At 67.8% G+C, this 55,208-nt stretch carries 55 protein-coding genes, 2 pseudogenes and 1 riboswitch (1 of these 58 running past the window's edge); of the genes and pseudogenes, 34 read left to right on the top strand and 23 right to left on the bottom strand.

Going from position 1 to position 55,208, the window contains the following annotated elements; translation table 11 throughout:
* Positions 1-612 (bottom strand): annotated as a pseudogene (locus G8O29_RS15415) (IS3 family transposase) (its annotated part extends 258 nt beyond the left edge of the window); the annotation flags it as partial.
* A 32-nt stretch (positions 613-644) separates the two neighbouring features.
* Here G8O29_RS15415 and G8O29_RS15410 point away from each other — a divergent pair.
* The 7 genes from G8O29_RS15410 (at position 645) to G8O29_RS15380 (ending at position 7,765) form a co-directional block, all read left to right on the top strand.
* Positions 645-1,268, top strand: a complete 624-nt coding sequence (locus G8O29_RS15410) for an acyclic terpene utilization AtuA family protein (protein ID WP_166404115.1) — start codon at positions 645-647, stop codon at positions 1,266-1,268.
* Positions 1,269-1,358: 90 nt separating this feature from the next.
* A riboswitch (cobalamin riboswitch) is annotated at positions 1,359-1,587 on the top strand.
* 30 nt (positions 1,588-1,617) lie between these two features.
* Positions 1,618-2,067: a DUF1636 family protein gene (locus G8O29_RS15405; RefSeq protein ID WP_166404114.1), complete on the top strand. Its 450-nt coding sequence runs from the start codon at positions 1,618-1,620 to the stop codon at positions 2,065-2,067.
* Positions 2,064-2,831: an ABC transporter ATP-binding protein gene (locus tag G8O29_RS15400; protein ID WP_166404113.1), complete on the top strand. Its 768-nt coding sequence runs from the start codon at positions 2,064-2,066 to the stop codon at positions 2,829-2,831. Before G8O29_RS15405 ends, G8O29_RS15400 begins: the two co-directional genes overlap by 4 nt.
* Before the next feature lie 5 nt (positions 2,832-2,836).
* Positions 2,837-3,766, top strand: coding sequence for an ABC transporter substrate-binding protein (locus G8O29_RS15395; RefSeq protein WP_166404112.1), 930 nt, complete (start codon positions 2,837-2,839; stop codon positions 3,764-3,766).
* Positions 3,767-3,772: 6 nt separating this feature from the next.
* Positions 3,773-5,119 carry a flavin monoamine oxidase family protein gene (locus tag G8O29_RS15390; protein WP_166404111.1) on the top strand — a complete coding sequence of 449 codons (1,347 nt, stop codon included), beginning with the start codon at positions 3,773-3,775 and terminating at the stop codon, positions 5,117-5,119.
* A gap of 154 nt (positions 5,120-5,273) precedes the next feature.
* Entirely contained in the window at positions 5,274-6,326 is a 1,053-nt protein-coding gene (locus tag G8O29_RS15385; RefSeq protein WP_166404110.1) for a FecCD family ABC transporter permease, read from the top strand.
* Complete coding sequence (locus G8O29_RS15380) at positions 6,323-7,765, top strand: cobyric acid synthase (RefSeq protein WP_242679133.1); 1,443 nt, start codon at positions 6,323-6,325, stop codon at positions 7,763-7,765. Before G8O29_RS15385 ends, G8O29_RS15380 begins: the two co-directional genes overlap by 4 nt.
* Before the next feature lie 98 nt (positions 7,766-7,863).
* Here G8O29_RS15380 and G8O29_RS15375 read toward each other — a convergent pair whose 3' ends face one another.
* Positions 7,864-8,823, bottom strand: a complete 960-nt coding sequence (locus tag G8O29_RS15375) for a zinc ABC transporter substrate-binding protein (RefSeq protein WP_166404108.1) — start codon at positions 8,821-8,823, stop codon at positions 7,864-7,866.
* A gap of 64 nt (positions 8,824-8,887) precedes the next feature.
* Here G8O29_RS15375 and G8O29_RS15370 point away from each other — a divergent pair, with 64 nt between their 5' ends.
* The 4 genes from G8O29_RS15370 to G8O29_RS15355 all read left to right on the top strand — a co-directional run bounded on the left by G8O29_RS15370 (position 8,888) and on the right by G8O29_RS15355 (position 12,040).
* The gene (locus G8O29_RS15370; RefSeq protein WP_166404107.1) at positions 8,888-9,397 is read left to right on the top strand and encodes a Fur family transcriptional regulator; all 510 of its coding nucleotides are present in this window, start codon (positions 8,888-8,890) and stop codon (positions 9,395-9,397) included.
* On the top strand, positions 9,394-10,155 hold the full coding sequence (locus tag G8O29_RS15365) for a metal ABC transporter ATP-binding protein (RefSeq protein WP_166404106.1): 762 nt from the start codon (positions 9,394-9,396) through the stop codon (positions 10,153-10,155). Before G8O29_RS15370 ends, G8O29_RS15365 begins: the two co-directional genes overlap by 4 nt.
* Positions 10,148-10,930, top strand: a complete 783-nt coding sequence (locus tag G8O29_RS15360) for a metal ABC transporter permease (protein WP_166404123.1) — start codon at positions 10,148-10,150, stop codon at positions 10,928-10,930. The genes G8O29_RS15365 and G8O29_RS15360 overlap by 8 nt, the downstream gene beginning before the upstream one ends.
* A 105-nt stretch (positions 10,931-11,035) precedes the next feature.
* On the top strand, positions 11,036-12,040 hold the full coding sequence (locus G8O29_RS15355; RefSeq protein ID WP_166404105.1) for a hypothetical protein: 1,005 nt from the start codon (positions 11,036-11,038) through the stop codon (positions 12,038-12,040).
* Between the two features lie 8 nt (positions 12,041-12,048).
* On the opposite strand, the gene speB is transcribed toward G8O29_RS15355, so the two are convergent.
* Together speB and G8O29_RS18735 are read right to left on the bottom strand one after the other, a co-directional pair.
* The gene (speB, locus tag G8O29_RS15350; protein ID WP_166404104.1) at positions 12,049-13,023 is read right to left on the bottom strand and encodes an agmatinase; all 975 of its coding nucleotides are present in this window, start codon (positions 13,021-13,023) and stop codon (positions 12,049-12,051) included.
* 133 nt (positions 13,024-13,156) lie between these two features.
* Positions 13,157-14,440, bottom strand: a complete 1,284-nt coding sequence (locus G8O29_RS18735; RefSeq protein WP_166404103.1) for a C13 family peptidase — start codon at positions 14,438-14,440, stop codon at positions 13,157-13,159.
* 157 nt (positions 14,441-14,597) lie between these two features.
* Between G8O29_RS18735 and G8O29_RS15340 the strand changes: the two genes are divergently transcribed.
* From G8O29_RS15340 to G8O29_RS15330, 3 genes are all read left to right on the top strand, one after another.
* Entirely contained in the window at positions 14,598-17,096 is a 2,499-nt protein-coding gene (locus G8O29_RS15340) for a GcvT family protein (RefSeq protein WP_166404102.1), read from the top strand.
* A 139-nt stretch (positions 17,097-17,235) separates the two neighbouring features.
* Positions 17,236-17,556 (top strand): hypothetical protein, encoded by a 321-nt coding sequence (locus G8O29_RS15335; protein WP_166404101.1) that lies wholly within the window; start codon positions 17,236-17,238, stop codon positions 17,554-17,556.
* Between the two features lie 72 nt (positions 17,557-17,628).
* Positions 17,629-17,946, top strand: a complete 318-nt coding sequence (locus G8O29_RS15330; RefSeq protein ID WP_166404100.1) for a hypothetical protein — start codon at positions 17,629-17,631, stop codon at positions 17,944-17,946.
* Here G8O29_RS15330 and G8O29_RS15325 read toward each other — a convergent pair.
* Positions 17,943-18,272 carry an ArsR/SmtB family transcription factor gene (locus G8O29_RS15325; RefSeq protein ID WP_166404099.1) on the bottom strand — a complete coding sequence of 110 codons (330 nt, stop codon included), beginning with the start codon at positions 18,270-18,272 and terminating at the stop codon, positions 17,943-17,945. The genes G8O29_RS15330 and G8O29_RS15325 overlap by 4 nt on opposite strands.
* A gap of 193 nt (positions 18,273-18,465) precedes the next feature.
* Between G8O29_RS15325 and G8O29_RS15320 the strand changes: the two genes are divergently transcribed.
* From G8O29_RS15320 to G8O29_RS15300, 5 genes are all read left to right on the top strand, one after another.
* Positions 18,466-18,789, top strand: coding sequence for an AtpZ/AtpI family protein (locus tag G8O29_RS15320; protein ID WP_166404098.1), 324 nt, complete (start codon positions 18,466-18,468; stop codon positions 18,787-18,789).
* Positions 18,790-18,791: 2 nt separating this feature from the next.
* Positions 18,792-19,547 carry a F0F1 ATP synthase subunit A gene (locus G8O29_RS15315; RefSeq protein ID WP_166404097.1) on the top strand — a complete coding sequence of 252 codons (756 nt, stop codon included), beginning with the start codon at positions 18,792-18,794 and terminating at the stop codon, positions 19,545-19,547.
* Between the two features lie 42 nt (positions 19,548-19,589).
* Positions 19,590-19,826, top strand: coding sequence for a F0F1 ATP synthase subunit C (locus tag G8O29_RS15310; protein WP_166404096.1), 237 nt, complete (start codon positions 19,590-19,592; stop codon positions 19,824-19,826).
* Between the two features lie 68 nt (positions 19,827-19,894).
* Positions 19,895-20,419, top strand: coding sequence for a F0F1 ATP synthase subunit B' (locus G8O29_RS15305; protein WP_166404095.1), 525 nt, complete (start codon positions 19,895-19,897; stop codon positions 20,417-20,419).
* A gap of 4 nt (positions 20,420-20,423) precedes the next feature.
* A complete protein-coding gene (locus G8O29_RS15300; RefSeq protein ID WP_166404094.1) occupies positions 20,424-20,978 on the top strand; it encodes a F0F1 ATP synthase subunit B in 555 nt (184 codons plus the stop codon).
* A gap of 292 nt (positions 20,979-21,270) precedes the next feature.
* Here the strand turns inward: G8O29_RS15300 and G8O29_RS15295 are convergent, their stop codons facing one another.
* The 3 genes from G8O29_RS15295 to G8O29_RS15285 form a co-directional block, all read right to left on the bottom strand.
* Entirely contained in the window at positions 21,271-21,723 is a 453-nt protein-coding gene (locus G8O29_RS15295; RefSeq protein ID WP_166404093.1) for a YaiI/YqxD family protein, read from the bottom strand.
* Between the two features lie 374 nt (positions 21,724-22,097).
* Complete coding sequence (locus G8O29_RS15290) at positions 22,098-22,382, bottom strand: NfeD family protein (RefSeq protein ID WP_166404092.1); 285 nt, start codon at positions 22,380-22,382, stop codon at positions 22,098-22,100.
* Position 22,383: 1 nt separating this feature from the next.
* Positions 22,384-23,268, bottom strand: coding sequence for an SPFH domain-containing protein (locus G8O29_RS15285; RefSeq protein WP_166404091.1), 885 nt, complete (start codon positions 23,266-23,268; stop codon positions 22,384-22,386).
* Positions 23,269-23,411: 143 nt separating this feature from the next.
* On the opposite strand from G8O29_RS15285, the gene G8O29_RS15280 reads away from it, so the two are divergent.
* Genes G8O29_RS15280 through lpxK form a run of 3 tightly spaced genes read left to right on the top strand, consistent with a single transcriptional unit; the run spans position 23,412 to position 25,846 of the window.
* Positions 23,412-23,657 carry a DUF4170 domain-containing protein gene (locus G8O29_RS15280; RefSeq protein WP_166404090.1) on the top strand — a complete coding sequence of 82 codons (246 nt, stop codon included), beginning with the start codon at positions 23,412-23,414 and terminating at the stop codon, positions 23,655-23,657.
* Between the two features lie 3 nt (positions 23,658-23,660).
* Positions 23,661-24,857, top strand: a complete 1,197-nt coding sequence (locus G8O29_RS18730; RefSeq protein ID WP_166404089.1) for a 3-deoxy-D-manno-octulosonic acid transferase — start codon at positions 23,661-23,663, stop codon at positions 24,855-24,857.
* The gene (gene lpxK, locus G8O29_RS15270) at positions 24,857-25,846 is read left to right on the top strand and encodes a tetraacyldisaccharide 4'-kinase (protein ID WP_166404088.1); all 990 of its coding nucleotides are present in this window, start codon (positions 24,857-24,859) and stop codon (positions 25,844-25,846) included. The genes G8O29_RS18730 and lpxK overlap by 1 nt, the downstream gene beginning before the upstream one ends.
* Here the strand turns inward: lpxK and mnmC2 are convergent.
* The gene (gene mnmC2, locus G8O29_RS15265) at positions 25,826-26,527 is read right to left on the bottom strand and encodes a tRNA (5-methylaminomethyl-2-thiouridine)(34)-methyltransferase MnmC2 (RefSeq protein ID WP_242679132.1); all 702 of its coding nucleotides are present in this window, start codon (positions 26,525-26,527) and stop codon (positions 25,826-25,828) included. The two genes, lpxK and mnmC2, sit on opposite strands and share 21 nt — an antisense overlap.
* Before the next feature lie 43 nt (positions 26,528-26,570).
* Here mnmC2 and G8O29_RS15260 point away from each other — a divergent pair, with 43 nt between their 5' ends.
* The 9 genes from G8O29_RS15260 (at position 26,571) to G8O29_RS15220 (ending at position 39,950) form a co-directional block, all read left to right on the top strand.
* Positions 26,571-27,641, top strand: coding sequence for an NAD(P)/FAD-dependent oxidoreductase (locus G8O29_RS15260; protein ID WP_166404086.1), 1,071 nt, complete (start codon positions 26,571-26,573; stop codon positions 27,639-27,641).
* Between the two features lie 120 nt (positions 27,642-27,761).
* Positions 27,762-31,217 carry a chromosome segregation protein SMC gene (gene smc, locus G8O29_RS15255; protein WP_166404085.1) on the top strand — a complete coding sequence of 1,152 codons (3,456 nt, stop codon included), beginning with the start codon at positions 27,762-27,764 and terminating at the stop codon, positions 31,215-31,217.
* 309 nt (positions 31,218-31,526) lie between these two features.
* On the top strand, positions 31,527-32,777 hold the full coding sequence (locus G8O29_RS15250; RefSeq protein ID WP_166404084.1) for a sarcosine oxidase subunit beta family protein: 1,251 nt from the start codon (positions 31,527-31,529) through the stop codon (positions 32,775-32,777).
* 12 nt (positions 32,778-32,789) lie between these two features.
* Entirely contained in the window at positions 32,790-33,074 is a 285-nt protein-coding gene (locus G8O29_RS15245) for a sarcosine oxidase subunit delta (protein WP_149076902.1), read from the top strand.
* Positions 33,071-36,010 (top strand): sarcosine oxidase subunit alpha family protein, encoded by a 2,940-nt coding sequence (locus G8O29_RS15240; protein ID WP_166404083.1) that lies wholly within the window; start codon positions 33,071-33,073, stop codon positions 36,008-36,010. Before G8O29_RS15245 ends, G8O29_RS15240 begins: the two co-directional genes overlap by 4 nt.
* Positions 36,003-36,563 carry a sarcosine oxidase subunit gamma gene (locus tag G8O29_RS15235; RefSeq protein WP_166404082.1) on the top strand — a complete coding sequence of 187 codons (561 nt, stop codon included), beginning with the start codon at positions 36,003-36,005 and terminating at the stop codon, positions 36,561-36,563. Before G8O29_RS15240 ends, G8O29_RS15235 begins: the two co-directional genes overlap by 8 nt.
* A 69-nt stretch (positions 36,564-36,632) precedes the next feature.
* Positions 36,633-37,292 (top strand): helix-turn-helix domain-containing protein, encoded by a 660-nt coding sequence (locus G8O29_RS15230; protein WP_166404081.1) that lies wholly within the window; start codon positions 36,633-36,635, stop codon positions 37,290-37,292.
* 1 nt (position 37,293) lies between these two features.
* Positions 37,294-38,694, top strand: a complete 1,401-nt coding sequence (locus G8O29_RS15225) for an FAD-binding oxidoreductase (RefSeq protein ID WP_166404080.1) — start codon at positions 37,294-37,296, stop codon at positions 38,692-38,694.
* Positions 38,695-38,732: 38 nt separating this feature from the next.
* Positions 38,733-39,950 (top strand): MFS transporter, encoded by a 1,218-nt coding sequence (locus tag G8O29_RS15220; protein WP_166404079.1) that lies wholly within the window; start codon positions 38,733-38,735, stop codon positions 39,948-39,950.
* A gap of 335 nt (positions 39,951-40,285) precedes the next feature.
* Here G8O29_RS15220 and G8O29_RS15215 read toward each other — a convergent pair whose 3' ends face one another.
* From G8O29_RS15215 to G8O29_RS15165, 11 genes and pseudogenes are all read right to left on the bottom strand, one after another.
* Complete coding sequence (locus G8O29_RS15215) at positions 40,286-42,262, bottom strand: oxidoreductase (protein ID WP_207623876.1); 1,977 nt, start codon at positions 42,260-42,262, stop codon at positions 40,286-40,288.
* Between the two features lie 127 nt (positions 42,263-42,389).
* Positions 42,390-43,835 carry an aldehyde dehydrogenase family protein gene (locus G8O29_RS15210; RefSeq protein WP_166404078.1) on the bottom strand — a complete coding sequence of 482 codons (1,446 nt, stop codon included), beginning with the start codon at positions 43,833-43,835 and terminating at the stop codon, positions 42,390-42,392.
* Between the two features lie 148 nt (positions 43,836-43,983).
* Positions 43,984-44,571, bottom strand: coding sequence for a GNAT family N-acetyltransferase (locus tag G8O29_RS15205; protein ID WP_166404077.1), 588 nt, complete (start codon positions 44,569-44,571; stop codon positions 43,984-43,986).
* The gene (locus G8O29_RS15200) at positions 44,562-45,401 is read right to left on the bottom strand and encodes a hypothetical protein (RefSeq protein ID WP_166404076.1); all 840 of its coding nucleotides are present in this window, start codon (positions 45,399-45,401) and stop codon (positions 44,562-44,564) included. Before G8O29_RS15200 ends, G8O29_RS15205 begins: the two co-directional genes overlap by 10 nt.
* Entirely contained in the window at positions 45,394-45,885 is a 492-nt protein-coding gene (mobB, locus tag G8O29_RS15195) for a molybdopterin-guanine dinucleotide biosynthesis protein B (protein WP_166404075.1), read from the bottom strand. Before mobB ends, G8O29_RS15200 begins: the two co-directional genes overlap by 8 nt.
* Entirely contained in the window at positions 45,882-46,472 is a 591-nt protein-coding gene (mobA, locus tag G8O29_RS15190) for a molybdenum cofactor guanylyltransferase MobA (protein ID WP_166404074.1), read from the bottom strand. Before mobA ends, mobB begins: the two co-directional genes overlap by 4 nt.
* A gap of 72 nt (positions 46,473-46,544) precedes the next feature.
* On the bottom strand, positions 46,545-47,162 hold the full coding sequence (locus G8O29_RS15185) for a hypothetical protein (protein WP_367890187.1): 618 nt from the start codon (positions 47,160-47,162) through the stop codon (positions 46,545-46,547).
* A 14-nt stretch (positions 47,163-47,176) separates the two neighbouring features.
* Positions 47,177-47,326 carry an aa3-type cytochrome c oxidase subunit IV gene (locus G8O29_RS15180; protein WP_166404073.1) on the bottom strand — a complete coding sequence of 50 codons (150 nt, stop codon included), beginning with the start codon at positions 47,324-47,326 and terminating at the stop codon, positions 47,177-47,179.
* 168 nt (positions 47,327-47,494) lie between these two features.
* A pseudogene (locus tag G8O29_RS15175) lies at positions 47,495-47,845 on the bottom strand (DUF6173 family protein); the annotation flags it as partial.
* Positions 47,846-47,887: 42 nt separating this feature from the next.
* The gene (gene rlmN, locus G8O29_RS15170; RefSeq protein WP_166404071.1) at positions 47,888-49,063 is read right to left on the bottom strand and encodes a dual-specificity RNA methyltransferase RlmN; all 1,176 of its coding nucleotides are present in this window, start codon (positions 49,061-49,063) and stop codon (positions 47,888-47,890) included.
* Positions 49,064-49,182: 119 nt separating this feature from the next.
* Positions 49,183-49,701: an invasion associated locus B family protein gene (locus G8O29_RS15165; RefSeq protein WP_166404070.1), complete on the bottom strand. Its 519-nt coding sequence runs from the start codon at positions 49,699-49,701 to the stop codon at positions 49,183-49,185.
* Positions 49,702-49,868: 167 nt separating this feature from the next.
* Here G8O29_RS15165 and G8O29_RS15160 point away from each other — a divergent pair, with 167 nt between their 5' ends.
* Positions 49,869-50,876, top strand: coding sequence for an asparaginase (locus tag G8O29_RS15160; RefSeq protein ID WP_242679131.1), 1,008 nt, complete (start codon positions 49,869-49,871; stop codon positions 50,874-50,876).
* 43 nt (positions 50,877-50,919) lie between these two features.
* Complete coding sequence (locus G8O29_RS15155) at positions 50,920-51,264, top strand: DUF2794 domain-containing protein (protein ID WP_166404069.1); 345 nt, start codon at positions 50,920-50,922, stop codon at positions 51,262-51,264.
* A 112-nt stretch (positions 51,265-51,376) separates the two neighbouring features.
* Here the strand turns inward: G8O29_RS15155 and G8O29_RS15150 are convergent, their stop codons facing one another.
* The 3 genes from G8O29_RS15150 to G8O29_RS15140 all read right to left on the bottom strand — a co-directional run bounded on the left by G8O29_RS15150 (position 51,377) and on the right by G8O29_RS15140 (position 54,329).
* On the bottom strand, positions 51,377-52,192 hold the full coding sequence (locus tag G8O29_RS15150) for a C40 family peptidase (protein ID WP_166404068.1): 816 nt from the start codon (positions 52,190-52,192) through the stop codon (positions 51,377-51,379).
* A 72-nt stretch (positions 52,193-52,264) separates the two neighbouring features.
* Positions 52,265-53,653 carry a leucyl aminopeptidase family protein gene (locus tag G8O29_RS15145; RefSeq protein WP_166404067.1) on the bottom strand — a complete coding sequence of 463 codons (1,389 nt, stop codon included), beginning with the start codon at positions 53,651-53,653 and terminating at the stop codon, positions 52,265-52,267.
* Positions 53,654-53,948: 295 nt separating this feature from the next.
* The gene (locus G8O29_RS15140; protein ID WP_166404066.1) at positions 53,949-54,329 is read right to left on the bottom strand and encodes a hypothetical protein; all 381 of its coding nucleotides are present in this window, start codon (positions 54,327-54,329) and stop codon (positions 53,949-53,951) included.
* A gap of 150 nt (positions 54,330-54,479) precedes the next feature.
* On the opposite strand from G8O29_RS15140, the gene G8O29_RS15135 reads away from it, so the two are divergent.
* On the top strand, positions 54,480-55,127 hold the full coding sequence (locus G8O29_RS15135; RefSeq protein ID WP_166404065.1) for a carbonic anhydrase: 648 nt from the start codon (positions 54,480-54,482) through the stop codon (positions 55,125-55,127).
* The last annotated feature ends 81 nt before the right edge of the window (positions 55,128-55,208 follow it).

Here is a 55,208-nt window from a genome sequence, read left to right as displayed (position 1 = left end):
CAGCTTGATGAAGTCGCTGGACGTGAACTGGCTGCCCTGATCCGTGTTGAATATCTCGGGCGTGCCGTGTTTCGCCGGCGCCTCCTCTGCAGCTTCTATGCAGAAGTCGGCCTCCGACGTGATCGACACCCGCCAGACCAGGACTTGCCGCGTGACCCGGTCCAGCGCAGCGGCCAGATAGATGAACCCGCGTGCCATGGGGATGTAGGTGATGTCCGTTGCCCAGACCTGGTTTGGCCGGGTGATGGGCAGCTTGCGCAGCAGGTAGGGGAAGATCTTATGCCCCGGCGCCGGTTTCGAGGTGCCTGGCCGACGGTAAAGGGCTTCGATGCTCATGCGCCTCATCAACGTAGCAGCGTGCAGCCGGCCGACCTTGAAACCTTCCTGAACCGGCAGACCCCGCAGCGTCCGGCTGCCCGCGAACGGGAATTCCCTATGCAGCTTGTCGATCCTGTGCATCAGCTTCAGATCGGCGGCCGATACCGGGCGGGGCCTGTAGCAGACGCTGGCGCGGCCGACCCCAAGAACAATGGCCCGACGATTGACGCTCAGCTTGGCGGTAAGATCGATTATTTTCTTGCGCTCGGCAACAGACCCGCCTTGCCGAGGGCGCGGCCTGCACCCGCCATTCCGTCAGCGCCCTCATGCTGTATGCAAACGCCGATCCCTTCCTGCTGCATGAACCCGGCGGACATCTGGACGTGCGGGTCGCGCGCTACAACGCACTCGACAACCGCCGGGTGCGGGTGGAGGGCAGCCGCTGGGTGCCAGGCCCCTGTACGGTGAAGCTGGAAGGCGCGCGGGCGGCGGGGTATCAGACCACGATCCTCGCCGTGCTGCGCGATCCGCATCACGGCGCCCATGCCCGAGCCTGGGTGGCGCGGCTGACCGCCTGTCTGCGGGTCAGCATCAAGCGGCGGATGGGCCTGTCGCCCGATGCCTATGGACTGGAGGTCCGACTGATCGGCGTCGATACGGCGCTGGGCGCGCCGGAGAACCGCGCAGGCGCGCCGGGCGAGGTCGGCGTGCTGGGGATCGTCACCGCGTCGAGCCAGCCGCAGGCCAGCGAGATCGGCAAGCTGATCAATCCCTTCGTCCTGCACTGCGCCCGGACCGACGACGAGGAACTGCCGACCTTCGCCTTCCCCTGTTCCCCCGCCACCACCGGCCGCGACGCGCCGTACGAATTCGCGCTGAACCATGTGATGCGGCCGGTGCTGGTCATCACCCTTGCCCCGCTTATTGCGCGCCTGTTGCGGATCAGGTGACGCGTCGCCCGGGCCACCGGCCGCACTGCCGCCCTTGCCGCCCGCCGCCGTCCGGGCGTCGTTTTCCGTCTTGCGCGACTGCCCGATTCGTCGCAGACAAGGGTCGATGGTTCCCGGCACCGCGCCAAGCGCCGCCGGGTGAAAAGGGAACGGGGTGAGGTGTAGGCATCAGCCGCCAAGTCCCCGACTGCCCCCGCAACTGTAAGCGGCGAGCGACCCCTCACATGCCACTGGCCAGACCGTTCTGCGGCGGGCCGGGAAGGCGGGGGGAAGCGGCGACCCGCGAAGTCAGGAGACCTGCCATCGAATCAGTCAACCGCCGGGCGGGGTGTCCCGGAAGGAGTGTTCGATGGATAAGACCCCGAGGCCGACGGCCTCATCCCCCTATGCCGTGGCGCAGTCCGCGCCGCATCAGATTCTGGTCTGCAAGGCCTGCAAGCACAAGGATCAGCCCTGCAAGCCGGGGTTCGAACTCGTGAAGAAGCTGCGCGCCGCCATCGCCATGGCCGACCTTGGCGAGGCGTTCGAGGTCTCGGGCACCGCCTGCCTCGCCGGTTGCGTGCCCGCCCATGGGGCGCCCTGCGTGGTCGGCTGGCGCGCGACCGGCAAGGCGACCTGGCTCTTCGGCGACATCGACCCCGATCAGCCGCTGGACGAGCTGATCGAATTCTCGCGCCTCTATGCCGCGCTGGAGGACGGCTGGATGGGCGGCCGCGACCTGCCGCCGCGCCTCTGTGACACGACGCTCGCCCGGATCCCCGCCGCGATCATCTTCACCCGCGAGGGCCCGGTCCAATGACCCCGGTGGTCGAGCTTTCCGGCGTCCACTGGGGGCCGAAGCGCCAGGCGGACATCCTGCACGACCTGACCTTCTCGGTCGCTGCGGGAGAGGTGCTGGCGATCTGCGGGGCGAACGGGGCTGGGAAGTCCTCGCTCCTGCGCCTCCTTTACCGCCATCAGGCGCCCCGCAAGGGCACGGTCCGGCTGATGGGCCGCGACCTCTGGCTGATGAAGGCGCCCGAGGCCGCCCGCATCGTCGCCGCCGTGTTGCAGGAACAGCCCACCGATTTCGCCCTGACCACAAGGCAGATCGTGGCGCTGGGCCGCTTGCCGCACCGCAAGGGCTTTGGCCCCGGCACGCTGGACAATGCCGTGGTCGAGGCCGCGCTTCGCCGGATGGACCTGACCGCCTTCGCCGACCGGCCCTTCGGCACGCTTTCGGGCGGCGAGCGTCAGCGCGTCATGGTCGCCCGGGCGCTGGCGCAGGAGCCGCAGGTGATCGTGCTGGACGAGCCCACGAACCACCTCGATATCCGGCACCAGCTGGAGCTTCTGGCCCTGCTGCGCGGGCTGGGCCTGACGGTCATCACCACGCTGCACGACCTGACCCTGGCGGCGGACTTCGCCGACCGGGTGCTGGTCCTGCATCAGGGCCGCATCATCGCCGACGCCCCCCCGAGCCAGGCCCTGACCGAGGCGACCATCGCCCGGGCCTTCAACGTCACCGCGCGCGTGGACCGTTCCGGCCCCGCGCCCCGCTTTTCCTTTCAACTGCACGGATGATCACCATGAAATACGCCCTTCTCGCCCTGCTCGCCTCTGCCGCTCCCGCCCTGGCCCATCCAGTCACGGTGCAAAGCTGCAACCGCGAGGTCACCTTCGACGCACCCCCTGCCCGCGCGATCTCGAACGACGTGAACCTGACCGAGATGATGCTGGTCCTTGGCCTGCGCGACCGGATGGTCGGCTATACCGGCATCTCGGGCTGGAAGACGCTGGACGAGGAGATGCGCGCCGGTGTTGCCGAACTGCCGGAACTTTCGGCCAAATATCCGACGAAGGAAGTCCTTGCCGGCGCCGAACCGGATTTCTTCTTCGCCGGCTGGAACTACGGCATGAAGGTCGGCGGCGAGGTCACGCCCGAAACGCTGGAGCCTCTGGGGATCAAGACCTACGAGCTCACCGAAAGCTGCATCCACATCGGCCCGAAGGCCCGGTCCAGCATGGATGACATGTACAACGACATCCTGAATCTCGGCACGATCTTCGGCGTTTCGGCCAAGGCCGAAGAGCTGGTGGCGGGCTGGAAGGCCCGGCTTGCGGAAGTGACCGCCGGGGTTGACCGCAGCAAACCCCTGCGCGTCTTCGTCTATGACAGCGGCGAGGAAACCCCCTTCACCGCCGGAGCCTATGCCATGCCGACCGCGATGATCGAGGCGGCAGGCGGGATCAACATCATGGACGACCTTGAGAAAAGCTGGGCCACCGTCGCCTGGGAGCCGGTGGTGGAGCGGAACCCCGAGGTGATCGTGATCGTGAACTACGGCGACGTCACGGCCGAGCAGAAGATCGCCTTCCTGGAAGCCAACCCCGCCTTCGCCAATATCGACGCGGTGAAGAATGACCGCTATGTCGTGCTGGAATACGTCGAGGCCACACCCGGCCCCCGCAACATCCGCGCGGTGGAAAAGCTGGTGGCGGGCTTCTGGGGGAACTGACCGCCGATGCATCGCCGCGCCGCCCTGACCCTTCTGCCCGCTGCGCTGCTGGCGCGGCGGGCCGGCGCGCAGGCGCGGCGCCGGGTCGTGGTCATCGGTGCGGGCCTTGCCGGTCTTGCCGCCGCGCGCGACCTGCGGGCGGCGGGGCACGAGGTCCTGGTGCTCGAGGCCCGCACCCGCATCGGCGGCCGCATCCAGACCTCGCGCCTCTGGCGCGACCTACCCGTGGACCTCGGCGCAAGCTGGATCCATGGCGTGACCGGCAACCCGATCACCGCCCTGGCCGATCAGGCGGGGGCCGGCCGGGCCGAAACCTCCTACGACCGCAGCCTCGCCCTGGGGCCCGACGGGCAGCACCTGGACCTGAGCGAGGCGATGGACCGGGCCGAGACCCTGGTGAATGCGGCCCGCGCCGCTGCCGAACGCCGCGACACCGACCTTTCCCTCGCCTTGGCGGTGCAGTCCTCTCCGGAATGGCAGGCTGCGGACCCTGCGACGCGTCGCCTCACGCGCCACTACATCAGCGCGACCTATGAACAGGAATACGCGGGCGACTGGACCGAGGCTTCGGCCTGGAACGTTGACGCTGGCACCGCATTCGAGGGCCCCGATGTCCTTTTTCCCGGTGGCTACGACCGGATCGTCACGCATCTGGCGGATCGGCTCGACGTCCGGACGGGTCAGAGGGTGGCGGCCCTTGCCCCGGTGGCCGATGGCGTCGAGGTGACGCTTGCCGACGGCCAAGGCCTTGCCTGCGACCATGCCGTCCTGACCCTCCCGCTCGGGGTGCTGAAGTCCGGCAGCCTGCGCCTTGCCGAACCCCTCGCCCCTGCCCGCCAGCAGGCCATCGACCGGCTCGGCATGGGCCTTCTGAACAAGTGCTGGCTGCGCTTCGACCGCATCTCCTGGGACGACAGCGTCGACTGGATCGAATGGCTGGGTCCAAGGGAGGGTCACTGGTCGCAATGGGTCAGCCTCGCCCGCGCCACGCAAACCCCGGCGCTTCTGGCCTTGCACGCCGGGTCGCAGGCCCGCGACCTTGAAGCCCTGGACGACGACGCCACCCGGGCCGCGGCCCATGACGCCCTGAAGGCGATGTTCGGCACCTCCTTCCCCGCCCCTGTGGCGGGCCAGATCACCCGCTGGTCGCGGGACCCCCATGCCCTCGGCGCCTACTCCTTCCACGCGACCGGGACCTCGCCCGACACCCGCCGGGCCTTGGCCGGGGCCGACTGGGACGGTCGCCTGGTCTTCGCGGGCGAGGCGACCGATGCCGATTACCCCGGCACCGCGCACGGCGCATACCTCTCTGGTGTTGCCGCTGCGGATTGGATCGCAGAGCAGGCCCAATGATCCCCCATCCCCTCAGCGAAGAGTTCCCCAGGCGCGTCCGCAAGCGCCCTTCCACCCGGCTCTTCGCACGGCTTCGCCGCTCTTCGCTCGCGCCCGGCCCGTCGCGCTCGCGAGGAGGAAACGAAGTTGAACGACGAGCCCGCTGGACCATGACATGACCGAAACCCCGCTCGCCACCACACCCCACCCCGCCCTGCGCCTCACCCGCCGGGCCGGGACCGCTCTGGTCGGCGGCGGGGTCCTGCTTTTCGCCGTCCTCCTCGCCGTCTCGGTCGGCGCGGTGTCCATCCCGCTCTCCACCGTCTGGGGCATCCTCGCGCACCAGACGACCGGCCTCGTCACCCCCGACTGGACCCCGGGGCGCGAGGCCATCGTCTGGGAGATCCGCTTCCCCCGTGCCCTTCTCGCCGCCCTCGTCGGCGCAGGCCTCGGGATCACCGGCGCCGCGCTGCAATCGGTCACGCGCAACCCGCTGGCCGACCCGCACCTCCTCGGCATCTCCTCGGGCGGGGCCTTCGGGGCCATCGCGGCGCTGCTGCACACCGGCCTCTTTCTCGGCCTTCTCACCGTGCCGCTGATGGCCTTCGGCGGCGCGCTGGCCGCGACCCTCCTCGTCCTGATGATCGCCCGCGTGACCGGAGCCACCAGCGCCGACCGCCTGGTCCTTGCGGGCGTCGCCGTCAGCTTCATCATCATGGCCGGGGCCAATGTGCTGATCTTCCTCGGCGACCCCAAGGCCACCCACACCGTGGTCTTCTGGATGCTCGGCGGCCTCGGCCTTGCCCAGTGGTCGCATCTGATTTACCCGCTCGCCGTCCTTGTTCCCGCCGGGCTCTGGCTCTGGTCCCAGGCGCCCGCGCTGAACGCCATGAGCCTTGGCGACGAAACCGCCGCCTCGCTCGGCATCCCCGTCGCCCGCTTCCGCCTGTCGGTCTTCGTGGCCGGAGCCCTCATCACCGGCGTGATGGTTGCCTTCTCCGGCCTGATCGGCTTTGTCGGGCTGATGATGCCCCACCTCGTCCGCTTTGCCATGGGCGGCGACAACACCCGCGTGCTGCCGCTCTCCGCCCTGTTCGGAGCGATCTTCCTCACCCTCGCCGACACCGTCGCCCGCATCGTCATGGCGCCCGAGGACATGCCGATCGGCGTCGTCACCGGTCTGGTCGGCGGGGTGTTCTTCCTCTGGCTGATGGCGCGCAAGTCATGAGGATCATGATCCAGGGTGCCGGGTCGAACGTCGGCAAGTCGCTGCTGGTCGCGGGTCTCTGCCGCCATTTCACCCGGGCTGGCCTGACTGTCCGCCCCTTCAAGCCGCAGAACATGTCGAACAACGCCGCCGTGGCGGCGGGGGGCGAAATCGGCCGCGCCCAGGCGCTGCAAGCCCGCGCCTGTGGCGTCCCGCCCCACGTCGACATGAACCCGGTCCTCCTGAAGCCCGAGTCAGAGACCGGAGCGCAAGTGATCGTCCAGGGCAAGCGCCTGACCACCGTCCGCGCGAAGGACTACGCCGCCCTCAAACCCCAACTCATGGCCCCGGTCCTCGACAGCTTCCGCCGCCTGCAAACCCAGGCCGAGCTCGTGATCGTTGAAGGCGCCGGCAGCCCGGCCGAGGTGAACCTGCGCGCGCACGACATCGCCAACATGGGCCTCGCCGTCGCCTCCGACACCCCGGTGATCCTGACCGGAGACATCGACCGCGGCGGCGTCATCGCGCAACTGGTCGGCACGCAGGCCGTCCTGGACGCGCAAGACAACGCCATGATCCGCGGCTTCCTCATCAACAAGTTCCGCGGCGATCCCCGCCTTTTCGACGACGGCTACCGCCTGATCCAAGACCGCACCGGCTGGCCCGGCCTTGGCGTCATCCCGTGGTTCCCCGACGCCCACAAACTCCCCGCCGAAGACGCGGCGGACCTCGGAGGCACCCGCGGAGACGGAGCCTTCCTGATCGCCGTCCCCCACCTGAACCGCATCGCCAATTTCGACGACCTCGACCCATTGGCCCAGGAGCCCGGGGTCACGCTTCGCATCGTCAAGCCCGGCCAGCCCCTGCCGGTCGAGGCCGACCTCATCATCCTCCCCGGCTCCAAAGCCACCATCGCCGACCTCACTCACTTCCGCGCGCAAGGCTGGGACATCGACCTCGCCGCCGCCCTCCGCCGCGGCGCAAGGGTCCTTGGCCTCTGCGGCGGCTACCAGATGCTGGGCCGGGAAATCGCCGACCCCGAAGGCATCGAGGGCAAACCCGGTTCCATCCCCGGCCTCGGCCTTCTCGACATGACCACCGTGATGACGCCCGACAAGCGCGTGACCGAAACCGAGGCGCTCCACCCCGCCTCGAACACCCGCGTCAGGGGTTACGAAATCCACCTCGGCCGCACCGAAGGCCCCGACCGCGCCCGCCCGCTGTTCACGGTGAACGGCCAGCCCGAAGGCGCCGTCCGCGCCGATGGCCGCGTCATGGGCAGTTACCTGCACGGCATGTTCACCGAAGACGCCTTCCGCCGCGCTTTCCTCGCCAGCCTCGGGGCAACGCCCGGCAACCACAGCTACGACCAGACCGTCGAAAGCACGCTGGACGCTCTGGCCGACCACCTCGCCGCGCATGTCGATTGCGACAGGCTGTTGAACCTCGCGCAAACCTGACGACCTTCCACCGCCACGGTCTTGCCCATGTCCCAAATACTCCCGCCGTAGGCATCCGCCCCGGCCAAAGGGCACCACGCCCGCCCTGCGCGCCAGCCTCAGCCGCCCGCGCAGTCCGCGATGGTCTGCGCCATCCCGGTCAGCAGCGCCTCATAAGCCCCCGGCCCCGGCTCCAGCGACGACCCCACCGGGTCCAGCGCCGCGCCGATCCTCGCGCCCGTCCCCTCTGCCATCTGGGTCACCAGCGCGGGATCATGCTGGACCTCGGGGAAGATGCACAGCACCTGACCGGCCTCCATCTTTGACCGCAGATCCTTCAGTCGCGCCGCCCCGGGCGACGAGGCATCCCCAAGCGCGATGCTGCCCACGAACTCGACCCCGTAGTGCTCTGCGAAATAGCCGAAGGCGTCGTGGAACGATACCAGCGGGCTGCCCTTGACCGGGGCAAGGATCGCCGCGACCTCGGCATCCAGTGCCGCGATCCGTTCGCCCGCCGCCTTGGCGTTCGCCGCATAGACAGCCGCATTGTCAGAGTCCAGCCGCCCAAGCTCGGCGGCGATCAGCCCCAGCCAGACCTGCGCATTGCCGGGATCAAGCCAGGCGTGAGGGTCTTCGCCGCTGTGCGAATGGCCCGCGTGGTCGTGACCATGTTCGGCGTCTTGACCATGTTCGGCGTCGTGATCATGGTCTGCCTCGGCGGCATGATCGTGATCGTCCCCTTCGCTCGACGCATAGGTCCGGCGCATGGTCCCCTTGGCGTCCAGCAGCGCCAGTGCCGGGGCATCCCCGGGTCGGTTCTTCATCGCAGTGTCGAGCCAGGGGGTCAGCTCCGGCCCGATCCAGACCACCAGGTCCGCGCGCGCCACTGCCCCCGCCTGGCTTGGCTTCAACTGGAAGTCGTGCGGGTCCCCCCCACTGGCCAGCAACAGATCCGGCTGGCCAAGGTCGCCCATCACTTGCGCCACCAGGGAATGGACCGGCGGAATGTCGGTCACCACCTTCGGCACTTCGGCAAAGGCGGGGGTGGCGATGGCAAGAAGAGTGATGATATAACGCATGGAGCGGCTTCCTTCTGTCAGCACTCCGCTCTATGTATGTAATATCATAACAGGTCAAGAGCCGATGCCCGCCCCCCAAGACTGCCCCGGCTGCGCGACACCCGATCTGGCCTTTGCCGCGCATGACCATGCCCATTGCACGGCGGACGCGCTGGCCCGGGCCGAGGCGCTGACCGCCGCCGCCGGGGCCCGGCTGACGCCGGTCCGCCGCCGGGTGCTGGAAATTCTGCTGGAGGAACACCGGGCTCTGGGCGCCTATGACGTGCTGTCCCGTCTGGCGCAGGACGGGTACGGCAACCAGCCCCCCGTGGCCTATCGCGCGCTGGAGTTTCTTGTGGATCAGGGACTTGCCCACCGCATCCAGCGCCTGAACGCCTTTACCGCCTGCGTCCACCCCGGCGAGGACCATGCCCCCGCCTTCCTGATCTGCCGCAGCTGCCATGCCGTCGCCGAGGCCCCCGCCGCCCAGGCCCGTGCCGCCTTGGACAGCGCGGCCGCGCAGTCCGGCTTCCTGGTCGAACGCGCGACGATCGAGGCGCTCGGCCTCTGCCCGACCTGCCGGGGGCAGGCATGACGCTGCTGTCGGCCGATCACGTCTGCGTGCGCTACGGCGCGCACGAAGTGCTGCACGACATCAGCCTGAAGATCGCACCGGGCGAGATCGTGACGATCCTCGGCCCCAACGGCTCGGGCAAGTCCACGCTGCTGCGCGCGCTTCTGGGCATCCTTCCCGTGGCCGAGGGCCGGATCCTGCGCGAGGCGGGCCTGCGCATTGGCTATGTGCCGCAGCGGCTGACCATCGACCGGACCATGCCGATCACCGTCCGCCGCTTCCTGTCGCTTCCGGTCCGCGTCAGGGACCGGGCGGCCGCCGGGACGCTGGCGCGGGTCGGCATGTCGGGTCAGGAGGGCGCGCAGATGACCGCACTTTCAGGCGGCCAGTTGCAGCGCGTGCTGCTGGCCCGGGCGCTTCTGGGCAGGCCGCAGCTTCTGATGCTGGACGAGCCGACCGCGGGCCTCGACCAGCCGGGCGAGGCGGCCTTCTACCGCCTGATCGAGGAGGTGCGCGCGGAAACCGGCGCTGCCGTCCTGATGGTCAGCCACGACCTGCATGTCGTCATGGCGGCCTCGGACCGGGTGATCTGCCTGAACGGGCACATCTGCTGCGAGGGCACGCCCCGCGTCGTCTCGACCGCTCCGGAATACCGGGCGCTGTTCGGGCTTGGCACCCAAGGAGCGCTGGCGCTGTATCGCCACGAGCACGACCACGACCACAGGGACGGCCACCCGCAGCATCACCACCACCACGGGCACGACCACGATCATGCTTGACGATTTCCTGATCCGGGCCGGGCTTGCGGCGGTGGGCCTGTCGCTGGCCACCGGACCGCTCGGGTCCTTCGTGATCTGGCGGCGGATGGCCTATTTCGGCGATGCGACCGCGCACGCCGCCGTCCTGGGCGTGGCGCTGGCGCTGGCCACCGACCTGCCGATCGGCCTAGGCACCCTGACGGTCGCGCTGGCGATGGCCGTCACCGTTGCGGGCCTTTCGGCGCGCGGCTGGGCGATGGACACGACACTGGGCGTGCTGGCCCATTCGGCGCTGGCCTTCGGCCTTGTCGCGGTCAGCTTCTTCCCCACCGTGCGCACCGACCTGTCCAGCTATCTCTTCGGCGACATCCTGGCCGTCACCCGGACCGAGCTTGCGCTGGTCTGGGCGGGGGCGCTGGCCGTCCTCGGGCTTCTGGCCTGGCGCTGGCAGGCGCTGCTGACGGCCACCCTCTCCGAGGACCTGGCCCATGCCGCGGGCCTGCGCCCCGACCGCGAGCGGCTGATCCTGGTCCTCGCGCTGGCCCTGGTCGTCGCCGTTGCGCTGAAGATCGTTGGCGCGCTCTTGATCGCCGCCATGCTTCTGATCCCCGCCGCCGCCGCCCGCAGCTTTGCCCGCACGCCCGAGGCGATGGCGGCCCTTGCCATCCTGATCGGCGCGGTGTCGGGGCTGGGCGGGCTTGGCCTGTCGCTCTGGCAGGACACGCCGACCGGCCCCTCGATGATCGTGGTCGCGGCCCTGCTCTTCGCGCTGACCTCGCTGCGGCGGCGGGTATGAATTTTGCGCCGCATCGGCTCGCCTGCCCGAAGCTTGCCAAAATTCGCCGTTAGGACGGCATCCTGCACAGTCCCGCACCGCCGGGACCAAGGTAAGGACTGACCCGTGATACGCCTGATCGGCTCGCTGATCCTGTTCGCCGTCATGGCGGGCGGCTATCTGTATTTCGACTTCCACATGTCGGCGAAATGGGCCGGGCGCGAGGATGCCGAGGGTCTGACCTTCTCCGAATATGTCTCCGGCCTGACCGGAAGGGTCGCGGGGCTGGCCGGCGCTGCCAATGCCGCCGGCATGCCGACCAAGCTTGCCGACATGCTGCCCCGGCCGCCCGAAGGCTGGACGGTCCGCGCGGCCGTGCCCGATGACGTCAAGCCCTTCCTGCCGAAATCGACCCGGAACGCCGACCGCAAGGCCATCGCCAGCCTTGAGGGGATGGTGGACCCCAAGGCCGGCAGCGGCACGGAGACCGTCACGCTGGCCTACGAGAAGGGCGACAGAACCGTGCTGATTGCGGCGGTGCGCTATCCCAACGTGATCTTCACCAGCTTCGCAGCCATGCAGCAGCGGATGGAGTTGCAGATGCGGGGCGCCGAGTTCCGCGGCACCGAGTTCATGACCGTGCGCGGGCTTGACGTGACCGAAGACCTTCTGCCCGAAGGCTTTCGCGGCCGCCTGTTCCTGGCCGATGTCGGCGCTCAGATCCACCTGCGCGTCCTGGCCCCGAAGCGGATGAAGGATGCCGAACTTCTGCCCTTCTTCCAGACGCTGCATGTCGAGGCGATGAATGCCAGCGTGATCGACAAGGTCGAAGGGCTGGGCAAGGTGCCGGTGATCGTGCTCGCCTCGTCGCTGGAACAGGCCGAGCGCGAGGCCTATCTGGCCGACCGCGACGCCCGCGCCGCCGCCGAGGCCGAACGCGAGGCCGAGGGCCGGGCCGCCGCCGAGCAGGCGGGGAGGGCGCCGGGCCAGGGCTCTGGCGGCGGGTTCCTGGGCGGGCTTTTCGGCGGGGGCGAAGCGCAGGCCGACCCCGCGCCCGAAGAGACCGGCAAGGACATTTCCTGCACGACCGGCAAGGACGGGGTCAAGCGCTGCAAGGTCGATGGCGACTGAAGGTCGGATCAGAACGCAAGGCCCGAAAAACGCGAAGGGTTCTGCGGCACGCCGGGCAGGACGCACAGCATTTCATACAGGAAATTCGCCCCGATCAACGCGGTGTTGCCCGAGGGGTCATAGGGCGGCGAGACCTCGACCAGATCGCAGCCGACCAGGTTCAGCCCGGCACAGCCCCGGATGATTTCCAGTCCCTGCCAGGTCGAAATGCCGCCCGGTTCCACCGTGCCCGTGCCCGGCGCGAAGGCGGGGTCGAGGCTGTCGATGTCGTAGCTGAGGTAAACCGGCGCATCGCCGATCCGGTCCCGCACCAGTCTCATCAGCGGCGTCAGCGACTTGTGCCAGCACTCCTCGGCCTGCACCACGGTCCAGCCCTTGTCGCGGCCCCAGTCGAAATCGTCCGCAGCATAGCCGGTGGCGCGCAGGCCGATCTGGAACACCTTGTCGTTGATGAGACAGCCGTCCTCCCAGGCGCGGCGGAAGGGGCAGCCGTGGGCGACCGTCTCGCCGAACATGGTGTCGTTGATGTCGGCATGAGCATCGACATGGATCAGCGCCACCGGCCCGTGCTTCTCCTTGACCGCCCGCAGGATCGGCCAGGTCAGCGTATGGTCGCCCCCCATCGTCAGGGGGATCGTGCCATGGGCCAGCACCTCGCGGTAATGCGCGGTGATGATGTCCACGGTCTTCTTCAGATCGAAGGTATTGATCGGAACATCGCCCAGGTCCGCGACCTGGAGGTGCTCGAACGGCGCCGCGCCGGTGGCCATGTTGTAGGGCCGGATCATCCGGGATTCGTCGCGGATCTGCCGCGGTCCAAGCCGGGTGCCGGGGCGATTGCTTGTGCCGTGGTCCATCGGAATCCCGATGAAGGCCGCATCCAGCCCCTGCGCGCTGGTCGCCGCGGGCAGGCGCATCATCGTTGCAGGACCGCCGAACCGCGGCATCTCGTTGCCGCCGAGGGGTTGGTTGAAACGGGTCATGCCGGGCGCTCCTCAAGCTTCGCGCCACCCTCGCGCAGAAAGCACCGAACGGCAAGAACCCCTCCTCCTACGCCTTCGGCGTGTCGTCGGTCGCACCGGCGAAGAGAACTGAAGGCGCACGACGAGCCCCGGCTCAGCGCGCCAGCACCCGGTCCAGCACCGCTCCGATCGCTTCGCCTTCGGCAATCTGCGGCAGGCTCGGCGTCAGCCCGGCCGCCGCCTCTTTCCGCGTCACCTCCTCGACCGCCAGCCGGAACGCCCTGCGGGGGTCGGGTTCGATGCGCAGCGCCCGGTCGAAGAAGGCCGCGCCGAAGTCGGTCCACTCTGCCCCGTCGCGGCAGCCGAAGGAGGTCCGGTCCGCCCGCGCCGCCGCGATGACCAGCCGGTCGGGCGCGGCGATGTCGTCGATGAACGACCCGGAGAAACAGGCCGAGACAACGATCACCGCTGGCCCGATCCCGGCATCGTTCAGCATCGCCGCGAACTCTGCCGCCGTCAGGTCCCGCGTCCCGGCCTCGGGGAACTCCAGCGCGAAACGGTCCTTCTGCCCGTGCGAGGTCAGGAACAGGACGGCCAGATCCTCCGCCCCCTGCCGCGCCCCGATCTCGGCCAGCGCGCGGGCAAGGTTGGCCCGGTTCGCCAGCGGATAGCGCGTCGGGTGGTCCCGGCTGTTGGCCAGTTTCAGCGCCCGCGCCCCGGCACCATACTGCGCGTCCAGGATCGCCGAGACCTTCTCGACCTCGGACAGGAACACCGACTGCTCCGCCGTCCCGCCCAGGGCCAGGGCAAAGACCTCCGGGACGCCCGGGGTCTGGGGCGCCAGCGCCGCCAGCTGCGCGCCCATCAGCCGCTCCTGCGCCGCATAAAGCGCCTCGACATCCACCGGGACCCTGTCGGAATGGGCTGCATCGGCAGAGACATAAAGCTCCTCTACGCCGAACCAGCGCAGCGCGATGTGCTTCGTTCCCAGAAAGACGGCCGCCAGCACCAGCCCCGCCCGCAGCCATTGCCGCAGCGGCGCCCGCAGAAGCCGGACCAGCAGCGCCACCTGCACCAGATGCGACACCGCGCGGATCGCCTCGACCCGGCCCTGCGTCTGGAACAGCTGCGGCGCCTCGCGGAACAGCGTCCACAGCGCAAGGTTCAGCACCGCCTCCAGCAGGAACAGAAGCGTCACCATCCGCGCCAGAAGGTCCATCCGCCCGACCAGGGCCAGCCCGATGACCAGCCCTGCCACCACGACCGCGCTGTGCGCCACGGCCATCTGCACGCCCCACAACGACAAGGCGCCGCCCGGCCCGTGATAGCCGACCTGCGCGGCGTATTCCGCCAGCCAGGACAGGACGATCGCCGCCAGCGCCACCAGGGCCGGGCGGGAGGGGGACGAGGGACCGGGAGCGGTATCGATCATGGTCATGCGCGATTCCCTTTGCGCCCCTTCAACCGCAGAATCGCGGCAAGACTTCGGCGCGACATGTCCCCATGTCGTTTTCTGACGCCAAAGGTCGGGTGGACTTGCCCGCATTCCCGCCGCTCTGGCAGATAGAGGCAGACCTTTTGCGGGAGTCCCCTCCATGAAGACCCATGTCAAAGCCCTTGTCGTCGGCGGCGGCGCAGTCGGCACCGGGATCGCCTATCACCTCGCCAAGGCCGGTTGGGACACGATGCTCGTGGAACGGGACGAGCTGACTGCGGGCTCCACCTGGCACGCCGCGGGCCTTCTGCCGCTGTTCAACATGAGCTACGCCACGACCCATATCCACAAGTATTCGGTGGATTTCTACAAGGGGCTGGAGGCCGAAACGGGACTGAACCCCGGCTTCTACGTCGTGGGCAACCTGCGCATGGCGCAGACCCAGGCGCGGATGGACGAATACATGCTCTATTCCTCGGTGGCCGAAACCGCCGGGGTCTATCACGAATTCCTGACACCGAAGGAAATCAAGGACCGCTGGCCGCTGGTCCGCACCGAGGACCTGATCGGCGCGCTCTACCACCCGCAGGACGGTTACATCAATCCGGCCGACGTGACCCAGGCCATGGCCAAGGGCGCGCGGCAACTGGGCGCGACGATCGAACGCAAGATCCAGGTCGATGGCTACCGCTGGACCGGATCGGAATGGATCGTCTCCTGCACCCGGCTGGAAGACAAGGGCGGCATGCTGATCGCCACCGACGACCGCTTCGACATCACCGCCGAACATGTCGTCACCGCCACCGGCAACCACGCCCAGCGCACCGCGCGGCTTCTGGGGATCAAGACCCCGGCGATCCCGGTCGAACACCAGTATATCGTGACCGAGCCCGACCCGGCGCTGGTCGAATGGCGCAAGTCGAACCCGCAGCACCCGGTCCTGCGCGATGCCGACGCCAAGTGGTATGTCCGCGAGGAACGCGGCGGCTGGATCCTCGGGCCCTACGAAAAGGGCGCCCCGGCGCGCTTTCAGTATGGCGTCCCCGACAGCTTCCGCGCTGACCTCTTCCCGCTCGATCTGGAGCGGATCGAGGCGGAATACATGTCCTTCATCCACCGGATCCCCTCCTCGGAAACCGTGGGCCTCAAGGACGATTACAACGGCCCGATCTGCTATACCCCCGACGGCAACCCGCTCGTCGGCCCCGCCCCGGGTCTGCGCAACATGTGGCTGGCGGAAGGCTTCAGCTTCGGCATTACGGCAGCTGGCGGCACGGGATACTACCTCGCCCAGCTGATGACGGAAGGCGAAGCCGAGATCGACATGGCCTCGCTCGACCCCAAGCGTTTCGGCGGCTGGATGACCACGGAATACGCCAGCCGCAAGAACGAGGAGTGCTACGACCACGTCTTCATCCTGCACCACCCCGACGAGGAACGCGAAGCCTGCCGCCCGCTGCGCACCGCCCCCGCCTATGACCGTCAGAAGGAGATGGGCGCGCAGTTCGGCCAGGTGAACGGCTGGGAACGCCCGAACTACTACGGCCCGAAGGACGCCCCGGCCGACTTCGACCACAATGGCCGGTCGTTCCGCCGTGGCACCTGGTGGCCCTATGCCAAGGCCGAGGCGGAAGCCGTCCGCAGCACCGTCGGCATCATCGACGCCTCGGCCTTCACCAAGCATCTGGTGCGCGGGCCGGGCGCCACGGCCTTCCTCGACCACTTCACCTGCAACAAGTTGCCAAACGTGGGCCGGATCAACCTGACCTATGCCCTGACCGACCACGGCACGGTGCGCACCGAATATACCATCGTCCGCCTGAAACAGGACGATTACTACCTGATCTCCGCCGGAGCATGGACGGCCTATGACGCTGACTTCCTGCTGAAATCGGCCGAGAACTGGATGGCGCAGGGCGGCGGTTACATCGACATCCATGACGTGACGACGCAATGGGGCGTCTATGCGCTGGCCGGTCCGAACAGCCGCGCCCTGCTGAAGGAGATCGTCAAGGACGCCGAAACGGACACGATGCTGGGCAACAAGCGCTTCCCCTGGCTTTCCTGTCGCGACATCGAACTGGGCATGTGCCCGGTCCGCGCCGTCCGCGTGGCCTATACGGGCGAGCTTGGCTGGGAACTGCACTACCCGATCGAATTCGGCCGCTACCTCTGGGACCTGATCTGGCAGGTCGGCGAGAAGCACGGGTTGAAAGGCGTCGGCGCCCGCGCCCAGAACTGGCTGCGGCAGGAAAAGAGCTACCGCGCCTTCGGGTCCGAGCTTGGCCGCGACGCGACGCCCCTGGAGGCCGGGCTCGACCGCTTCGTGGACCTCTCGAAGGACTTCCGCGGCAAGGCGAAGGTGCTGGAGACCGGCATCCGCTTCAGATGCGTGACGCTGCTGATCGACGGACCCGATGATACCGACCCCTGGGGGAAAGAGGCGATCTTCCACGACGGCATCAAGGTCGGCCGTCTGACCTCGGGAGGTTATTCCGTGGCCTTCGGAAAGCAGATCGGCATGGGCTATGTGCCGGCTGCCCTTGCGGAACCCGGCCAGAAGCTGAAGGTCAAGATCCAGCTGAAGGAATGGGATGCGGTGGTGACCGAGGACAGCCCCTTCGATCCGACAAACGCCCGCATCCGGGTGGACGGCTGACCGATTTCTTCGAAGAAATCGGATCGGAGCCTTCAAAGGCTCCGGTCCGAAATCTTCCAAGATTTCGGCGCCCGGCGGATTGGGCCTGGCCACGCGGTCGGTGACTTGAAGCACTGCCATCGCTTCCCATCTTTATCCGATGGCCGCACAGCACAGACGGGAACGCCGGTTTCAACGCCAGTTCGACGCCATCGGGCGCCTCGTCCCGCCCCTGCGCGGGCCGATGTCCACGCTGCGCCGCGACAGCTGGTTTCCGATCCGCTTTCCCGTTGCCATCGCCCTGATCGCGGGCGGCGTCCTGTCCTTCCTGCCGGTCCTCGGCATCTGGATGCTGCCCCTCGGCCTTCTCCTTCTGGCGGTGGACCTGCCCATCCTGCGCGGGCCGATCTCGGCGCTGGTGATCCGGGGGCGGCACGCAGCCCGGCGCTGGATGCGGCGCTGGCGGCAGAGCCGCGACTGACCTGCCCCGTCTTGTTGTCGTAACGCGCCTGTCGCACAGCCGTCATGGGATCATGGCATTTGACGGTTCGGGATGACACGGCGCGAACGCAGATTTCACCGGCAGTTCCATGCCCTGGAGCGAATCGTCCCGCTGCTGCGGGCCCCGCTGCTGCGCCTGCGCCGCGACAGTTGGTTTCCGGTCCGCTTTCCGCTGGCGATCCTTCTGACCATCGGCGGGCTGTTCTGGTTCCTGCCGATCCTCGGGCTCTGGATGCTGCCCGCAGGTCTGCTGCTTCTGGCCATCGACATGCCCCGGCTGCGCGGACCGATCTCGGCTTTCATCATCCGGGGCCGTCGCCTGACACAACGCTGGGCCCGCCGCTGGCGCGACTGGCGGCGACGGCGTTAGTCTTCCTCGGACAGCTCCTGCGCCAGGAACCGCTCGAAAGCGTCGAGGTCCAGCGGATCGACCTGCCCGAAGGCGCGCATCCAGACCGAGGCCTCGCGCATCGCCTCGGGCTCCAGCTTGCACCAGATCACCCGGCCGCGCCTTTCACGGCTGATGAGGCCCGCCTCGGACAGGACCGTCAGGTGCTTGGAAATCGCCGCAAGGCTCATCGCGAAGGGCTCGGCCACGTCGGTCACCGCCATGTCATCCTCCAGCAGCATGGCCAGAATCGCGCGCCGCGTCGGGTCGGCAAGGGCGGCAAAGACGGCGTCCAGTCGGTCGGTCATGCGCGGACTATCCTGCGGCCCCGGGCGATCGTCAACCGCGGGGTTGAATATGCAAAAGCACCTGGCCACGGCCACAGCGCCGGACCGACCGCAGCAAAGTCACGCGTTTCCAATAGCTTGCACCTCTCCATGCGCGCTTGACTCTGGCCCCCCCGCTCCGTAGAACCGCCGCGACCGTGAAAGGACCTGTCCGATGACGTCCGACCCCGATCCCGACCGGCTGAAGGCTCTGGAAGAGAAGCTGAAGCAGGCGAAAGGAAAGGACGCGCCGCCGCAGACCGCCACGGCCAAGGGTTTCTCGCAGGGCGAGGTGGCCTGGAGGATGGTGATCGAGCTGGCGACCGGCATCATGCTGGGGTCCGCCATCGGTTACGGGCTGGATGTGCTGTTCGGCACGCTGCCGGTCTTCCTGGTGATCTTCTCGCTCTTCGGCTTCGCGGCGGGCATCAAGACCATGCTCGGCTCGGCGCGGGAACTGGGACGACAGGCCGAGAAGGCCCAGAAGGAAGGGAACTGACGATGGCGACGGAAGAACACGGCAGCGGGCTTCAGATCCACCCGATGGATCAGTTCGTGGTCAAGCCGCTGTTCGGCGATGGCCCGGTGCATTGGTACACGCCGACCAACGTCACGCTCTGGATGGGCATCGCCGTGCTGGCGATGATTGCGCTTCTGGTCCTGTCGACCCGCCGCGGCGCAAGGGTGCCCTCGCGCGGGCAGTCGGTGGCAGAGCTGTTCTATGGCTTCATCCACAAGATGGTCGAGGATGTGGCAGGCCACGAAGGGCTGAAGTTCTTTCCCTACATCATGACGCTGTTCATGTTCGTCTTCCTGTCGAACATGCTGGGCCTGATCCCGATGTCCTTCACCACCACCTCGCACATCGCCGTCACGGCGGTGCTGGCGCTGCTGGTGTTCCTGACCGTCACGCTGGTCGGTCTGTATCGCAAGGGCGTTGGTTTCCTTGCCATGTTCTGGGTCACCTCGGCGCCCCTGGCGCTGCGCCCGATCCTTGCGGTGATCGAGGTGGTGTCCTATTTCGTGCGGCCCGTGTCGCACTCGGTGCGACTGGGGGGCAACCTGCTGGCCGGACACGCCGTGATCAAGGTCTTTGCGGGCTTTGCCGGGGCGATGGGCGTGGCTTCGGTCGTGCCGATCGCGGCCATCGTCGCCATGTACGGGCTTGAGGTGCTGGTCGCCGCCGTGCAGGCCTATGTCTTTACCATCCTGACCTGCGTGTATCTGCGCGACGCTGTCGACGAGGCGCATCACTAAGGTTCCACCCAACGACAACCCTTACCTTCACAGGAGACTATCATGGAAGGCGAACTCGCTCTCATGGGCAAATACATCGGCGCCGGTCTGGCCGCCTTCGGTCTGGGCGGCGCCGGGATCGGCGTGGGCAACATCGCCGGGAACTTTCTGGCCGGTGCCCTGCGCAACCCGTCGGCGGCACCGTCGCAGACCGCCAACCTCTTCGTCGGCATCGCCTTCGCCGAAGCGCTTGGGATCTTCTCGTTCCTGATCGCGCTTCTGCTGATGTTCGCCGTCTGATCCTTTTGGGCTGACATCCGGGCCGGGCACAGCCCCGGCCCAGGTTCCAAAAGTTCAGGAGAGGCCACATGGCAACCGAAGCACATGGCGAGGCGGGACAGGCTGTGGGCATGCCGCAGCTCGATTTTTCCACCTGGCCGAACCAGATCTTCTGGCTTCTGGTCACGCTGGTCGTGATCTATCTCGTGCTGTCGAAGGTCGCCCTGCCGCGCATCGCCGCGGTCCTGGCGGACCGGAAAAGCACGATCACCAACGACCTTGCCGCAGCCGAAGAGCTTAAGCAGAAGGCCGTCGAGGCCGAGAAGGCCTATAACGAGGCGCTGGCCAATGCCCGCAGCGAGGCGGCCAAGATCGTGGCGCAGGCCAGAGCCGAGATCCAGAAGGACGTCGACGCCGCAACTGCGAAGGCCGATGCCGAGATCGCGGCCAAGGCGGCGGAGTCGGAAAGGACCATCGCCGCAATCCGCGACGGTGCCGCCGCTGCGGTGGCCGAAGTGGCGAGGGAGGTTGCCGTCGAACTGGTGGCAGCGCTTGGGGCGAAGGCAGATGCGGATACCGTGACCGCTGCGGTCGCGGCGCGGCTGAAAGGGTAAGGCGATGAAGAAGCTCTCCATCCTCCTGACCCTGCTCGCCTCGCCTGCGATGGCGGCCTCGGGTCCGTTCTTCTCGCTTCAGAACACCAATTTCGTGGTTCTGATCGCCTTCATCGCCTTCATCGGCATCCTCATCTACATGAAGGTGCCCGCGAAGATCACCGGCATGCTCGATGCCCGCGCGGCGGCGATCAAGGCCGAACTCGACGAGGCCCGCGCCCTGCGCGAGGAAGCCAAGTCGATCCTCGCGACCTATGAACGGCGCCAGAAGGAAGTGCAGGAACAGGCCGACCGCATCGTCAGCGCCGCAAGGGACGAGGCGATGGCCGCCGCGGCCCAGGCGAAAGAGGATCTCAAGGCCGCAATCGCCCGTCGTCTGGCCGCTGCGAACGAACAGATCGCCTCGGCCGAAGCCAATGCGATCCGTCAGGTCCGCGAACAGGCCGTCGCTGTGGCCGTGGCGGCCGCGGGCGACGTGCTGTCCAGACAGATGACCGCCGAGGCCGCCTCGGCCTCCATTGACGAGGCTATTGCCGAAGTCGAAGCGCGGCTGCACTAGCCGGTCGCGGTCAAGACATGCAAGCCGGCGGTCCGCAAGGGCCGCCGGTTCCGCGTTGCGGGACCGCTCGTCGAAGCCCTTCAAACACTCCTCGCCGGGGCGCCCTGCGACGAGAAGCCGAAGGCGCATGAGGAGCCACCACGGCGCGCGGGTGTGCCCCGTCCCTCCTGTGCCGACCTGTCGTCCCCATGAAAGCGGCGCCCCCGCTTCCCGTATCGTCGCGCTTCGAAAAGAGAAGCCCGAATCAATGGGAATGACGGCTGCCGCCGCACCCGACCACCGATCCGACTGGTCAGGCCCCCCGCCCCGCCGCGCGCACGACCCGATCCAGCACATCCAGAAACTGGCTCCGGTCGGCCCGGGAAAACATCTTCCCGCCCCCCTGCCGGAACGGATCGGCCGCACGCAGATCCTGCATCAGATCCCGCGTTGCCAGCGCCATCCCGACATTGGCCGCCGTCAGCTCCTCGCCGTTGTGCTTCACCACCCGCGCCCCCTTGCCTACGCATTTCGCCGCCAGCGGAATGTCACCTGTGACAACCACATCTCCCGGCCCGCAGGCCTCGGCGATGTATTTGTCCGCCTCGTCCGGACCGCTGGAGACGAAGACGCTCTCGACAAGCGGGTTTCGCGACGGTCTGATCCCCCCGTTCGACACCACCACCATCCGCACCTTGTGCCGGGTGGCAACCGTTTCGGCCTCCCCCTTCACCGGGCAGGCATCGGCATCGATGTAGATCGTCATTGGACCCCCACGCACCCTGGCAGCGCGGATCCACGTATATCAGAGACAGCCTTCTCCGTCAGGTCCCGCCGAAGCGAACCGATCTGCGCCGGTTCTCCCGGCGCGATCGCGACCAAATCGCCCGGATCGCGAACGACAGCCACCGCACGACGCCGGGATGGAAAACGCTGGCTCTGGCCCTCGCCGAGGAATTCGGGCAAGCCGACGCAGATGGAGCACGTCGAACCTGAGTTGGCCGATCCCGAAGCCCCGGCCAGCGCAGGCCGGACTTCTCGTGCCGCAGACAGGTCAGGACAGGGGCATCGCCGACCGGCGCGGCCTTTGCCCAAGGTGGTCGCGGTGAAGGTCCCGGTCAAGGTTCCGGTGCAGTCCACCTAGCGCTGGTCGTTGATGTCGCGGTCCCAGATCTTCACCTGCCCCTCGCGCACACCGATCGCCCGCCGCAGGATCAGCCAGGCCAGAACCGAAAGCACGGCGAAGGTCAGGATCAGCGCCGCCAGCCCGCCCGGCGCCAGGCCGATGCCGACCAGCACGCCGGTCAGCACCGCCCCGATGGCGAAGCCAAGGAAGATGTAGCCCGGCGCCAGGACTTCCAGGACGCCCAGCGCGAAGCCCAGGATGACCCAGGCCCACCAGGTGCCCACGAATGTTGTCAGCATCTCAGACCCCCCGCCCCTTCAGCATCTTGAACGCATCCCCGAAGGCCTCCAGCGCATTGGCGGGGACCAGGATCGTCTGCTTGCCCTGACCCACGGCCACCGCCTGCAAGGCCTCGACCTGTTTCAGCGCGACCTGGAACTGCGCGGCCTCAAGGCCATTCTCCTTGATCGCAGCGGCAATGACCCCCGTCGCATAGGCCTCGGCATCCGCGGTCACGCGCCGCGCCTTGGCGGCCTGCTCGGCGGCGTAGAGATCGGCGTCGGCGGCAAGCTCGACCGACCGCTTCTTGCCCTCGGCCTCCATCACCTGCGCCCGCCGCGCGCGTTCGGCGTTCAGCTGCTGCAACATGGCGGCCCGTGTCGCCTCGTCCAGGTTCACGTCCAGGATTTCCGCCCGGGTCACCTCGACCCCCCAGTCATCGACCATCGCGGTGACCTGCTCGCGCACGCGCTCGATCAGCTGGGCGCGGTTCGACTGGACCTGGTCCAGTTCCAGCTTGCCGATCTCGGACCGCACGATCCCCGCCACCGTCGTCGCAATCGCCCCGTCCACGTCCCGAATCCGGTAGACAGTCTTTTCCGGCTCGGTCACGCGGTAGAAGACCGAGGTTTCGACCTTCACCAGCACGTTGTCCGCCGTGATGGCGTCCTGCGAGGCGTTCGGCAGCTGGCGTTCCAGCACGGATACCTTGTGCGCGATCCGGTCGAGGAAGGGCACCACGAAGTTGATCCCTGGGCCCAGCACCGACCGCAGCCGACCGAAGCGTTCCACGACATGCTTTTCCGACTGCGGCACGATCCGCACGCCAAGGAAGATGCAGAGGATGATGAAGAGCGCGATCGCCAGGTAGACCCCCGGCCAGCCAATCAGGAAATCAAGGTCCACGACAATTCCTCCGGTCCGACGTCGCCCCAAAGGCGCTGAGGGAATGTGACCCCGGATCACGTCCCGCGCAAGACCCGAGCCTCACTTCCCCCTGCCTCCCGAAGCGGATAGTCTCGCCGCGCCTGCAACGAACGGAGCCGATCATGACCCAACGCCTGCATCTCGTCTTCGGGGGCGAATTGGTGGACCCGCAGAAGAACGTTTTCCGCGATGTCAGCCAGATCCATATCGTCGGGATGTTCCCGGACTACGACAGCGCCTATCGGGCCTGGAAGGGCGAGGCGCAGCGGACGGTCGATAACGCGCACATGCGCTATTTTATCGCCCATATCCACCGGCTGCGCGACGAATCCGCGCCCGCCTCGGCGACCGAGGAACTGGGTCACTGATCCATGGCGGCCTCGCTGGGCCTGACGCTTTACAACCTTGGCCAGAGGCGCGACCCGACCGAGGTGCTGGAGCTGCCGGCACGGCCCGCCGGGCGGCTGGTCTGGCTGCACGCGCCGGGCGAGGCGCTGGTCAGCCCGGTCCGCGCCCTGGCCCGCCGGCTGGTGGAGGAGGATGGCCTGCCGGTCCTGCTGACCGCCCCGCAGGCCGGGCCGGACCTGCCCGGGGTGGTCATCCAGCAACCTCCCCCCGACAATCCGGCAGACGCGCGCAGCTTCCTGGACCACTGGCGCCCCGAAGTCGCGGTCTTTGCCGGTGGCCAGCTGCGCCCGGCGGTGATGCACGAGGCGGCCGAGCGCAACATCCCGTTGGTGGTGGTGAACGGCAAGGCTCCGGCCTTCCTGCGGGAACGCGACAGCTGGTATCCGGGGCTGATGCGTCAGTCCCTTGCCCGTTTCCGGGCGATCCTTGCCGTGGACGAGGCCGCCGCGCGGGCCTTTCGCAAGGGGGGCGCCAACCTGTCGGCGGTCGCCGTGACCGGGCGGATGGAAGAGGAAAGCCCGGTCCTGCCGGTCAACGAATCGGACCGCGCCGCGCTGTCAAAGCTTCTGTCGGCGCGGCCGGTCTGGTTTGCCGCCGGGGTTCCCGAAAGCGAAGAAGCGGCCGTCCTTCAGGCGCATCGCCTGGCCTTGCAACATTCGCACCGTCTGCTGCTGATCCTGATGCCGGAACATCCCTCCCGGTCCGCAGCCCTGGCGGCGGCGCTGGAGGAAGCCGGCACCTGGGTTGTGGCCGAACGCGCGAAGGACGAGGATCCCGAGCCCGAAACCGAGATCCTGGTGGTCGAAAACCCGGCGGAATACGGGCTGTGGTACCGGCTGGCACCGATCACCTTTCTGGGCGGAAGCCTGTCGGGCAAGGGGCCGGTGCGCAACCCGATGGAGGCGGCCGTGCTGGGCTCGGCCATCCTGCACGGCCCGAAGACGGGACAGTCGGGGCTGGCGCTGGGCCGGCTGGGGGCGGCGCGGGCGACGCGGGCGGTGGCCTCGGCCAGCGGTCTGGGCGAGGCGCTGGGCGATCTTCTGGCACCCGACCGCGCGGCCCGTCTGGCGCAGGCGGCCTGGACCGTGGCCAGCGACGGCGCCGAAGTGACCGAGGCCGTGATGCAGCGCATCCGCACCATCATGGACGGCGAGGAGTGATGCGCGCCCCCGGCTTCTGGTGGGCGCCGCCGGATCGTCTGGGCCTTCTGCCGCGACTTTTGGCGCCGCTTGGCTGGCTTTATGCGGCAGGCACGGCGCGGCGGTTGCGGCGCCCGGGCTACCAGCCGCGTGTCCCGGTGATCTGTGTCGGCAACCTGACTGCGGGCGGGGCGGGCAAGACGCCTACGGTGATCGCCCTGGTCGAGCGGCTGTCGGCGCGCGGCCATGCGGTTCAGGTCGTCAGCCGTGGCTATGGCGGGCGGCTGAAGGGGCCGGTCCGGGTCGATCCGGCGCGGCACGGGGCGGCAGAGGTCGGGGACGAGCCGCTGCTGCTGTCGGCCTTCGCCCCGGTCTGGGTGGCCAGGGATCGCGCCGAGGGTGTCCGCGCGGCCGAGGCGGCAGGGGCCGGGGTCATCCTGCTGGACGACGGGTTCCAGAACCCGGCGGTGAGGCCCGCGCTTGCGCTGGTCGTGGTCGATGCCGCACGGGGCTTTGGCAACGGCCGCTGCATTCCCGCCGGTCCCCTGCGCGAGCCGGTCTCTGTCGGCCTTGCCCGCGCCGATCTGGTGCTGACCATCGGCGAGGATTCGGCGCAGGCGCGGTTCGATGGCCTCTGGGGTGCCGACCTGCATCTGCCCCGGCTGCGAGGCGCGTTGCGGCCCCTCGCCATGGGCATGGACTGGGCCGGGGAACGGGTTCTTGCCTTCGCTGGCATTGCCGACCCGTCGCGGTTCTTCGCCACGTTGCGGGCCGAAGGCGCCGAGTTGATCCGGGGCGAGGCGCTGTGCGATCACGAAACCCTGTCCGACACGCTGCTTCGGCGGCTGGAGGCCGAGGCCAAGGCAGCCGGGGCGCAGCTGGTCACTACCGAAAAGGACGCGGCCCGCCTGCCCGCGGCGTGGAGGTCGCGCGTCCTGACGCTCGTCGTGCGGCTGCATGTCGCCGACTGGTCGGCGCTGGATGCGCGGCTAACGGCTCTGGGCCTCTGATCCCGGCAAGTGCCCGACCGTCATGTGGCGCTTGCGGCCATAACCCGGCACGCGGCTGACCACGAACCCGGCCTCGGCCAGCGCGCGGCGGACATGACCGGCGGCGGTATAGGTCGCAAAGGTTCCGCCGGGCGTTGTGTGGCGCGCGACCTCGTACATCAGGTCGGCAGACCACAGTTCGGGGTTCCTGGCCGGAGCGAATCCGTCAAGGAACCAGGCATCCGCGCAACCGTCCCAGGCAGGCAGCGTCTTGCGTGCATCGCCGATGATGATCCGGGCCGTGAGGTTCGGAAAGTGCAGGATCCGCGCCCCGGTTTCCCATTGCCGCAGCATGGGGCCTGCGATGTCTGCAAGGTCGGGGAAGGCCGAGACCGCCCGCGCCATGTCCGCGGCCGACATCGGGAAGGCCTCGAAACTGGTGTAGTGGACATGGCCCGGCCCGCGGTGGGCGATCAGCACCGCCAGCAGGTTCAGCCCGGTGCCGAAGCCGAGTTCGGCGACATGGAACCCGTCGCGGAGCCGTTCGGGCAGCCCGTTCCCGGCCAGAAACACATGCCGCGTTTCCTCCAGCCCGCCGGCCAGCGAGAAATACGGATCGTCGAATCGGCGCGAGACGGGGATCAGCGCGTCACGCCAGTCGAGGTCGGGGCCGGTTTCGGGGGGCTGTTCGGCGGCGGTCATCGGGGGTAGTCCTTTGCCCTGTTCATGGGCTTGAGGTGGGGGAATGGCAAGCATCGACGTCACGGTACGCGGAGCAGGGATCTTCGGTCTGTCGGTCGCCTGGGCCTGCCAGCGGCGGGGCGCGAAGGTCCGGCTGATCGAGACGGCATATCCCGGTGCCGGGGCCTCGGGCGGTCTGGTCGGGGCCCTGTCGCCGCATGTGCCCGAGGCCTGGAACCCGAAGAAAGCCTTCCAGCTGGACAGCCTGCTGATGGCCGCCGACTGGTGGGCGGCGGTCGAGGCGGCCTCGGGCCTGTCCGCGGGCTATGCGCGGCTTGGCCGCTTGCAGCCGCTGGCGGACGATACCGCCATCGCCGCCGCTCGCCGCCGGGCGGATGAGGCGCAGACCTTCTGGCGCGGGCAGGCCGACTGGCGGGTGATCCCGGTGACAGGCATAGATTGGGAGCCGCTTTCGCCCTCGGGCTGGCTGGTGAAGGACACGCTCTCGGCCCGTCTTTCGCCTCGACTGGCGCTGGAGGCGCTGATGCAGGCGCTGCGGGCCGGCGGCGCCGAGGTCGTCATGGGCGAAGGGATCGAAGCGGGGATCGTCGTGCACGCGACCGGCATCGCGGGCCTGGCCGAGCTGACACGGGCGCTGGGGGTCAAGGTCGGGTCCGGCGTCAAGGGGCAGGCGCTGGCGCTGCGCCTTGACGCCCGTGCGGCACCGCAGCTGTTTGTCGACGGCCTGCACATCGTGCCGCATGCCGACGGCACCGTCGCCATCGGCTCGACCTCGGAAAACAGCTGGACCGTCGACGGCCCCGATGCGCAGCTGGACGGGCTTCTCGCCAGGGCGCTTGCGGCCCTTCCCGCTCTGCGCGGGGCCGAGGTAGTCGCCCGCTGGGCCGGGGTCCGCCCCCGCGCCGCAACCCGCGCGCCGCTCTTGGGCGCATGGCCCGGACGCCCCGGGCATTTCATCGCCAATGGCGGGTTCAAGATCGGCTTCGGCATGGCCCCAAAGGTGGCCGAGGTCATGGCTGATCTGATTTTGGATGACCGGAACCGGATCCCGCCCGAATTTCAAGTCGAGACGCTGTTGAACCCCTTGACCGGACGACCAAGGAACGCGGACTGAGCAGCCCTGCCGCAACATCTTGGGGATAAGGCGGGGCCAGCCGTCCAGATGCGGGGTGCCCGGTTGACTCCTTCGTGCCCCGGCGGGAACATCGCACAGCCCTGACTCGGAAGTGACCCCTTGCGCCTGACCCGCCTTCGCCTCAACGGCTTCAAGAGCTTTGTCGACCCCACGGATCTGGTGATCCATGAGGGGCTTACCGGCGTGGTCGGCCCCAACGGCTGTGGCAAGTCCAACCTGCTGGAGGCGCTGCGCTGGGTCATGGGCGAAAACCGCCCCTCGGCCATGCGCGGCGGCGGGATGGAGGACGTGATCTTCAACGGCGCGGCGACCCGGGGCGCGCGGCACTTTGCCGAAGTGGCGCTGGTCATCGACAACACCGACCGCCTTGCCCCCGCAGGTTTCAACGACGCCGACCAGATCGAGATCGTCCGCCGGATCACCCGCGACGCCGGCTCCGCCTACCGGTGCAACTCCAAGGACGTCCGCGCGCGCGACGTGCAGATGCTGTTTGCCGACGCTTCGACCGGGTCGCATTCTCCGGCGCTGGTGCGGCAGGGGCAGATTTCGGAACTCATCAACGCCAAGCCCAAGGCCCGCCGCCGGGTGCTGGAGGAAGCCGCCGGGATCAGCGGGCTTTATGCGCGGCGGCACGAGGCGGAGCTGAAGCTGTCGGCGGCAGAGACGAACCTGACCCGGGTCGATGACGTGCTGGAAAGCCTTGCTCAGCAGCTGTCGGTCCTGACCCGGCAGGCCAAGCAGGCGGCGCGCTACCGCGAAATTTCCGAAGAACTGCGCAAGTCGGAAGGGATGCTTCTCTGGCGGCGCTGGCGCGAGGCGGACGAGGCGCGATCCCAGGCCGAAGCCGCCCTGCGCGAACGGCTGATCGCGCAGCATCAGGCCGAGGCGGCGGCACGTGCTGCGGGCAAGGCGCGCGAGGCAGCCGAGGACGCCCTGCCGCCGAAGCGCGAGGAAGAGGCGATCGCCAGCGCCATCCTGCAACGGCTGGTCTTGCAGCGCGACGCCCTGGGGGATCAGGAGGCCCGCGCCCTGGCGCAGATCGACGCGCTGAAGGGCCGGATCGAGCAGCTTTCGCGCGACATGGACCGCGAGGCGGGTCTGAACCGCGACGCGGGAGAGGTGATCGAGCGGCTGGAGTGGGAGATCGAGCAGCTCGCCCGCGCCCACGACGGGCATGAGGAAAAGCTGGCCGAGGCGGTCGAGGCCGCGCGCGAGGCCGGGGCGGTGCTGGCCGAACGCGAGGCGGCGCTGGCGGAACTGACCGAGGACGCAGCGCGGCTGGCGGCCCGGCACCAGTCGACCCAGCGGATGCTGGCCGATACGCGGTCGGTGCTGGAGCGGGCGGAGGCGCAGGCCTCTGCGGCCCGCGAGGCGGTGGCCTCGGCCTCCGGGGCGCTTGAGGCGGCGGGAGAGGCCTTCGCCGCGGCGGAAGAGGCGCAGGAGGCAGCGCTGGCCGAATGCGAGGCGACCGAGGCGGCGCTTGAGGCTGCCGAGGCCGCGCGGGCCGAAACGCAGGGGAAGGAGGCCGAGGCACGGGCGGCGCGTTCCTCGGCAGAGGGCGAAGCGTCGGCGCTGCGGGCCGAAGTGGCGGCGCTGGCGCGCCTGGTGGATCGCGAGGCGCAGGCCGGGCATCAATTGCTCGACCGACTTGAGGTGGAGCCGGGCCATGAGAAGGCGCTGGGTGCGGCCTTGGCCGATGACCTGCGCGCGCCCGAGGTGGAAGGGCAGGCGCGGTCGGGCTGGGCGGTGCTTGCGCCATACGACGATGCCCAGGCCCTGCCTGCGGGCGCCGAGCCGCTGGGCAACCGGGTCAAGGCCCCGGCGGTGCTGGCGCGGCGCTTGTCCCAGATCGGGCTTGTCACTCGTGAAAAGGGCTTTCAACTCCAACCCGCCCTTCGGCCCGGCCAGCGGTTGGTCAGCGTCGAGGGCGATCTGTGGCGCTGGGACGGGTTCCGTGCGGCGGCCGAGGATGCGCCCTCGGCGGCGGCGCTGCGCCTGCAACAGCTGAACCGGCTGGTGCAGCTGAAGCGCGACCTGGAGGATGTGGCGGCCCGGGCCGACGGCGCGCGGCAGGCGCATGAGGCGTTGCAGGCGCGGCTGGCGGAACTGGCATCGGCAGATCAACGCGCCCGCGACGCGCGCCGGGCCGCCGATGCCCGGCTTGCCGAAGCGAACCGCGCGCTGGCCCGGGCCGAGGCCGACCGCTCCATCGCCGGGGGCAAGCTGGAGGCCGCGAGGCTTGCCGTCAGCCGGTTCGAGGACGAGGCGATGGCCGCTCGTGCCCGGCTTAAGGAGGCCGAGGCCGCGGTGGCCGAACTCGGCGACCTGGAAGCCGCACGGGGCGCCGTGGAGGCCGCCAGGATCACCGTCGAGGCTGCGCGGATCACCATGATGACCCGCCGCTCCGCCCAGGACGAGGTGCGCCGCGAGGGCGAAGCCCGGGTCCGGCGGCGTCAGGAGGCCGTGAAGGAGCTGTCGGGGTGGAAGCACCGGCTGGAGACCGCCGCGAAGCGCACCGAGGAACTGGCGGAACGCAAGTCCGAGACCGAGGACGAACTGGCCGAGGCGATGCTGGCGCCGGAGGAGATCGCGGCCAAGCGCGACGAGCTGGTCGAGGCGATCGCCGAGGCGGAGGAGCGTCGCAAGCGTGCCGCCGATGCACTGGCCGAGGCCGAGGGTAGCTTGCGCGAGGCGGCAATGGCCGAACGCGAGGCCGAACGTCTAGCTGGAGAGGCGCGCGAAGCCCGTGCCCGCGCCGAGGCCCGCCTGGATGCGGCGCGCGAAGGCGTGGCTCTGGCCGCCGAACGCATCGCCGAGGAGGACGACCGGACACCGGACGAACTTCTGACCTCGCTCCGCACCGACCCCGACCGGATGCCCGACGCCGAGACGCTGGACCACGATGTCAGCCGCCTGAAACGCCAGCGCGAGGCCCTGGGCGCCGTCAACCTGCGCGCCGAAGAGGATGCCAAGGCTGTTGAAGCCGAATATGACGCGCTGGCGACCGAAAAGGCCGACCTTGAGGAAGCCATCAAGAAGCTGCGCGCCGGGATCGCGGGGCTGAACAAGGAGGGCCGCGAACGTCTGCTGACCGCCTTCGAGCAGGTCAACGCGAACTTCTCGACCCTCTTCACCCACCTCTTCGGCGGCGGCGAGGCGCGCCTTGTGCTGGTCGAATCCGACGATCCGCTGGAGGCGGGGCTTGAAATCCTCTGCCAGCCGCCGGGGAAGAAGCTGGCGACGCTCAGCCTGCTGTCGGGCGGCGAACAGACCCTGACCGCGCTGGCCCTCATCTTCGGCGTCTTTCTGGCCAACCCCGCCCCGATCTGCGTGCTGGACGAGGTTGATGCACCGCTGGACGACGCCAACGTCACCCGCTTCTGCGACCTGCTGGACGAGATGACCCGCCGCACCGACACCCGCTTTCTCATCATCACCCACCATGCGGTGACGATGGCCCGGATGGACCGTCTGTTCGGCGTGACGATGCAGGAACAGGGGGTCAGCCAGCTGGTGTCGGTGGACCTGAAGAAGGCCGAGGCGCTGGTCGCTTAAGCTGCGGGCGCATGGTTAACCGCTTGGCAACCAGAATCGGGCAGAACGGTACGGGAACAAACCGTATCCAGGGCCTGAACATGCAGATGCTCCTCTCCGCTACCACCATCCTCGTCCTCTTCGCCTGGGCGCAGGAAGAAGTCGCCAACATGCCCCCGCCCTGGTCGCCATTTGCGGCCATCGAGGCCGCCTTCCGGCACTGAGCTCACTTCCTCGCGCCGTGGCGAAAACTGCGGTGTGCATGGCGAAAACCAACGGCTTCCTGCACCCGAACGGGCCTACAACCAGCCCGGAAGCAGGAGAACCGTCGTGCGCTATTCCGGATTTCGGGTCATTGCCGAGGCACTTACCGGCCACAAGGGCTGGAAACCCGTCTGGCGCGACCCCGACCCCAAGCCCGACTACGATTACATCATCATCGGCGGCGGCGGCCACGGGCTTGCCACGGCCTATTACCTTGCCAAGGAATTCGGTCAGGCGCGGATCGCGGTGCTTGAGAAAGGCTATCTCGGCGGCGGGAATGTGGGCCGGAACACCACGATCATCCGGTCGAACTACCTGCTTGATGGCAATGAGCCCTTCTATGAGTTCAGCCTGAAACTCTGGGAGGGGCTGGAGCAGGACTTCAACTACAACGCCATGGTCAGCCAGCGCGGGATCATCAACCTGATCCACACCGATGCGCAAAGGGATGCGGCCACAAGGCGCGGCAATGCGATGATCCTGCACGGTGCGGACGCGCGGCTGCTGTCGCGTGACGAGGTGCGCCAGATGTATCCATGGCTCAACTTCGACAACGCCCGCTTTCCGATCAAGGGCGCCCTCATGCAGCCGCGCGGCGGCACGGTGCGGCATGACGCCGTCGCCTGGGGCTATGCACGCGGGGCCGACCAACGCGGCGTGGACCTGATCCAGAACTGCGAAGTCACCGGGATGCGGATCGAAAACGGCCGCATCAAGGGGGTGGAGACCACCCGCGGCTACATCGGCGCTAAGAAGGTCGGCGTGGCGGTGGCCGGGTCGTCGTCGAAGGTCATGGCCCATGCCGGAATGCGCCTGCCCATCGAATCCCACGTCCTGCAAGCCTTCGTCTCCGAGGGCCTGAAACCCCTCATCGACGGTGTGATGACCTTCGGCGCCGGGCATTTCTACGTCAGCCAGTCCGACAAGGGCGGCCTCGTCTTCGGCGGCGACATCGACGGCTACAACTCCTACGCCCAACGCGGCAACCTGCCGGTGATCGAGGATGTGGCCGAAGGAGGCATGGCGCTCATGCCCGCCATCGGACGCGTGCGTCTGTTGCGGACCTGGGGCGGGATCATGGACATGTCGATGGATGGCTCACCCATCATCGACAAGACCCACATCGAAGGCCTCTACTTCAACGGCGGCTGGTGTTACGGCGGGTTCAAGGCGACCCCGGCAAGCGGCTGGTGCTTTGCGCATCTGCTGGCGAAGGATGAGTCACATATCACCGCCAGGGCCTACCGCTTCGACCGGTTCCTCAAGGGGCTGATGATCGATGAAAAGGGGCAAGGCGCGACCCCGAACCTGCACTGAAGGCGTAACCGAATGATTATTCACCATCCGATCCTCGGCCCGCGCGACGCGCAGGAATTCGTCTATCTCGGCGATGCCTCGCTGATCGACCGCCCCGACGGCATGACCGCAGGCGTGGAGGCTTTCCACGACTATCTGTACCAGCGGACCAACCCGGCGGGCGAACATCAGGAGCTTTGGTACCACGAACAGGGCGACCGGTCTTGGCTGGTGGTGACGCGCAACACCGTGACGCACGAGATCACCAAGGTCGAACTCGCCCGCGATGTGGCGCGGGCCCGGGGGCGCACGAAATGACCCAGTCGCACCGGATTGCCGGCGGCCAGATCGACCGCACGAAGACGCTGCGCTTTTCCTTCGACGGCCTGCCCTATCAGGGCCACCCCGGCGACACACTGGCCTCGGCGCTGCTGGCGAACGGCGTCCGCCTGATGGGCCGCAGCTTCAAGTATCACCGCCCGCGCGGGCCGATCTCGGCCGGATCGGAGGAGCCGAACGCGCTGGTCGAACTGCGCACCGGTGCGCGGCAGGAACCGAACACCCGCGCCACGGTGGCGGAACTGTTCGACGGGCTGGAGGCCAAAAGCCAGAATCGCTGGCCCAGCCTCCGTTTCGACGCGATGGGGATCAACGACAGGCTGTCCACCTTCTTCGCGGCGGGCTTCTACTACAAGACCTTCATGTGGCCCAAGTCGTTCTGGGAAAAGCTGTATGAGCCGATCATCCGCCGCGCCGCGGGCCTTGGCTCGGTCACCCGGGAAGAGGACCCGGACGCCTACGACAAGGGCTTCCTGCACTGCGATCTCCTCGTCATCGGGGCAGGGCCTGCGGGCCTGATGGCCGCGCTGACGGCTGGCCGGGCAGGCAAGCGGGTCATCCTCGCCGACGAGGATTTCCGCATGGGCGGCCGTCTCAACGCCGAGACCTTCACAGTCGGCCACGCCACCGGCGCCGACTGGGCCGCCGCCACCGTTGCCGAACTCGCCACCCTGCCCAACGTCCGCCTGATGACCCGCACCACGGTCATCGGCGCCTTTGACCACGGCATTTACGGCGCGGTCGAGCGGGTCTCGGACCACCTGCCCACCCCTGCCAAGGGCAAGCCCCGCCAGATCCTCTGGCGCATCTACACCCACCGCGCGATCCTGGCCGGAGGTGCCACCGAACGCCCCATCGCCTTTGAAAACAACGACCGCCCCGGCATCATGCTGTCCGGCGCCCTGCGCGCCTATGCAAACCGCTGGGGCGTCAAGGTGGGCGAGCGTGTGGCGGTCTTCACCAACAACGACGACGGTTTGCGCACGGCGAAGGACCTGCAAGCCAAGGGCGTCGATGTGGTGGCCGTGATCGACAGTCGGCAGGCAGGGGAACTTCTCCCCGGCATCCGCCATCTGCAAGGCGCCGAAGTCATCGACACCACCGGAAGGCTTGGCCTGAAGTCCATCACTGTTCGCCAAGCGAATGGGCGGTCGGAAATAATTGCCGTGGATGCACTCGGTCTATCGGGGGGCTGGAATCCGAATGTGAACATTCATTCACATCATCGCTCCCGTCCCGTGTACGACGCCGGCATCACGGCCTTTGTGCCCGGCCGGGACGGCCCACCCGGCCTGCTTGTCGCCGGGGCGGCGGCTGGCCAGATGTCCACTCATGCCGCACTGAAGACCGGGCTGGACGCTGCCGTAGCGGCCCTCGAACTCTCCATCGGTCCCGATCTGCCAGAGGCCGAGGACGCGCCCATCCGGATCACCCCGCTGTGGCACGTCGCCCATGGCAAGGGCCGCGCGTGGATCGACCAGCAGAACGATGTCACCGACAAGGATGTGAAGCTGGCGAAACAGGAGAACTTCACCAGCGTCGAGCATCTGAAGCGCTACACCACCCTTGGCATGGCGACCGATCAGGGCAAGACCGGCAATGTCATCGGCCTTGCCATCATGGCCGAACTCACCGGGCGTTCCATCCCCGAAACCGGCACCACGATCTACCGCCCGCCCTACACGCCGGTCGCCCTCGGCGTCCTGGCGGGCAGGTCGCGGGGCAAGGAATTCAGGCCCTATCGGCTCACCCCCTCCCATCACTGGGCGCGGGAACAGGGCGCGGTCTTCGTCGAGGTCGGCAACTGGCTGCGCACCCAATGGATCCCGAAACCCGGCGAAACCGAATGGCGGCAATCGGTGGACCGCGAGGTGCTGGCGACCCGCAGGTCGGTGGGCATCTGCGACGTGACCACCCTGGGCAAGATCGACATCCAGGGCACCGACGCCGGGGCCTTCCTCGACCGCATCTACGCCAACACCTTCTCGACGCTTCCCGTCGGCAAGTGCCGCTATGGCCTGATGCTGCGCGAGGACGGCATCGTCTTCGACGACGGCACCACCGCGCGGATGGGCGAGCATGAATACGTCATGACCACCACCACGGCCAATGCCGTGACAGTCTTCCGCCACCTGGAATTCTGCCGCCAATGCCTCTGGCCCGAGATGGACGTCCAACTGATCTCCACCACCGAGGCCTGGGCGCAGTTCTCGGTCGCCGGTCCCAATGCGCGGAAACTGCTGGAGAAAGTCGTCGATCAGGACATCTCCGACGCCGCCTTCCCCTACATGGCCGCAGGCAACATCACGGTCTGCGGCGGCCTTCGCGCGCGGCTGTTCCGCATCAGCTTCTCGGGCGAACTGGCCTATGAGATCGCGGTGCCAACCCGTTACGGCGACGCGCTGCTGCGCGAGATGCTGGCGCGGGGGGCGGAATACGACCCCATTGTCTACGGCACCGAGGCGCTGGGCGTCATGCGCGTCGAAAAGGGCCACGTCGCAGGCGGCGAACTCAACGGACAGTCCACCGCGCTGAACATGGGACTGGGCAGGATGGTGTCGAAGAAGAAGGACTCCATCGGCATGGTCCTGTCGCAACGCGAAGGCCTCACCGACGAAAACGGCTATCGCCTTGTGGGCGTCAAGCCCGTGGACCCCAATGCCAAACTCACCGCCGGGAGCCACTTCCTGGAAAAAGGCGCGGCCCCCGTTGCGGCGAACGATGGCGGCTGGCTCACGTCGAAGGTCTACTCGCCGCACCTCGGCCATGACATTGCGCTAGGCTATCTGAAGGCGGGCGACAAGAAGATCGGCCAGAGGATGCGGATCGTGAACCTCCTCGCGGGCCTCGATACCGAAGTCGAGATCATTTCGCCCCACATGTTCGACCCGGAAGGAGAGCGTCTCCGTGGCTAGCCTGCAGCCCCTCACCGCCTTTGGCAAACGCGAGCCTGTGTCCGTCACCCACGGCCCGCTGACCATCACCGAACGCACTGACATCGCGCTCGCGTCGGTCGCCGTCCGCAAGGGCCGCGCCGCGGACCTCGCCAAGGCCGCCGAAAAGGCGGGCGCCCCGCTGCCCGGCCCGTCACTGCACCAGCAAGGCAGTCCCTGTAGCGCCTTCTGGACCACGCCGGAGATGTGGTTCGTCGAAGCCCCCTTCGCCAGCCACGAACTCATCGCCGATCTGCTGAAGTCCGCCCTCGGCGACGCGGCAAGCATCACCGAACAGACCGACGCCTGGGTCGCCTTCGACCTTGCCGCCCCGGACCTGGCCCCCCTGCTCGAACGGCTTTGTAACGTGGATTACCCCTCGAAGCCAGAAGGTTACGCCACGCGCACGGTGATGGAGCACCTGGGCGTCTACCTCATCAAGCACGGCCCCGGAGCTGCGCGGATCTACGGGCCGCGGTCCAGCGCCGAAAGCCTGCTGCACGCCATCGAGACAGCGGCGCATTCCGTCTGGTAGCATTTGCTTGACAGAGTTTTTCCTGTAGTGAAACCATTTCCAGTAGTTTCACTCCGGGATCGTTCCCCCATGTCCGATGGCACCGCCAGCCCAGCCCTTCCTCGCGGCAAACCAGCCTTTGACCAGGACCCCCACCGCGTTCGCGAGATCAGCGAGCGCAACTTGGAGGCCGCCATCGGCCGTGAGGTGCGCAATTTCCGCCGTCAGCAGGGCATGACCGTGGCCGATCTGGCCAATGTCACGGGCCTGTCGATCGGGATGCTGTCGAAGATCGAGAACGGCAACACCTCACCCTCGCTGACGACACTTCAGGTCCTCAGCCATGCCTTCTCCGTCCCGGTGACGGCCTTCTTCCGCAGCTATGAGGAACGGCGCGAGGCGCAGCATGTGAAAGCCGGAGAGCATGTAGAAATCGAACGCCGTGGCACCCGGGCCGGGCATCAGTATCACCTGCTCGGCCATATCGGGTCCAACAACTCGGGCGTCGTGGTCGAACCCTACATCATCACCCTGACCACCGAATCCGACACCTTCCCTGCCTTCCAGCATGACGGACTGGAACTTCTCTACATGCTGGAAGGCGAGGTCGATTACCGGCACGGCGATGTCGTCTATCCGCTGAAACCCGGCGACAGCCTGTTCTTCGACGCCGACGCCCCGCATGGGCCCGAGACGCTGGTCAAACTGCCCGCGCGCTATCTGTCTGTGATCGCCTATCCGCAAGGCTGAGATGCTCACCGACCTTGCCGCCGCTGTTGGCCCCGCCAACGTTCTGACCGGCCCCGACATGGCCCGCCACGCCCGCGACTGGATGGGCCGCTACGAAGGCCAGCCTGTCGCCGTCGTCCGCCCCGGATCGACCGAAGAGATCGCCGCCTGCGTGAAGATCGCTGCGCAGCATGGCGTGCCCGTCGTGCCGATTTCCGGCAACACCGGCCTGGTCGGCGGGACCATGACCAAGGGCGGTCTCCTCCTCAGCCTCGAACGGATGAACCGCATCCGTGATGTGAAGCGCGACGCGAAACTGGTGATCGCCGAGGCTGGCGTCGTCCTCACCCGCCTTCACGAAGCCGCCGAAAAGGAAGGACTTTACTTCCCTCTCTGGTTCGGCGCCCGGGGATCTGCCATGCTGGGCGGGGTCCTTTCCACCAACGCGGGCGGGTCCAACGTTCTCCGCTACGGATCCACCCGCGGCCTCTGTCTGGGGCTGGAGGTCGTCCTCCCCGACGGCCGCATTCTCGACCTGATGTCGGAACTCCACAAGGACAACTCCGGCTATGATCTGAAGGACCTTTTCATCGGAGCCGAAGGCACCCTCGGCATCATTACTGCCGCCGTGATGAAACTGGTTCCCGCGCCGAAAGCCCACGCTACCGCCACTGTTGCCGCCCGCTCTCTTCCCGACGCGCTCATCCTCCTGAACCGGATGCAGGAAGCCACCGGCGGCAAGGTCGAGGCCTTCGAGTTCATGCCGCGCACCTACTCCGAACGCCTGCGCGAGGCCCGCCCCGACCTTGGCCTGCCCTTCGATCACATCCCCGAGGTTACCCTCCTGATCGAGGCCGCCACCACCGTCCCGTCAGAGGCCGCCCCAGACCAGAACGGCGACATACCCCTCGTCCTCACCCTGGAAACCATCCTCGCCGAGATGATGGAGGCCGGCCTCGTTACCGACGCCATCCTCGCCCGCAGCGAACAGCAGCGCCGCGCGATGTGGGCCCGGCGCGAGGCGGCGGCCGAGATCGGTGTTGGCCTGCATCCCGAGGTCGATACCGACGTCTGCCTGCCGCTCGACCGCGTCGATACCTTTCTGACCCGCGCCATCCAGCGCGTCGAGACGCTCGACCCCGGCGCACGGACGATCACCGTGGCGCATCTCGGCGACGGGAACCTCCACTTCACCGCCTATCCGACCCGCGACGAGGGCCAACTCAAGGACCGGGTGCTGGAAGCGATCGAGGATGTGGTTGCCGAGCTTGGCGGCAGCTTTTCGGCAGAGCATGGCGTCGGCCTGTCGAAACTTCCTTCGATGCGTCGGCGCAAGGATCCGGTCGCGCTGGACGTGATGCGCATGCTGAAACGGGCGCTCGACCCGCAGAACCTGATGAACCCGGGCAAGGTCATCCCCTGATATTGCGGCCGAGGCGCCGCCGGGATAGCCAGGCACGCATGTCCGCAATACGCCTCTGCCTGACCGACCCCGCGCTGCGCGCGGCGGGTCTGGTCATGACGTTGCAGGGCGCCGTTGCCTGCTCGTTCGCTCCCTACCTCTCCACCCTTGCCGTCAACAGCTTCGGCTTCGGCGACCATGGCTACGCCGTCCTCCTTGCGCTTTTCTCGATCGCTTCCGTCTCGGCCGCGGTCATTGGCGGCATCCGCGCCGACCAGACCGCGAAACGACGGAGGATCACCCTGGTAGCGGTGCTGGCGCTGGCTCTCGGCACTCTTCTCATGACGGCCGCGCCGGGGCCCTGGATCTTTGCACTGACGGTGGCGCTGCTGATCCCGATCAGCAGCATCACCTTCGGCCAGGTCTTCGCCCTGGCCCGCCTTGCCGCGACGCGTTACCCGCCCGAGAACCGCGACGGGATCATGGCCGTTATCCGCGCGCTCTTCGCCTTTCCCTTCATCGTCGTGCTTCCCCTCTGGTCGCTGGTCTTCGCGGCCGGAGCGCCCGTCACCACGGTCTTTCCCGCAGGGCTTCTTCTGGCCTTCGCGATGCTGCTTGGCGTGTGCCGTCTCTGGCCCCGTGACGGAGCACCGCTTTGGGAGGACCGCCCCTCCGGCCGCACCTTCCACGCCGCATTGGCCGAGATGGCGCGCCCCCGCATCGCCGCCAGGGTCATCGCCCTTGGAGCTGTCTTCAGCGCATCGACCGTATACATGGCGATTGTCTCTCTGATCATGACACCGGCGGTTGCCCGCGGCACCGCGGATGTCGCGCTCTATGTCGGACTGGTCGCAGGCCTGGAAGTGCCCTTCATGCTGCTGATCCCCGGCCTGACCCGCAGCATCCCCCGGACCCGGCTGATCTTCGTCGGCGCCTTGCTCTACAGCTTGCATGTCGCGCTTCTTCCGGTGCTGGCCGGCACGGCTTTCGTCTGGCTGCTGGTTCTGCCCGCTGCGGTGGGCGGAGCGGTGACGCTGACTGTCCCCATCGCCTATCTTCAGGATCTCCTTGCCGACCGACCCGGGGCCGGGGCGTCGCTCATGGCCTTGCAACGGCTTGCAGGCGACGTGATCGCCGCAAGCTGCTTCGCCCTTGGGACCGCCCTTTCGGGTTACGGCATGGTGGCGCTACTGGGTGTCGCTGCTTCGATGGCAGGCGCCGCCGCGCTATGGGCCGCTGACCATCTGCCAGGTGTCGCTGCGCGGCGAAGAGCGTGAAATGCTGCGAGAATGCTGCGCAGCAAGGCTTCTTTTTCAGACACTTGCCAGTGTGCAGTAAGCATTGATTGCGGGTGCCTGACCCAGAGCCAGGTGTCAGCCCTCGCCCCCGTTGTCGCCCTGTCATGAAAGCCGCCATTTGAGAGGGGCCTTGGAAGGCCATTGCCGCGCCGTGATGCCGCCGCGGTTCCAGACTCTGCCGCGGATCTGCGTTGGACGAACCGGAACAGACAAACCCGGATCCCGGTCTTTCAACCCTCCCCGACGCTTTCCCGTCACCCGGCTGAATGCGTCCCGTGTCGTGATGGACCCGGGGCGTCCCGCCTGGACAAGCCTCAGATTATCAGGCCGACCTTGCGCCCCTCATGGAAGGCATAGGCCGCCAGCCGTGGCGCCTGGCAGTCACCGATCCGGTGCAGGACCTTACCGGGCACCGTCTCGGGGAACGGGTCGAGCGCCCGGTTCGTCGTCGCCATCACCAGACCCGAGGCCGGGATCACCTCTTCTTCCCCTGACAGGAAACTTCGCACCGTCACTCCGTTGCCATGCCAGCGCACCAGCCGGTGTTCGGCCAGCATCCGCACCCCCAGAGCCCCCAGTCGCCGTCGCACCACCCCATCGGCCGCTGTACGCGCCAGCTCCTTCCCGACGAAGGCCTCCGGCGTGACGATGGTCACCCGCTTTCCCTGCTCTGCCAGGGCCCAGGCCGTTCCGACCCCGCGCCAGTTGCCGCCCTCGTCGTAAACGACCACCGCATCCCCTAGCCGTGCCTCGCGGCGCAGGACCGCCTCCGGCGACCAGACACCTCCGGCCTCGATCCCCGGCAGCGCGGCCAGATGCGGCACCCAGCGCTGGAACCCGGTCTCGTCCGGCAGCGACCCCGTCGCCAGCACCACGACCGAAGCCGGATGCGCCGCGACCTCGCCCGCCTCCAGAAATGTGTTCAGCAGCAGCCGCACCCCCAGCCGGTCGACCTGCCGTTCATACCAGTCCATCAGCTCCAGGATCTGCCCCCGCCGGGGCTGCATCCCCGCCAGCCGGAACTGGCCGCCGACGACGGGCTGGGCCTCGACGATCTCCACCCGGTGCCCGCGCTCGGCGGCGACCCGCGCCGCCTCCAGCCCTGCCGGCCCCGCGCCCACGACCAGCACACCCTTCGCCTCGACCGCAGGCGAGAACCGGTCCCCGCCCCACTCGAACTCTCGCCCCGCACTCGGGTTGACGAGACAGGAAATCCAGTAATCCCGCGATCGCCGCCCCCAGCACATCTGGTTGCAGGAAATGCACCCCCGCACGTCCTCGGGCCGCCCCTCTGCCACTTTCCGTGCCAGATACGGGTCGGCGATCTGGCCGCGCACGATGCTGACCAGGTCCGCGAGGCCCGAGGCGATGATCGCCTCGCCATTCTCGGGCGTCCTGACCCCCGCCTCTGATGTCACTACGGCGTGCTTCAGGAGACCCTTCAGCTGCTGCGTCAAAGGCGTCGTCAGCTTCTCGCCATGCGTGAAGGGCGGGATGATCGTTTCGAATTCCAGATAGGATCCCGCGCCCACCGTGACGTAATCCACATGCCCCGTCCGGTCATGCAGGTCGAGGATTTCGCACAAAGCCTCCGCCCCCAAGGTGACCTCGTAGGCTTCGGAGTAGCTCACCGCGAGGCCCACGACGAAGTCGTCGCCACAGGACCGCCGCACCCGCTCGATCAACGTGCGCGAGAACCGCGTGCGGCCTTCCAGCGAGCCGCCCCACTGGTCGGTCCGCTGGTTCGACCAGGGCGTCCAGAACTGGTCCAGGAGCGAATGATAGGCCGCCCAGACCTCCACCCCCTGAAACCCCGCCGCCTTGGCCCGGACCGCCGCCGCGACATGGGCCTCCAGCAACTCCTCGACCTCCGCCCCCGTCATCGCATGCGAGCCGTCGCTGTCGTGATACGACGGCCCCCCGGACGGCGACCAATGCGGAGCGAAGCTCAGGTCTGAATCGCCATGCGCGCCGATGTGGTATAGCTGCTGGATGATGACGGCGCCTGCCGCCTTCACCTCGTCGGTGATCGTGCGGAAGGCCGGGATCACCGCGTCGTCGGAATGCAGGAAATTACCCCGGGTCAGCACCCCGGTCCGGTGAACCGGCACAGGCTCGGCCACCACCATCGCCGCGCCACCCAAGGCACGCTCCAGAAGATACTTGCCGTACCGAGGCCCCGGCATCCCCTGATCCGACATGTTTGCGGTATGGGCGCCAAAGACGATCCGGTTGCGCAGGCGGTGGCCCCGCAGCTGCAAGGGGGACATCAGGCGGGGATGCTGGGTCATGACGGCCTCCGGTTGCCCCATGTCAGCCAGTCTCGACACCTGTGTCAAGTTCTTCGCGCACCGGAATTCGTGCGAATTCCGGACCGGAGCCTTCGAAGGCTCCGATGCGATTTCTTCGAAGAAATCGCTACTCTGCCGCCAGGTCCCAGCCCGAGATCGCCTTGACCTCCAGGAACTCCTCGATCCCCCAGATGCCACCCTCGCGCGCCCGGCCACTGGCCTTCACGCCCCCGAACGGAGCACCAGCCCCGCGAGCCTTCCCGTTCATCTCGACCATACCTGCCCGCAACTGACGCGCCAGCCGGTTCCGCCGCGCGCCGTCCTGGGACTGGACGTAGTTGGTCAGACCATACGGCGTGTCGTTGGCGATCCGCACCGCTTCCTCTTCGCTGTCGAAGGGGATCATGCACAGCACCGGCCCGAAGATTTCTTCGCGCTCGATGGTCATGCCCGGCTTCACATCGGCAAAGATAGTCGGTCGGACGAAGTAGCCCTTGTTCATGCCCTCGGGCAGGCCCAGACCACCGGCCACCAGCCGCGCACCCTCATCGATGCCCTTCTGGATGTAGCCCTGGATCTGATCCCATTGCCGCTTGTTCACCACCGGGCCGATGTGGTCGCCCGGCAGGCTGGCCGGACCGACCTTGATGCTGTTGGCCACCTCGGCAGCAATCTCCACCGCCCGGTCGTAGAAGCTGCGTTCCACCAGCATCCGGCTGGGCGCGTTGCAGCTTTGGCCGGAGTTGTTCATCATGTGCCGCACGCCCCGCTCCACGGCGCGCGCATCGGCATCGGCGAAGACCAGGTTCGCGCCCTTGCCGCCCAGTTCCAGCGTGACCCGCTTCAGCGTCTCGGCCGCCGCCCTGGAAATCGCCCGTCCGGCCCGCGTGCTGCCGGTAAAGCTGATCATCTCGACATCCGGATGGCTGGACAGCCGCGTCCCCACCCCCGCGCCGTCGCCGTTCACCAGGTTGAACACGCCCGGGGGCACGCCCGCGTCATGGCAGAATTCGGCAAACAGCATCGAGGACAGCGGGGCTTCCTCCGACGGCTTCAGCACGCAGGTGCAACCGGCCAGCAGGGCAGGGATCACCTTCAGCGTCACCTGGTTCATCGGCCAGTTCCAGGGCGTGATCAGGCCCACGACCCCGATCGGCTCCAGCGCGATCATGGTGTCAGGGGCATGCGGACCCAGAGGTCGGATCCACTCCATCTGATCGAAGGCCTTGAGGAAGTTCTTCAGGTGCCAGGGCAGACACTCGGCCTGATCGTCGCGGCTCATGTCGATGGGCGCGCCCATTTCCAGACTGATCGCCTGCGCCATCTCCTCTTTCCGAAGGTAGTATTGCGCCAGGATGCCTTCCACGACCTTCCGCCGCACCGCAGGATCGGTCGCGGCCCAGGCCGGGAAGGCCGCCTTCGCCGCCGCGACGGCACGGTCGGCATCCGCCTCCGATCCAAGCGAAATCACCGCGCAGACCTCTTCGGTCGAGGGGTCGATCACCGGGCAGTCATTCGGTGCCAAGGGCGCCACCCATTTTCCGTCGATGTAGAACTCGCGCTTCTCGATCATGGCTGGTCTCCCGGGGGGTGAAATTTGATCATATCCTGACAGGGGACGGCGCCGCCCACAAGGCCGGGCGCCCGGGCTTTCCGGATTTCTGGTGCTTCAGCGCAAAACCCCGATGACAACGGACGGCAACGGCCCAGGCCGGGGCCGATCATTCCACCGGCCGCACCATCACCGTCGAGGCCGCGAATCCGAACAGGAATCGCAGCACCCCCAGTTCCTCGGTCCGCACGGCCCGGAACCCCTGCCGTTCGTACAGCGCGCGAGCGCGAAAGTTGTCGCGGATCACGTCCAGCCGGACCGCGCGATAGCCGCGCTCGGCGGCCTCGCGGCACAGCGCGGACAGCAGCCGGGAGCCGACGCCCTTGCCCCGATGCGCCCGGGCCACGCAGATGCCGTCGATCAGGAAGCGCTCGTTGTCGATCTCGCGGCCTAGCAGCCACAGCAGGGACCCGCGCCAGCGCCCGCCGAAGGCCCCGTACACCGCCGCCAGATCGGCCCAGCTGCCGCCGGCGAAGCTGCCCGAAGGGGTCTTGAAGCCGGCAATGCCCACAAGTTCGCCCGCGTCATCGATGGCCGCAATGCAATGGTCGCCCCGGATCACCCGCTCGAAAAAGCGCAAGGCCCGCGCCTCGGGGCCCAGCACCCGGCCAAGCTTGCCGCCGAAGGCTTCCCAGTAGAGCCGCGCCGCCTGCGGGCGCAGTTCGGGATGCAAGCCGTGGAACAGGGTCACGGCCATGCCAGCGCCTCTTGCAACAGCCCTGCGTGGCCCGCGCCGAGGATCCAGCCTTCCTCTGCCGCTTCGTCAGGGCTGTCGAACAGCGGGGCCAACCGGTCCTTCAGGGCCAGGGCGAACAGGGCCCGGGACAGAAGCCGGACCTGCGCCCGATCGGGGATCGGATCGCCCGCTTCCGCAACCGACGGGGCCAGAAGCGCGGGATAGACCTCGGCAAGAGTCAGGGGACCCGGCGGCTCGAAGGGCCAGACCCGCGCGCCGGTCGCCTTTGCCAGCCGATGCACGACCGGGATGCCAAGCAGCGCCTGCGAGCCGACCGAGCCTGCGCCCATCAGCTGCCAGAGGGACTTGGCGGGCGGGTTCTCGCGTTCCACCCGGCGCTTTTCGGCCAGACCCAGCCCGAGGTAATCCGCCGTCTTGAACGGCGACAGATGCGGGATCGGCTTTGCCTTCGGACGGCCCCAGAACGGACCGTTGCCCCCAAGCCGGGCATTGATCGCGGCAGCGACCTCGAAGCGGTTGTTGCGGTTGTCCGGCCCGTCCTGGATCTGACCGGCCAGCCAGACATGCAGCGCGTACGCATCATCCCGGCCGGCAATCCGGCGCGCGAAACCGGCAGGATAGCCCAGCGGAAAATCGAAGCCGACAAGCTGGCGGCCGCCCTCGGCCAGTCGGGCGGACAGCCAGTCCTCTGCCTCAGCGCGGCTGCGGAAATAGCTCTCTTCCCGGTGTCCCGCTTCGCAGAGGCCGGTCCAGATCGCGTCCGGGGAGGGACGGGCGGGGCTGCGCGTGCCCCGCCCCGACCAGTCCACCACGATCACCCGATCAAACAAGCCCGACCTCGCGCAGGATGAAATCGGCCACCGTAGCCGTGTCGTTCGGGTCCAGCACCGGGACCGGCAGGGTAAGCTGCGCGTCCGTCGCCACCGCCCGCACCAGCGGATCACCCGGCTGGATCAGCGGCTGGCCGGTCTCGGCCCGCCAGACCTCGACCTTGCGATGCGCGTCGCGCTTGTAGCCCTCGACCAGCACCAGATCGACCGGGGCGAGGCGGGCCAGCACCTGCGGCAGTTCCGGCTCGGGCCCGCGATGTTCCACCAGGATCGCCAACCGGTCGGCCGCGGCCAGCACCACCTCGCGCGCGCCGGCCTGGCGGTGGCGGAAGGTGTCCTTGCCCGGCTGGTCCAGATCGACCGCATGATGGACATGCTTGACCGTCGAGACCGAAAAGCCCCGCCTGGTGATCTCGGCCACCAGCCGCTCCATCAGGCTGGTCTTGCCCGAATTCTTCCAGCCGATCACGCCATAGACCTTCATGCCGCCCCCCGGATCAGCGCCTCGGCGGCGGAGAGGTCCTCGGGCGTGTTCAGGTTCCGGAAGGCGCCCGGGTCCGGGAAGCGGGCGCGACCGGCGCGGTGGGCCTCGGCAAAGCGCAGCACCCGCGCCTCGCCCGTGGCAAGGAAATCGGCCAGCGCGGGGGCGAGGCCGACAGGCCAGAGCGCGGTTGCGGGATGATCGCCGGTCGCGTCCGAGGCAAGGGCCACGCCTTCGGGCGCGCCTTCCGCCGCCAGCAGCAGCTGCGGGACAAGATCGCCGGGCAGGAAGGGCGTATCGACGGGGGTCGAGACGACATGCGTCGCTTCCATCTCGACAGCCAGGGTCAGGGCGGCCAGCACCCCGGACAACGGTCCCTGCGGGCGGGCATCGGGCAGGACGCGACAACCGAAGCCGGTAAAGCGCGAGGGGTCGCCATTGGCCGAGATCAGCACCCGGTCAACCTGCGGCTCCAGCCGGTCCAGCACATGCGCGATCAGCGGACGCCCGGCGAGGGGGATCAGCGCCTTGTCGGCACCGCCCAATCGACGGCCCTGTCCGCCTGCCAGGATCACTCCGAAGATGCGCATGCCGTCCGATGCCCCCTGTTCCGGACGGAACCCTAACGCATCCCGCGCCCGGTTCAAGCAAACCGGCCGGGCCTATAGCGGCGAGCCGTCGCGCTGCACCAGAAGCACGCCGTGGTTGTCGTCGGCGTCGTCGTCGGTGATGACCCGCGTCGTGACGCCCGGCAGGCGCCCGAAGGCTTCGGACAGTTTCCTGGGATAGAAGGTCTGCGGCAGGGATTCAAAGCCAGGCACGCCGCGCAGGACAGAGGACGTCGCCTGGGTGCACATCGCCTTCGGCACCGCGCCATAGGCCTTGACCCTTTCCAGCACCAGTTCGGCCACCTCTGGCGAGACCTGGATCGTCTGCTCGATCGTGTTGTAGGTGATGCGGGTATGGTAATCGAGGTAGAAGGCGACGGCCTTGTCGGTCATGCCGAAATGCACGTCGTTCCGTTCCGGCAGTTTGGGATGATACCAGGTGCCCGCCGGGTCGAAGATCACCCGTTCCGAGGCATTGACCAGGATCGCCGAATGCGCGCCCGACCCGGTGCGGGTGTTCACCACGGTGTAAAGCGTGATGTAGGTCGGCGGTCCTGCCACAAAGCGCGCGGCATCGACCTGCTCTTGCGGCGCCCACTTCGCGTCGGCCCCGCAGGCGGCAAGGGCAAGCGCGACCAGAAGGCCGGACAGAAGGCGCAGCAGGCGGGGCACGACCTCGGCCGCGATCAGGAGTTCGCCAGCGCCATGAAGATCAGGATGCCGATGACGATGCAGGTCACCCAGACCGTCATGCGGACGAAACCCGCGAAGGTCCTTTCATGCGCGCGGATGTCCATCGAGCCGTGAACGTGGTCGGAGTGGTGCTGGTCGGCCATGGTCGGCTCCCTTGATTGTTCCGGTCTGGATGCCTGATAGCGGATTCGCGGCGACCTGTCACGGGGTCGGCTGGCATTGGTGGACCCGGTTGCGCGCAGCCTCCTCGTGCGCCTTCGGCTTCTCGTCGGAGACGACCGGCGCGAAAGGAAGTGGCCCGCGCCGGGCCCTCACCCGGACCAGCCGGCCGAGCCGTCGCCGGCCTCGCCCCCGACCCAGCCCGCGTGCGGCTGGAACCCGATGCGGCGCGGCGGTTCGGTGGTGGCCTGCCGCGGCATGGCCCGCAGCATCACCGACAGCTGCGTCACATGCTGAATCAACTGGGTCCTGGCGCCGAACTCGTCGCGACCGTAGAAGGTGACGATGTCGGGATCCATATAGCCCAGACCCTCGATCCGCAGCACGCCCGATGCGTCCGAGGCAAAGCCCATCGCGATTTCGTGTTGCGCATCCAGCGCCGCCTCGAAACTGCGGATGTAGGCGACAAGCCGGTCATGGGCCGAACGGGCCGGGCTGACGGGCGGATCCGCTGGAGATAGCGGGTTCCGGCGCGCCGCCGTCGGTCAGCCAAGACCGGCTTCGGCCGCGATCTGCGCCTTCGACTTCCGCGCCCGTTCGGTGGCCGATTTCAGCTGGCCGCAGGCGGCCATGATGTCCTCGCCCCGCGGGGTGCGGATCGGCGAGGCGTAACCGGCCTTGTAGATGATGTCGGCAAAGGCATGGATCCGGTTGCCCGAGGACCGCTTGTAAGGTGCGCCGGGCCATTCGTTGAACGGAATCAGGTTCACCTTGGCCGGGATGCCTTCCAGGAGTTTCACCAGCCGGTGGGCGTCCTCCCTGCTGTCGTTGACGCCATCGAGCATCACATATTCGAAGGTGATCCGTTCCGAGTTCGACAACTTCGGATAGGCCTTCAGCGCCTCCAACAGGGTCGCGATGTTCCAGCGCTTGTTGATCGGGACCAGGACGTCCCTGACCTCATCCGTCGTCGCGTGGAAGCTAATCGCCAGCTGACAGCCGATTTCCGTGGCGGTGCGGGCGATTTCCGGGACGACCCCCGACGTGGACAGGGTGATCCGGCGGCGGCCAAGGGCGATGCCTTCGCCGTCCATCACGATCTGCATCGCGTCGCGGACGTTCTCGAAGTTGTACAAGGGCTCGCCCATTCCCATCAGCACGATGTTCGAGATCAGCCGCACTTCCTCCTTCGGAGCGCCCGGCACCGGCCATTCGTCCAGATCGTCGCGCGCCATCATCACCTGGCCGACGATCTCCGCCGAAGTCAGGTTGCGCACCAGCTTCTGCGTGCCGGTGTGGCAGAAGGAACAGGTCAGCGTGCAACCCACCTGCGAGGAAATGCACAAGGTCCCCCGGTCGGTTTCGGGGATATAGACCACCTCGACCTCATGCCCGCCGGCGATGCGGACCAGATACTTACGCGTGCCGTCCTCGGAGATCTGTCGCGTAACGACCTCGGGGGTCTCGATGGTGAAGTTGTCGGCCAGAAGCGCGCGGTAGTCCTTGGCAAGGTTGGTCATACGCGCGAAATCGCGGACGCCCCAGTGATAGACCCATTGCCAGACCTGCCCCACGCGCATCCTGGCCTGTTTTTCCGGCGTTCCGGCTGCGATCAGCGCCTCGCGCAGGGCCGGGCGGGTCAGACCGACGATGTTCGTCTTGCCCGTCGCGGGCAGCTTGCGCGGGATCGTCAGCACGTCGGGGCTGATGGGGGTGGTCATCTGGCAGATCCTTTCACGGGGCCTTGTCACAGGCGATCTGGTGTGGCGCGCATATAGGGCAGGGCCAGACAAAAGAAAAGCGCCCCGCAGCGGGGGCGCCCTGGCTCATGCGGCAAGGCTTACTTGCAGCGGGTCTCGGCGTCGGTCATCGCTGCGGTGAAGCCGCGCAACGAGAATGTGTCCTTCGTCTGCGTGCCCTTGCCCGACCGCGCGGTCAGCACCGCCGTCGTACCCTTCTTCATCGCTGCCAGCAGCTTGGCGTCTTCTTCGGCGCTGCCCGGCCAGGCCCATTCGCCATCGGTGAACAGCTGATAGGACACGCCGTCGATCGCAACATCGACCGTCGAGCCGCTGGCAAAGGGATAGCCGCCGGTAAAGCTGATCTCGCCCGGCTTGCCGGGACGGAAGGTCACGAACAGAAGGATGTCGCCGCGCCGGACGCTGACCGGCTGGCCGTCACGGGTGTTCACGGTCTCTTTCGGCTTCGAAACGCCCCAGCATTCCTTCGGGTTTTCCTCAGTGAAGACGTTCCAGTCCGTCATCGTGGCGACGCGATTGGTCGATTCCTGGGCCTGGGCGGCAACCCCGGCGAGCGTGATCGCGGCAACCGCCAGCGTGCGACCGAAAAGGAATGTCATCGTTGACGCAGCCTCCAAGCTGTCTTCGTGCCGCGCCGTTCTGTCCTGACCTGTTGGCCTTTTAGGCTGGCGCGGCGTCGTTCTACCCAATATTCCAGCCATAATCAAAAGCGCCAGGCGACGAAAGCCCTCTGGGCGACAATTCGCGCATATGTGACGGAGGATCAATGGCAAAGGTCAGCGACGGCGCGGTTCCGATGCTGGAGGTCTGGCGCGGGGGGCTTCTGGAATGTGTGCATCAGGGCCATGCGGTGATCTGCGATGCCAAGGGGATCGTCGCGGCCTGGGGCAACCCTGAGGCGGTGATCTTCCCGCGGTCGTCGGCCAAGATGATCCAGGCCCTGCCGCTGATCGAGACGGGCGCCGCCGACGCGCGTGGCCTGTCTGACCGGCATCTGGCACTGGCCTGCGCCAGCCACCGGGGCGCGCGGGTCCATGTCGATCTGGCCGGGCGCTGGCTGGCCGATCTGGGTCTGGCAGAAACCGACCTGCGTTGCGGTGCGCATGAGCCGGGGGACAGGGCGGAACGCGACCGGCTTGTCGAGGCCCATGAAAAGCCCTGCCAGCTGCACAACAACTGCTCGGGCAAGCATTCGGGCTTCCTCACGGTGACCCAGCATCTGAAGGCCGGACCGGAATATGTGGAAATCGACCATCCGCTGCAAAGGGCCATCCGCGCCGCCACCGAAGAAGTGACCGGAGAGACGGTCGCGGGCTGGGGCGTCGATGGCTGCTCGGCCCCGAACTTCGCGATGAGTGTGACCGGCCTGGCCAAGGCCATGGCGACATATGCGGTCGCCCGCGAAGGCCGCGGCGCGCGCGAGGACGCGATGCACCGCCTGACCCGGGCGATGGCCGCGCATCCGCACCTTGTGGCGGGCGAGGGCGAGACCTGCACCGAGCTGATGCGCGCCATGGGCGGCAAGGTGGCGATCAAGGGAGGGGCCGAGGCGGTCTATGTCGGCATCGTGCCGGAAAAGGGCCTTGGCATAGCGCTGAAGGTCGTGGACGGCGGCTACCGCGCGGCAGAGGCCGCGATCGCGGCGCTGCTTGCCAGGGTCGGGGTGCTGGACCCGGCGCATCCGGCGGCGGTCAGGCGGATGGCGGGGATCCAGCGCAACTGGCGGGGCCTTGAAACCGGGGCCTTACGCATCGCGGACGGATTTGCCGCCTGATCTGGCAGGTTGATTTGGCGATCAAAGCGGGTAAGCTTTGGCGATGAACGCCGAGGCGCCGATCCCGTTTCCGCACAGCGACCGCATCAGCGATGAGGTCCGTTTCGACCGGAAGGAGCTGGGCCAGATCCTGCGGGTCTATGGCCGCATGGTCGCTGCGGGCGAATGGCGCGACTACGCGATTGCCGCGATGCGTGATCTTGCCGTCTTTGCCGTGTTCCGCCGGACATCGGAAACGCCGCTCTATCGCATCGAGAAACGTCCCCGGCTGCGGCACCGTCAGGGGCTTTATGCCGTGGTCGGGATGGACGGGCGCGTGCTGCGCCGGGGCCATGACCTTGACCAGGTGCTGAAGGTGCTGGAGCGCCGGCTGATCGGCCCGGTCTGACACGGCCGGCTTCGAAACCGCCCCTCTCCGAAACTGCCCATCATCTTGCGACGGGGTCGCCTCCTCGGTGGCGCGCGCCGGGTGTCGGGCAGGCATCGACCGATCCTTCGGCCTAAAGCCGCTGCCGGGTCTGCACCAGCCCGCCGCCGCCTGCCGAGATCCGCGCCACAGCGTCCTTCAAGCCCTCATAGGACACCGACATCGTGTGGCCATTGGCGTGGATCACCCGGTCGCGGTCGACGACCATCGCGACATGGCCCTTCCAGAAGATCAGGTCGCCGCGCTTCATCGGCTCGTTCGGGGCCAGTTGGCGGCCCAGCGACATCTGCATGTCGCTGTCGCCGGGACAGGGCAGTCCGCAGGAATGCAGCGCCAGCTGCACCAGACCGGAACAGTCCAGCCCGAAGCGCGAGTTGCCGCCCCAGAGATAAGGCGTCCCCAGCAGGCTTTCCGCCACGGCCACCGGGTCGCTGGCCCAGTCGCCCAGGGCCCGCAGGTGGCGCAGCGGAACAAAGCCGTGCGGCGTGTTCGCCCATGCGCCCCAGGAACCGACGACGGCCAGCCGCGACCCCAGGCTCAGCGCCATGCGTTCGGGGGCCTGGACCTGCGGCTCTGAGTAGAGATGCGTGCCGGGGGAGGCGACCCAATGCGTCGGCGCCGGACCCTGGCCGAGATCGCTTTCCTTCATCCAGCCGCAATAGCCGTCCTTGGCCGATATCACGAACACATGGCCCGCGTCGCGGTCGATCACCGTCACGGATTCGCCCAGAAGAAGCTGGCGGTCCCGGGCCCCGCCCGGGCTTTCGCAGAGATTGGCCACCGGCACGATGACCTGCGCCTGCAAGCCTTCGGTCAGAGGCGCGTTCACCTGACCGGACAGCGACACATGCGCGACCCTGCCGGAAAAGGGCGTCAGCCTGCGGTCCATTGCGATCTCCTCCACTCGTCCTGTCACTGCCTGCCCACGCCCGCAGGCCGGTCTGCCCAAACCCTTTGTCCGTCAGAGTTTCAACATTTCCGAAAGTCCTTCAAGCAAGGCACGCGCGCCTTGGCCGACGCCCCCCTTGGGCCGCGCCGGCTGGTCTCTGGGCGTGTGCCCGTAGATGTCGAAATGCAGATAGCGCGGCCCCTCGACGAAGCGGCGCAGGAACAGGGCCGCCGTGATCGACCCGGCGAACCCGTAGCCCGGGGCATTGTCCAGATCGGCAATCCCCGGCTCGATCACGCTGTCATAGGGATCATGGAACGGCAGCCGCCAGACCGGATCGAACCCGGCTTTCGCACCGGCCTCCAGCGCCGCGGACAATTCGGGATCGTCGGTGTAATAGGGCGCGAGGTCCGGTCCCACCGCCACCCGCGCCGCACCCGTGAGGGTGGCCATGCTGACCAGCAGGTCCGGGCCGTCCTCGCAGGCATAGGCCAGGGCATCGGCCAGCACCAGCCGCCCTTCGGCATCGGTGTCGTTCACTTCGACTGTCAGGCCCTTGCGGCTGGTCAGGATGTCCTTCGGCTTGATCGCATTGCCCGCGACCAGGTTCTCGACCGCCGGAACCAGCACCCGCAGGCGAAGCGGCAGGTTCAGCGCCATGACCATCCGCGCCAGGCCCAGCACCGTCGCGGCGCCGCCCATGTCCTTCTTCATCAGGTTCATGCCCGAGGACGGCTTGAGGTTCAGCCCGCCGGTGTCGAAGCAGACGCCCTTGCCCACCAGCGTCAGCTTCGGCCCCGTTTCGCCCCAGCGCAGGTCCAGAAGCCGCGGCGCGCGCGGGCTGGCGCGACCGACCGCATGGATCATCGGGAAGTTCCGCGCCAGAAGCTCCTCGCCCCGGATCGCCTGGAACGTGGCGCCGTATCGCGCAGCCAGCGCCGCCATCGCGGCCTCCAGTTCAGCCGGGCCCATGTCCTCGGCCGGCGTGTTGATCAGGTCGCGGGTCAGGGCCTCGCCTTCCGCCATGGCCAGAAGCCGAGCAGGGTCCAGACCCTGCGGGCAGACCAGAAGCGGCGGGGCGGCAGGCTTGCGGCCCGGGCGATAGCGGTCGAAGCGGTAGCCCGACAGAAGCCAGGCCAGCGCGGCCTCGGTCGCCTCTGCCCGGTCCAGCACGCCCTCCAGCCGCCAGTCGCCTGCGGGCAGGGCTGCAACCGCCTTGGCCAGCCCGAACCGCAGCCTGCGCCGCGCAAGGGCCGTGCCGTATCCCGCTACCGCTCCAGCGATGCCCCCCCCTGCCTCGGGCAGAAGGCGCAGCTCGCCCAGGCCCGCCTCGAACCCGATCGCCCTCAGCCATCCCGCCCAGGCCGCGCCGGGACCGGCCAGAAAGCCGCTCACCTCGTCGGGGCGCAGGACGTAAAGCGGCCTTGCGGCGGCGGAAGGATCGGCAAAGGCGAAGGTCACGCGAGCGTTGTTCCCGGTCGATGGTCGGCACAATCCCTTCAGATGTCCCGCATCGGAGCCAGAAGGCAAGCGTTTTCAGAGGATTGCGCCGAATTGCCGACGATTCTCCATCAATCCCGGCGGTGGGTGCCACACTGTCGCATCGGCGAAATCGTGACTCTTGCTGGTCCGATTGTACGCTCAGAGCGGCGCACAACCTGACCTTGCACGACTCGTCCGCGACCGCAGACGCCCGCCCGACTGCGCGATGCCTGGCTGCCCTCGGGATCACCCCCGAAAATCTGGCCGGAACCCTTCAGCTTGACTGGTCGGCAAGCCCCGCTTCGATCACCAGCGACCGTTCCGCAACCCGCATCAGGCGCGCCCAGACCGCCGAGAAGGCCGTGCTGTCGGCGCGTTCGAGACAGGTCCGTGCATCCGTGGCCACCGTGGCGAGACTGGACAAACCCAGGTCGCCGGCCAGCCGGGCCAGCCGGCCAAGCTGGCGCGCAAGATCTCGCAGTTCCTGCGAGCGGACCTTCTCGGCAATGCCGGCCATGGTAAGCGCCAGTTCCCCCAAGGCCCTTGTCACCATCTGCTCGGCCACCGGCGCACCGAGATTGCGGTAGATCACCGCGATCGCCTCGACGTCCTGACACACGACCTCGCGTGGTCTGAGAGTGGCAATCTCTCCCATCACAAACACCCAAGTTTCATCACACCCGGGTCCACCATGGGCCAGCATGCTGAAGAATTGGTTGTCCGCGCCCGCAGGGGGCCGGATTTTGCCTCTCGAATTTTCCGCAAATGCAGCATAGGCAGGGGCCAGCACCAAGGATGCCTGCGCATGACACCGATCCGCCCGCTTCCCAGCTATCTGGTCCAGCGATTCCACGGCTGGCGCGCGACGACCTATCAGGAAAACCGCGCCTGGTACCGCCGCCTCGCCGAAAGCGGCCAGCACCCCCGCGCAATGGTGATCTCCTGCTGCGACAGCCGTGTCCATGTCACCTCGATCTTCGGCGCGGACGAGGGCGAGTTCTTCATCCACCGCAACATCGCCAATCTGGTGCCGCCCTACAATCCGGACGGCGGATACCACGGGACCTCCGCGGCGGTTGAATATGCCGTCACCTCGCTGGGCGTTGCGCATATCGTGGTGCTCGGACATTCCAGCTGTGGCGGCGTCAAGGGCTGCCACGACATGTGCCGCGGCCTCGCGCCCGAGCTTGACGAGAAGACCAGTTTCGTCGGCCGGTGGATGGACATCCTGCGTCCGGGCTTTCAGAAGGTCGCGCATCTGCCGGATGGCGAGATCCTGCGGGCGCTGGAAATGCAGGCGGTCCTGACCAGTCTCGAGAACCTCCTGACCTTCCCCTTCGTGCGAACCGCGGTCGAGGCTGACCGCCTGACCCTGCACGGGCTCTGGAGCGACACCGGAGAAGGCTTGCTGGAAACCTACGACCCCGCGCGGGGCCTGTTCCACCCGGTCTGAACCACAACAGGCCCGGCGGATTGCTCTGCCGGGCCTTTGGCTGCTGTGGGAAGGTTCAGCCTGCCGCCGTGACCGCGCGGC

It is taken from the genome of Rhodobacter calidifons, from assembly GCF_011174775.1.
GTDB classification, from domain to species: domain Bacteria; phylum Pseudomonadota; class Alphaproteobacteria; order Rhodobacterales; family Rhodobacteraceae; genus Tabrizicola; species Tabrizicola calidifons.
The sequence above is the reverse complement of the archived record's forward strand: the minus strand, read 5'-3'. Positions and strand labels throughout refer to the sequence as shown.

Bases quoted from the DNA above. Each gene is read 5' to 3' on its own strand.
- G8O29_RS15410 (WP_166404115.1), top strand. From the start codon at position 645: ATGCTGTATGCAAACGCCGATCCCTTCCTGCTGCATGAACCCGGCGGA.
- G8O29_RS15405 (WP_166404114.1), top strand. From the start codon at position 1,618: ATGGATAAGACCCCGAGGCCGACGGCCTCATCCCCCTATGCCGTGGCG.
- G8O29_RS15400 (WP_166404113.1), top strand. From the start codon at position 2,064: ATGACCCCGGTGGTCGAGCTTTCCGGCGTCCACTGGGGGCCGAAGCGC.
- G8O29_RS15395 (WP_166404112.1), top strand. From the start codon at position 2,837: ATGAAATACGCCCTTCTCGCCCTGCTCGCCTCTGCCGCTCCCGCCCTG.
- G8O29_RS15390 (WP_166404111.1), top strand. From the start codon at position 3,773: ATGCATCGCCGCGCCGCCCTGACCCTTCTGCCCGCTGCGCTGCTGGCG.
- G8O29_RS15385 (WP_166404110.1), top strand. From the start codon at position 5,274: ATGACCGAAACCCCGCTCGCCACCACACCCCACCCCGCCCTGCGCCTC.
- G8O29_RS15380 (WP_242679133.1), top strand. From the start codon at position 6,323: ATGAGGATCATGATCCAGGGTGCCGGGTCGAACGTCGGCAAGTCGCTG.
- G8O29_RS15375 (WP_166404108.1), bottom strand. From the start codon at position 8,823: ATGCGTTATATCATCACTCTTCTTGCCATCGCCACCCCCGCCTTTGCC.
- G8O29_RS15370 (WP_166404107.1), top strand. From the start codon at position 8,888: ATGCCCGCCCCCCAAGACTGCCCCGGCTGCGCGACACCCGATCTGGCC.
- G8O29_RS15365 (WP_166404106.1), top strand. From the start codon at position 9,394: ATGACGCTGCTGTCGGCCGATCACGTCTGCGTGCGCTACGGCGCGCAC.
- G8O29_RS15360 (WP_166404123.1), top strand. From the start codon at position 10,148: ATGCTTGACGATTTCCTGATCCGGGCCGGGCTTGCGGCGGTGGGCCTG.
- speB (WP_166404104.1), bottom strand. From the start codon at position 13,023: ATGACCCGTTTCAACCAACCCCTCGGCGGCAACGAGATGCCGCGGTTC.
- G8O29_RS18735 (WP_166404103.1), bottom strand. From the start codon at position 14,440: ATGACCATGATCGATACCGCTCCCGGTCCCTCGTCCCCCTCCCGCCCG.
- G8O29_RS15340 (WP_166404102.1), top strand. From the start codon at position 14,598: ATGAAGACCCATGTCAAAGCCCTTGTCGTCGGCGGCGGCGCAGTCGGC.
- G8O29_RS15335 (WP_166404101.1), top strand. From the start codon at position 17,236: ATGGCCGCACAGCACAGACGGGAACGCCGGTTTCAACGCCAGTTCGAC.
- G8O29_RS15330 (WP_166404100.1), top strand. From the start codon at position 17,629: ATGACACGGCGCGAACGCAGATTTCACCGGCAGTTCCATGCCCTGGAG.
- G8O29_RS15325 (WP_166404099.1), bottom strand. From the start codon at position 18,272: ATGACCGACCGACTGGACGCCGTCTTTGCCGCCCTTGCCGACCCGACG.
- G8O29_RS15320 (WP_166404098.1), top strand. From the start codon at position 18,466: ATGACGTCCGACCCCGATCCCGACCGGCTGAAGGCTCTGGAAGAGAAG.
- G8O29_RS15315 (WP_166404097.1), top strand. From the start codon at position 18,792: ATGGCGACGGAAGAACACGGCAGCGGGCTTCAGATCCACCCGATGGAT.
- G8O29_RS15310 (WP_166404096.1), top strand. From the start codon at position 19,590: ATGGAAGGCGAACTCGCTCTCATGGGCAAATACATCGGCGCCGGTCTG.
- G8O29_RS15305 (WP_166404095.1), top strand. From the start codon at position 19,895: ATGGCAACCGAAGCACATGGCGAGGCGGGACAGGCTGTGGGCATGCCG.
- G8O29_RS15300 (WP_166404094.1), top strand. From the start codon at position 20,424: ATGAAGAAGCTCTCCATCCTCCTGACCCTGCTCGCCTCGCCTGCGATG.
- G8O29_RS15295 (WP_166404093.1), bottom strand. From the start codon at position 21,723: ATGACGATCTACATCGATGCCGATGCCTGCCCGGTGAAGGGGGAGGCC.
- G8O29_RS15290 (WP_166404092.1), bottom strand. From the start codon at position 22,382: ATGCTGACAACATTCGTGGGCACCTGGTGGGCCTGGGTCATCCTGGGC.
- G8O29_RS15280 (WP_166404090.1), top strand. From the start codon at position 23,412: ATGACCCAACGCCTGCATCTCGTCTTCGGGGGCGAATTGGTGGACCCG.
- G8O29_RS18730 (WP_166404089.1), top strand. From the start codon at position 23,661: ATGGCGGCCTCGCTGGGCCTGACGCTTTACAACCTTGGCCAGAGGCGC.
- lpxK (WP_166404088.1), top strand. From the start codon at position 24,857: ATGCGCGCCCCCGGCTTCTGGTGGGCGCCGCCGGATCGTCTGGGCCTT.
- mnmC2 (WP_242679132.1), bottom strand. From the start codon at position 26,527: ATGACCGCCGCCGAACAGCCCCCCGAAACCGGCCCCGACCTCGACTGG.
- G8O29_RS15260 (WP_166404086.1), top strand. From the start codon at position 26,571: ATGGCAAGCATCGACGTCACGGTACGCGGAGCAGGGATCTTCGGTCTG.
- G8O29_RS15245 (WP_149076902.1), top strand. From the start codon at position 32,790: ATGATTATTCACCATCCGATCCTCGGCCCGCGCGACGCGCAGGAATTC.
- G8O29_RS15240 (WP_166404083.1), top strand. From the start codon at position 33,071: ATGACCCAGTCGCACCGGATTGCCGGCGGCCAGATCGACCGCACGAAG.
- G8O29_RS15230 (WP_166404081.1), top strand. From the start codon at position 36,633: ATGTCCGATGGCACCGCCAGCCCAGCCCTTCCTCGCGGCAAACCAGCC.
- G8O29_RS15225 (WP_166404080.1), top strand. From the start codon at position 37,294: ATGCTCACCGACCTTGCCGCCGCTGTTGGCCCCGCCAACGTTCTGACC.
- G8O29_RS15220 (WP_166404079.1), top strand. From the start codon at position 38,733: ATGTCCGCAATACGCCTCTGCCTGACCGACCCCGCGCTGCGCGCGGCG.
- G8O29_RS15215 (WP_207623876.1), bottom strand. From the start codon at position 42,262: ATGACCCAGCATCCCCGCCTGATGTCCCCCTTGCAGCTGCGGGGCCAC.
- G8O29_RS15210 (WP_166404078.1), bottom strand. From the start codon at position 43,835: ATGATCGAGAAGCGCGAGTTCTACATCGACGGAAAATGGGTGGCGCCC.
- G8O29_RS15205 (WP_166404077.1), bottom strand. From the start codon at position 44,571: ATGGCCGTGACCCTGTTCCACGGCTTGCATCCCGAACTGCGCCCGCAG.
- mobB (WP_166404075.1), bottom strand. From the start codon at position 45,885: ATGAAGGTCTATGGCGTGATCGGCTGGAAGAATTCGGGCAAGACCAGC.
- mobA (WP_166404074.1), bottom strand. From the start codon at position 46,472: ATGCGCATCTTCGGAGTGATCCTGGCAGGCGGACAGGGCCGTCGATTG.
- G8O29_RS15180 (WP_166404073.1), bottom strand. From the start codon at position 47,326: ATGGCCGACCAGCACCACTCCGACCACGTTCACGGCTCGATGGACATC.
- rlmN (WP_166404071.1), bottom strand. From the start codon at position 49,063: ATGACCACCCCCATCAGCCCCGACGTGCTGACGATCCCGCGCAAGCTG.
- G8O29_RS15165 (WP_166404070.1), bottom strand. From the start codon at position 49,701: ATGACATTCCTTTTCGGTCGCACGCTGGCGGTTGCCGCGATCACGCTC.
- G8O29_RS15160 (WP_242679131.1), top strand. From the start codon at position 49,869: ATGGCAAAGGTCAGCGACGGCGCGGTTCCGATGCTGGAGGTCTGGCGC.
- G8O29_RS15155 (WP_166404069.1), top strand. From the start codon at position 50,920: ATGAACGCCGAGGCGCCGATCCCGTTTCCGCACAGCGACCGCATCAGC.
- G8O29_RS15150 (WP_166404068.1), bottom strand. From the start codon at position 52,192: ATGGACCGCAGGCTGACGCCCTTTTCCGGCAGGGTCGCGCATGTGTCG.
- G8O29_RS15140 (WP_166404066.1), bottom strand. From the start codon at position 54,329: ATGGGAGAGATTGCCACTCTCAGACCACGCGAGGTCGTGTGTCAGGAC.
- G8O29_RS15135 (WP_166404065.1), top strand. From the start codon at position 54,480: ATGACACCGATCCGCCCGCTTCCCAGCTATCTGGTCCAGCGATTCCAC.